The following is a 56533-nucleotide window of genomic DNA, read 5'->3' as shown; positions in this document are numbered from 1 at the left end:
ACCAGCTGGTGTCGGCGCGCGGCTGAAGTCCGCGCGCGGCGGCATGGCCGGGCGGCGGCGCGGCAGGCACGCTTATAATTGACCGACCGCCCGGTCTGCCAATTACCACCGGCCGCCGGCGGTGCCCCGGGCCGCCTGGCGCGGCCCGGCCCATGTTCCCCTACGGAATGGCCGAGGCCATCGCTGCCCATGAACGCGCTTCCCCCGCAGTCTTCGCCGCCCTCCCCGCCGCAAGGCACTACTCCACCCTCTCCGCTCTCGCCACGCTATGCCCGCTACAGCGCGCTGACGCTGCGCCGGCACGGCCCCATCCTGGAGATCGTGATGGGCGCCGGCCAGTCCGCCAACGGCAAGCTGGCCACCGCCGACGCCAACATGCACCGCGAGCTGGCCGAGATCTGGCGCGACGTGTCCGCCGACCCCGACATCCGCGTGGCGCTGATCCGCGGCGAGGGCAAGGGCTTCTCGGCCGGCGGCGACCTCTCTCTGGTGGAGGACATGGCCAACGACTTCGCCACCCGCACGCGCGTGTGGCACGAGGCGCGCGACCTGGTCTACAACGTGATCAACTGCGACAAGCCGATCGTCTCCGCCATGCACGGCCCGGCCGTGGGCGCGGGCCTGGTGGCCGGGCTGCTGGCCGACATCTCGATCGCGGCGCGCACCGCGCGCATCGTCGACGGCCACACCCGGCTGGGCGTGGCGGCCGGCGACCACGCGGCGATCGTGTGGCCGCTGCTGTGCGGGATGGCCAAGGCCAAGTACTATCTGATGCTGTGCGAGTCGGTGAGCGGCGAAGAGGCCGAGCGCATCGGGCTGGTGTCGCTGGTGGTGGACGAATCGGAGCTGGTCGGGCGCGCCTTCGAAGTGGCGCGCAGGCTGGCCGAGGGCTCGCAGACCGCGATCCGCTGGACCAAGTACGCGCTCAACAACTGGCTGCGCATGGCGGGGCCGTCGTTCGACAGTTCGCTGGCGCTGGAATTCATGGGCTTTGCCGGCCCCGACGTGCGCGAGGGCGTGGCCAGCCTGCGCGAGAAGCGCCCGCCGCGATTCGACCGGGCCGGCGACTGACGCAACACCGACGCAGTAACCCAGGCAGCACCCAGGCAGCACGATTGATGCAGTTCGACCCAGCAGCCGGCGCCGCCGGCTGCCGACCCGCGGAGGCGAGTAACCATGTTCGGCCAGATTCCAGATTTCACCAACGGCTTCGAGTTCCTGCGCAAGATGTGGGGCAGCGCCGCGGGCATGCCCGGCGGCCTGATGCCCGGCCTGCAGGCCATGACCCCGCCGATGGACCTGGAAGAACTGGAAAAGCGCATCCACGACCTCAAGGCCGTGGAGGGCTGGCTGCAGCTCAACGTCAACCTGCTGCGCACCACCATCCAGGGCCTGGAAGTCCAGCGCGCCACGCTGGTGGCCTTGCAGACCTTCGGCAGCGCGCTCTCGCCCGAGGCCATGCAGAGCGCGATGGAAAACGTGGCGCGCGCCGCCAACGCGCCCAGCGCGGTGCCGCCGCACCAGCGCAGGGAGGAGCCCGCCGGCTTCGGCGCGCGCGCCGAGCCCACGGTGGAGGAAAACGAGGACGACGAGGACGAAGGCCCGCCCGAAGCCGCGCAGACACCCCAGGCCGAGGCCGGCGAGGCCAAGCGCCAGGACAGCGCCGCGGCGCCCAACGCCGGGCTCTGGTGGGACATGCTGCAGCAGCAGTTCAACCAGATCGCCGCCAGTGCCGCCAGCGCCAGCCTGAACCCGTTCGGCAACCTCGGCGGCTTCGGCATGCCGGGCGCCGCGCCGGCCGCGCCGGCGCGTGCCGGGAAGGCCGCCGACCCGGCCCGGCCGGCGAAGAAAAAGACCGCGGCCCGCAAGGTCGGCGCCAAATCCACGTCCAAGTCCAAGCCCAAGACCACATCCGGGCCCGTACCCAGGACTGCGGCCAAGACGGTAGCCAAGACCGCGTCCAAGACCGGCGCCAAGACAGCCGCCAGGCCCGCGCGCAAGGTGCCGGCCCCGCGCCCGGCAGCCGTGCAGGACACCGCCACGCCCGCCGACACCGCGCCCGGGACCGGCGGCAAGCCGGACACCGAGCCCGGCGGCGAGCGCTGACCGACCGCCCCACCGCCCCCGAGCCCAGCCCCCGACGCATGCCGGCACCGAAACCGACTTCACTCATCATGATGGGCGGCGGCGCGCGCGCCGCCTACCAGGCCGGCGTGCTGCGCGGCATCGCGCGCATCGCCGCGCGCCACGGGCTGGACCGCAGCCGCATTCCGTTCGACATCATCTGCGGCACCTCGGCCGGCGCCATCAACGGCGCCGGCATGGCCATCAACGCCGCCAACTTCCGCGCCGCCGCCGACAGCCTGGCCGCGCTGTGGAGCGGCATCCATGCCGAGGACGTCTACCGCACCGGGCTGGTGGGCGTGGGCGCCTCGGGCGCGCGCTGGCTGTCCGCGCTGGCCTTCGGCTGGGTCACGCGCCGCGCGCCGCGCGCGCTGTTCGACAACGAGCCGCTGGGCGGCATGCTGGGCGAGCTGTTCGATCCCGAGCGCGTGCAGGTCAGCCTCGACGCCGGCGACCTGCAGGCCTTCGCCGTGACCGCGCTGTCCTACACCACCGGGCGCCACGTCACCTTCTACCAGTCGCACCACCGCATCCACCCGTGGAAGCGCAGCCAGCGGCTGGCGGTGGAGGCCAAGATCGGCGTGGACCACCTGCTGGCCTCGTCCTCGATCCCGTTCCTGTTCCCGGCGCTGCCGCTCGAGCTGGAAGGCCATCACGAGTGGTTCGGCGACGGCACCATGCGCCAGATGTCGCCGCTGTCGCCGGCCATCCACCTGGGCGCGTCGCGCATCCTGGCCATCGGCGCCGCCTCGCGCCAGCGCCCGGGCTGGTTCGACACCGTGCCCGCGGGCGGCTACCCGTCGCTGGCGCAGGTGGGCGGGCAGGCGCTGGCCAGCATCTTCCTCGACGGCCTGTCGGCGGACCTGGAGCGCCTGCAGCACATCAACAGCCTGCTCGCGCGCATGCCGGAGATCGCCAACGACAGCGAGGGCTGGCGCCCGGTGGAGGTGATGACGATCTCGCCCAGCGAGCCCGTCGAGGCCATCGCCGCGGCGCACGTGCACCGGCTGCCGCGCACCGTGCGCGCCCTGCTGACCCCGCTCGGCGGCACCGAGGCGCGCGGCGCCGCCTTCGCCAGCTACCTGCTGTTCGAGCCCGAATTCACCCAGGCGCTGATCGACCTCGGCGAGCGCGACGCGATGGCGCAGCAGCACGAGCTCGCCGCCTTCCTGTATGGCGTCATCCCGCCCGACGGCGACGCGCCCGCCGCGGCGGCGGCCGCGCCCGCCGAGCTTGCGCCGCCGGCCGGCGTGACGGCCTGAGCGGACCGGCCCGGCGCGTATCCCGGCGGGCGCTTTTCCGGGCGCATGCCGCATGCGGGCGGCCGGCAAGCGGCCAGCCGCGCGCGATATTCGCCCATAACTTGGTGTTTTACCGCTCCGGATGTCTCCAGCCGCTTGCATTCAGCGCAAAAAGGGCGTTGGGAATAATTCGCATCTGTTAGAATCTGCCCGTAATTTCAAAGGCTTACCATGCTCTACCCCGAACTGTTCAAATCGCTGGAAGCGGTCCGTTGGCACATGGACAAGGACATCCCCTGGGATTCCTTCGACGCGAGCCTGCTCACCGACGACCAGGCCAAGACGATTCGCATGAACGCCATCACCGAATGGTCGGCCCTGCCCGCCACCGAGATGTTCCTGCGCGACAACCGCCACGATTCCGACTTTTCGGCCTTCATGAGCATCTGGTTCTTCGAAGAGCAGAAGCATTCGCTGGTGCTGATGGAATACCTGCGCCGCTTCCGCCCGGACCTGGTGCCGACCGAGGAAGAGCTGCACGCGGTGCGCTTCGAGTTCGACCCGGCCCCGCCGCTGGAAACCCTGATGCTGCATTTCTGCGGCGAGATCCGCCTCAACCACTGGTATCGCCGCGCCGCCGAATGGCACACCGAGCCCGTGATCAAGCAGATCTACCGCACGCTGTCGCAGGACGAGGCCCGCCACGGCGGCGCCTACCTGCGCTACATGAAGAAGTACCTGGTCCAGTTCGGCGACAGCGCGCGCTCGGCCTTCGCCAAGATCGGCGTGCTGATGGCCTCGGCGCGGCGCACCGACAAGCCGCTGCACCCGACCAACCTGCACGTCAACAAGACGCTGTTCCCGAACGACACCATCCAGTCGCGCCTGCCCGACCCGGACTGGCTCGAGCACTGGCTCGACGAGCAGATCCGCTTCGACGAAGGCTGGGAGAAGAAGGTCATCGAGCGCATCCTGCACAATATGTCGCTGCTGTTCGAGCGCACCTTCGAGACGGTGCAGGACCTGAACCGCTACCGCAAGGAACTGAACGCGCGCCTGCAGGCCGCGGGCGGCGCCCAGCCGGCGCAGGCCTGATCCTTCAGGCGATGGGCTCCGTCGGATGACGGCGCTTCAGGCCGCCGGCGACGTCAGCCTGCCGGAGGTCCGCCAGCCACCCGAAGCCCCATCGTATGATGGGGCTTTGTCTTTTCCAGCCAAACCCGCCACCGCCATGCTCCCCGCTTCCTTCGAATCCAAACTGGTCCCGCCCGACGACGCCGCCGCGCTGGCCCGGCAACTGGCCGCGCTGCCGCGCCCGATGGTCTTCACCAACGGCGTGTTCGACATCCTCCACCGCGGCCACGCCACCTACCTGGCGCAGGCCAGGGCGATGGGCGCGAGCCTGGTGGTGGGCGTGAACAGCGACGCCTCGGTGCGCATGCTGGGCAAGGGCGACGACCGCCCGCTCAACCACGAGGCGGACCGCATGGCGCTGGTGGCCGCGCTCGCCTCGGTGGACCTGGTGGTGATGTTCCGCGAGAAGACGCCGGTGGCGCTGATCCGGCTGGTGCGCCCGGACATCTACGTCAAGGGCGGCGACTATGACATCGACACGCTGGAAGAAACCCGGCTGGTGCGCAGTTGGGGCGGGCAGGCGCACGCCATCGCGTTCCTGCACGACCGCTCCACCACCAAGCTGCTGACCAAGGTGCGCCAGGGCGGCTGAACCCCGGGCCGCGCAACCACGCCAGGATTCTCTTGAAACAGCCTCAGGCGCAGGTCAGCAGGTCGGACACGCCGTAGCGCCGGCGCACCTCGTCGAGCCGCGTGCGCAGCGCGGCGTCGGCATTGCGCACGCGCAGCCACTGGCGCGTGAGCGGATGCGGCGCGTCGCTCAGCAGCGCGGTGCGCACGCCGTGCTCGCGCAGGTTGTCCAGGAAATGCTCGGCGTGGTCACGCTCCTGGAACAGGCCCAGCGATACCGTGTAGGTCAGCGGCGAGCCGCCGCTGACCACCGCCACGTCGGTGACGTTGCGCCGGCGCAGCTCGCCGAGCTTGCGCTCCACGCTCTCGCGCGAAGGCTGCGGCGGCAGGTGGACCCACCAGCGCGCCTGCTCCTGCCGCTCGAACTGCTCCACCCGCCACGCGCCCGGCGGCGCGCCGGCCAGCTCGTCGGCCACGCGCCGCACCAGATCCCCGTTGAAGCCGCCGATTTCCACGCAGGCCGAGGCCACCGGCGTGAGCGCGGCCGCCTGCGCGGCGCTGGCGCCCGGCGGCGTGGCCGGCGCCGCCACCGCGGGCGCGGAGGCCGCGCCCTGCTGCCCGGCCATCTGGCGGAAGCGCTCGGCGCGCGCCTGCTGGGCGGCGCGCTCGGGCTCGCGCGGGCTTTCGAGCCAGCCCGACAAGGGCCGCGGGCCGAAGGCGCCGAGCACGGCGGCCAGCAGCAAGGCGTTGCACAGGACCAGCAGGATGAGCAGGTTTCGCAGGAGCATGGGGCGATGCGGGCGGAACGTCAGGCAGCGCGCGCGCGGCGCGCGGAACAGGTTGGGAAGACCATGCGCGGTCAGTCCGGCAGGATGCCCGCGCCGTGCTGCGCGGCCATGACATGCAGGCCGAGCAGCACGAGATTATCGTGCATCTCGAACGGCATGCAGAGCGCCTGGGCAAGGATGTGGCGCGCGCCGCCCGAGATCAGGCAGCGCACCGGGCCGCGTCCGGACAGCGCGCGCCAGGTGCGCTCCACCGCACCGGCCTGCGCGGCCAGGCAGCCGGCGGCGATGGCGTCGCGCGTGTTGTCGGCCCACGGCACGGACAGGCCGGCATCGCTGGCGTCCAGCGTGGGCAACTGCGCCGTGTTGCGCGCCAGCGCGCCCAGCATCAGGTCCACCCCGGGCAGGATCAGGCCGCCTTCGAAGCGGTCCTGCGCGCTCACCACGTCGAGCGTGGTGGCGGTGCCGGCGGTAACGATCAGCAGCGCGCCCTGCGGGCGGTAGCGGCGCGCGCCGATGCTGCCGGTCCAGCGGTCCACGCCGAGCTGGCAGGGATCGCGGTAGCCGTTGACGAGGCTGCCGAAGCGCGGCGCCGAGCGCACCCAGGTGACGCCGGCGCCGGCGCCGAACACGGCATCGAGCGCGGCCCGCAGGCTGGCCGCCACGGCCGTGCCGGCCACGTTGCTGACCCACACCTGCGGCCGCGCGCCGCCAGCGGCGTCGCGCAGCGCGCCCCACTGCGGCAGCAGCGCGGCGAGCTCGCCGTGGGCCGCCGCGCCGGCGTGCCGCCACGGCGTGGGCAGCGGGCCGTCGGCCGGCGCGTCGGCGGCGGCGGCGGCGGCGTCAGCGGCGGCGGCGGCGGGCGAGTCCTGCGTGCACCAGGCCCATTTCAGGCGGGTGTTGCCGATGTCGATCAGCAGCCGCGGCGCCGGCATGGCGGCGGCGCTCATGCCGGCGCCCCGCCCGCGCCGGCCGGCGCGGCCCGCAGCGATACCTCGCCACTGGAGATGCACTCCAGCCCGGCGGCCGTTTCCAGCAGCAGTTGGCCGTCGCCGTCGACGCCGCGCGCCAGGCCCTCGGCCTGCACCTGGCCGTCGTGCAGCAGGCGCACCGGCTGGTCGCGGAAGGCGTCGCGCGCCGACCAGCGCGGCGCCATCGGCGCGAAGCCGTCGGCGATGAAGGCCGCGCGCATCGCCGCCAGCCGGTTCAGCACGGCGGCCAGCAGCGCGGTGGGATCGGGCGCGGGCAGGTATTCGGCCACGCCGGCCAGCTCGCGCCCGAGCGCGGCCTCCATCTGCGCGTCGCGCACCAGGTTCAGGCCGATGCCGATCACCGCCCAGACCCGCCGCGGCCCCGCCGGCACCGACTCGATCAGGATGCCGGCCAGCTTGCGGCCGCCGATCTGCAGGTCGTTGGGCCACTTGAGGCGGACCGCGGCGCCCAGGCGCGCGTCGTGGTCCGCCAGCGCCTCGGCCAGCGCCAGGCCGACCGCCAGGCTCAGCCCGCTGAGCTGCGACGGCGCCAGCGGCAGCGGCAGCGCGACCGAGAAGGTCAGCCCGGCCTGCCCCTGCCACGGGCGGCCCTGGCGCCCGCGCCCGGCGGTCTGGTTGTAGGTCAGGCGCAGCGTGCCGGCCTCGCCCCACGGCGCGGCGCGGCTGGCCAGCATGAGGTCGGCGTTGGTGGAGCCGGTTTCGTCGACCGCCCCGAGGGCCCAGCCGCGCGCGTCGCCGTCCAGCGCGGCGCGCAGGCGGTCCATGTCGATGCGCCAGGCCGGCGGCGGCGAAGAGGGCAAGAGTGACGAAGGCGGCGGCAGCGGAGAGTCAGCGGACATGCGGGGCGATGGGCACGGAAAACACGGAAAGCGCGAACATGGAGAAGCGCCGTGGCGCGCGTGGCGGGGCCGGCGCGGCAGGGCCTGCCCGCATTGTAGCCGCGCCGTCCGCGCGGCAAGTGCGCGGCAAGCATGGGACAAGCGCGCAGGCGGGACGCACGGAACGCGGAAAATCCGCGGCCGGCGCGCGGCCCCGTCCTTCCGGCGCCCGCTATGCCTGCGCGTGGCTTAGAATCGAGACTTGCCCATCACTTCCCCCATCCATTGGAAAGCCTGAGCACGCCAGCCATTGAAGTGACGCGCGCGGACGGCGCGGCAACGGCGCACCTGCGCGGCGACTGGACCGCGCTCGCGCTGTCGGACTGCCATCGCGCCCGCGCGCTGCGCCACGAACTGCACACGGTCGGCGCCGACGCGCAATGGTCGCTGGCGGGCCTGGGCCGGCTCGACCACGTCGGCGCGCAACTGATGTGGCAGGCCTGGGGCAGCAAGCTGCCCGAGCGGCTGGAAGCCAATGAAGCCCAGCGCCGCGTGTTCGGCCGCGTGGCCGGGCTGCGCCGCGAAAACTGGAAGAAGCACATGGTGGACCGCTTCAACCCGGTCACGCTGCTCGGCGCCTCGATCCTGTCGATGCTCGCGCAGCTCGCCAACGGCGTGACCATGCTGGGCCAGCTCGCCTTCGACCTGCTGCGCTTCGCGCGCGCGCCGCAGCGCGGGCCGTGGCGCGAGATCTCGGCCAACATCTACAGCATCGGCTACAAGGCGCTCGGCATCACCGCGCTGGTGGGATTCCTGATCGGCATCGTGCTGTCCTACCTGTCGGCCAACCAGTTGCGCATCTTCGGCGCCAGCATCTTCATCGTCAACATCCTCGGCATGGCGGTGATCCGCGAGCTCGGGCCGGTGCTGGCGGCGATCCTGATCGCCGGGCGCTCGGGCTCGGCCATCACCGCGCAGATCGGCGTGATGCGCGTGACCGAGGAGCTCGACGCCATGCGCGTGATGGGCATCTCGCACGGCTTCCGGCTCATCATGCCGCGCGTGATCGCGCTGGCCGTGGCGATGCCGCTGCTGGTGGCCTGGACCGACGTGATGGCGCTCAGCGGCGGCATGCTGGCCGCGCACTTCCAGCTGAACATCAGCGCGGCCTTCTTCCTGCGCGCGCTGCCCGACGCCGTGCCGGTGGCCAACCTGTGGCTGGGGCTGGGCAAGGGCGTGGTGTTCGGCATGCTGATCGCGCTCACGGCCTGCCACTTCGGCCTGCGCATCCAGCCCAACACGCGCAGCCTGGGCGAAGGCACCACCGCCTCGGTCGTGACCTCGATCACCGTGGTGATCGTGGCCGACGCGATCTTCGCCATCCTCTTCAAGGACGTCGGCATATGAACGCGGCAGCCATCGCGCCCTCCGCGCCGGGCGGCGTGCAACCCGACCAGCGCACCACCGTGATCGAGGTGCGCCACCTGGTCAAGCGCTTCGGCGAGGCGGTCGTGCACGACGATCTGAACCTCGACGTCTACCGCGGCGAGGTGCTGTCCATCGTGGGCGGCTCGGGCAGCGGCAAGACCGTGCTGCTGCGCCAGATCGTGGGGCTGGAGCGCCCCACCTCGGGCACCATCCGCGTGTTCGGCGAGGACCTCAAGACGCTCGGCGCGGCCGCGCTGCAGGCGCTGCGCAACCGCTGGGGGCTGCAGTTCCAGCGCGGCGCGCTGTTCTCGGCGCTGTCGGTGATCGACAACATCGCGCTGCCGCTGCGTGAACTTCGCACCCTGCCCGACGATCTGATCTGCCAGGCTTCGCTGCTCAAGCTGCAACTGGTGGGCCTGAGCGCGCGCGACGCGGACAAGATGCCGTCCGACCTGTCCGGCGGCATGATCAAGCGCGTGGCGCTGGCGCGCGCGCTGGCGCTGGAGCCGGAGCTGGTGTTCCTGGACGAGCCCACCGCGGGGCTGGACCCGATGGCCTCGGACGACTACGTGGCGCTGATCCGCGAGCTGCGCCGCGAGCTGGGGCTGACCGTGGTGATGGTGACGCACGACCTCGACACGCTGGTGGCGCTGTCGGACCGCGTGGCGGTGCTGGCCGACCACAAGGTGCTGGCGGCGCGGCCGATCCGCGAGCTGGTGCGCATCGACCACCCGTTCATCCGCGAATATTTCCTCGGCGAGCGCGGGCAGCGCGCCATGCAGGCCCTGCCCCCGGCGCCGGCGCCGGGACCGGCAAGTCCGGCGCATCCGGCAAGTCCGGCGGATGCGCCGGATCCGGCGGGCCCGCAACCTGGAGAAGCATGATGGAAAACAAGTCACACGCCTTCCTGGCCGGCGTGTTCACGATCGGCCTGGCGGTCCTGGTGCTGTTCTCGATCTTCTGGTTCAGCAGCGACCACGCCGTGCTCGTGCCCTACGACCTCATCACCCGCTCCACCGTCAACGGCCTCGGCCCGCAGGCCGACGTCAAGTACCGCGGGCTGGACGTGGGCAAGGTGGACTCGATCCGCTTCGACCCCGCCGTGCCGGGCCAGATCATCGTGCGCGTGAGCGTCGACCGCAACACCCCCATCACCACCACCACCTACGCCACGCTGAGCTTCCAGGGCGTGACCGGCATCGGCTACGTGCAGCTCGACGACACCGCCACGCAGAACGGCGGCCAGCCCTCGCCGCACCTGCCGACCTCGCCCAAGTCGGTGGCGCGCATCGCCATGCGCGCGGGCTTCTTCGAGGAGCTCGAAAAGCGCGGCGACTCCCTGCTCACCCAGCTCGAGACCCTGATGGACTCGCTCGGCGACATGTTCCAGCCCAACAACCGGCGCGACCTGATGGAGGCGATCCGCTCGGTGCGCACCACCGCCAACGACTACTCGCGCCTGGCCCACACGATCGAGCCGGCGATGCGCCAGTTGCCGCAGGTCACGGAAAACCTCAACGCCACGCTGGCCTCCACGCGGCGCCTGACGCAGGAGCTGGCCAGCCCGGACGGCACCGTGCTGCGCACCGTGGGCAGCATCGGCCGCGACCTGCAGGGCGCCGCCGATTCGGTGCAGTCGGCCGCCGCCGGCGTCAGCCAGGACACGCTGCCGCAGGTCAACGGCCTGGCCCGCGACGCGCGCCAGACCATACGCAGCATCGACCGCGCCGCCAGCCAGTTCAACGACAGCCCGCGCAGCGTGCTGTTCGGCGGCCCGTCGGCCGCGCCGGGGCCGGGCGAACCCGGCTTCACGGCGCCGTGAAGCCATCGACGCGCCCCCTCGCCACCGCCGCAGCCATCCGCCGCGATAAGGAAGCCGCCATGCAGGAAGCCGCCATGCCGCGTACCCGCGCCAACCCTCCGAGCCAACCGCCTGCGGGCCAACCCGGGCACGCCATGATGCGCATCGCCGCCCGCTTCCGCGCCGGCACCGGCGCGCTGGCCGCCCTGGCCGTCGCCGCCGCGCTGGGCGGCTGCGCGTTCGCGCCGGCCGCGCCCACCGTCACCTACGACCTCGGCCCGCCCGCCGGCGCCGCGCCCGGCGCCACGCCGCTGCCGCGGCTGCGCGTGGCGCAGACCGACGGCCCGACCTGGCTCGACGGCAACGGGCTCTACTACCGCCTGCACTACGCCCAGGCCGAGCGCCTGCAGCCCTACGCCACCCAGCGCTGGGTGATGTCGCCGGTGCGCCTGTTCGACGAGCGCCTGCGCGAAGCGGTGGCCTCGCGCGGCGCGCTGACCTGGTACGGCGACACCGCCGCGCCGGCGGTCAAGGTCGACATGCTGGAGTTCGAGCAGGTCTTCGACAGCGCCAGCGCCAGCCGCGGCGTCATTCGCGTGCGCGCCACGGTGTTCCGCAGCGGCCTGATCGGGCAGAAGACCTTCGTCGCCGAGCAGCCCGCGCCCACGGCTGACGGCGCCGGCGGCGTCAAGGCGCTGGCCGCGGCCAGCGACGCCATCATCGCCGCCATCCTCGACTGGGCGGCCACGCTGCCGCTGCAGCAATAGGCGCCACCGCATGGCATCGGCTCCCCCGCCGTCCTCCCCGCCCCCCGAGCTGCCGTCCGCGCCGCCACCGGCATCGCGCCACTCGCCGCTGGCGCGCGTGGGCCTGCTGTGCTTCACGCTGCTGGTGGTCTACGGCAGCCTCTACCCGTTCAGCGGCTGGACCGACAACGGCATCTCGCCGCTGGCCTTCCTCACCGCGCCCAAGCCGCGCTACCTGACCGAGTTCGACATCATCACCAACGTGCTCGGCTACTGCCCGTTCGGCGCGCTGGTGGTGCTGGCCCTGCACCCGCGCGTGTCCGGCGCGCGCGCCACGCTGCTGGCGCTGGCCGCGGGCGCGGTGCTGTCGGGCGTGATGGAGGCGCTGCAGACCTGGCTGCCCAACCGCATCTCGTCCAACATCGACCTCATCACCAACGCGCTGGGCGCGCTGCTCGGCGGCGCCGTGGTGGCGCCGTTCTCGGCCGCGCTGATCGACCGCGGCTCGCTGCGCCAGCTGCGCATGGCGTGGTTCGAGCCGCATGCCAGCTTCGCCATCATCCTGATGCTGCTGTGGCCGCTGGCGCAGATCTTCCCGCAGGACTACCTGTTCGGCATGGGCGGCATCGTGCGCGAGTGGCTGTCCGATCCCGACTCATGGCCGGTGCAGTGGCTGCAAGGCATGTTCCCCGCGCTGCCCGGCATGATCGAAAGCATCGGCCTGCTGCGCCCCGACGACGCGCAGGGCCAGCAACTGGTCGAGTCGCTGGTGACGGCATGCGGCTGGGTCGGCACCGGCCTGTTCGCCTCCGCCGCGATGCGCCGCCATGCGCCGATGCTGCGCATCCTCGCCGGCCTGCTCGCCGCCACGCTGCTGCTCAAGGCGGTGGTGGCGGAAATCCAGTTCCCCGACGACAACGCCTTCAACTGGCTGTCCGACGCGGGCCGCTTCGCGCTGCTCACCGGCTCGCTGGTGCTGGTGCTGCTGCTGCGCCTGCCGCGCTGGCTGCGCGGCGCGCTGGCGCTGGCCACGCTGATGGTGCTGCTGGTGCTGTGCAACCTGCTGCCGCCGAATCCGTACTCATGGATCTCGGAACAAGGCTGGCGGCTCGGGCGCTTCATCCACTTCAACAGCCTGTCGCAATGGCTGGGGTGGCTGTGGCCGTTCCTGGCGCTGTTTTATCTGGTCTGGCGGTTTGAGCAGTTTCAGATTGACCGGCGGAGTTTGCGGAGGGCGAGGAGGAGGAGGGGTGGGGGGGGGTGAGGGGGATGCCTGTGTCTGTGGGCCTGGCGGCCCGGGATTTGTGGTCCATTTGCGCTGCTTGGCGTCAAGCTTCGGCTTAAAAATTTGCGGCTGGACGTCGACTTCTGGACGTCGACTTCTGAATGTCGACTTCTGAATGTCAACGGTTGAACGTCAAAGTCAACTTCAAAGTCAAAGGCTTTCGCTCCCCCGGAGCGACCTACTTTCTTTTCCCCGAAAAGAAAGTAGGCAAAGAAAGCGGGCTGCCTGGCCGGCAGGGGCAGAAACGTTGGGATTTCTAGTGTTGCTGGTTTCGTGGTGGGGGCGGTGGTTCTGCTGGGATTCTGCCGGTACCAGTTTTGGCGGCCACTGTCTCTCGGGTGGTGTTCGATTCGTGGTGGCGCTGCATGATGGCGGAGGTCCAGGCCCTTCGGGCTGCTGCCGCGACCGGGGCGGAGGGGATCGTCGTAGGGGCGGTGCTGGTTTCGTGGTGGGCGTGGTGGCCCCCATTCGATCTCGGTGCCAAACGGTTTTGACTTGAGAGGCAATCCGATTCAAAGCAACCCAGCACACCCGCGCGGGGTCCACCGCGCCCACCATGAAACCAGTGCCGGTGCTACGCCGTGACCGCCAAAACCGGTAACGGCAGATGGCCGAACCAGCAGTGTGCCGGCCATCATAGGTCTGACCCCGAAACCCATACCGCCAGCCAGATCGTGGCCAGCCGAACCGGTAACGGCAGGATGCCAGCAGAACCGCAAGCCCCACCACGAAACCAGAAACACCAGAAACCCCAACGTTTCTGCCCCTGCCGGCCAGGCAGCCCGCTTTCTTTGCCTACTTTCTTTTCGGGGAAAAGAAAGTAGGTCGCTCCGGGGGAGCGAAAGCCTTTGACTTTGTCTTTGACTTTGACGTTCAGAAGTTGACGTTAAGAAGTTGACTTTGAAGTTAAAGCCCTTAAGGCCGTTGAAGTTAAAGCCCCCCCAAAAAAATCCACTCTAACCCCAACGCCAAAACTCAAAAAAACCTCACATCAAGAAATACAACAACCCAATATTAGCCACCAAAATCAACAACGCCGTAGGCACCTGCGCCCGAATCACCGCATTCTTGTCGTCGAGCTCCAGCAGCGCCGCCGGCACGATATTGAAGTTGGCCGCCATCGGCGTAAGCAGCGTGCCGCAGTATCCCGAGAACATCCCGATGGCCGCCATCACCGCCGGGTTGCCGTGGAACATGTTGACCAGGATGGGCACGCCCACGCCGCCGGTCATCACCGGGAACGCGGCGAAGCCGTTGCCCATGATGACGGTGAACAGCGCCATGCCCACGCAGTACACCACCACGGCCACCAGCTTGTAGTCCATGTTGATGTAGGCGGTGGTCAGGTGCGCCACGGCCTTGCCCACGCCGGCGTCGGCGAACACCAGGCCCAGCATGGCCAGCATCTGCGGCAGCACCAGCGCCCAGCCGAGCGACTCGGTCAGGCGGCGCGATTCGCGCATGCCCTGCATCACGGTGTCGCGGGTGAGCCAGCATGCGGTGCCGAGCGCGATCAGGCAGCCGATGCCGAGCGACACGAAGGTCACGTTCTTGGGGTCGAGCAGCGGCAGGCCGGCGAGCTTCACGTCCTTGAACAGCACGGTGCCGATCACCGTCACCAGCGGGATCAGCAGCGCCGGGATGAACAGCTTGTTGCTCAGGCGCTTGGCCGAGGCGCGGCGCTCGCCCTCGGGCAGGGTGCCGTGCTTGCCGTGGCCCACGCCGCCGAAGCCGGCGATCAGCGCCATCACCACCGCGCCGATGCCGACGATGGCCGGCGGCAGCTTGTCGCCGACCAGGAAGACCAGCGCGTAGAGCGCCCAGAACAGGCCGGTGGAGAGGCGGCGCGGATGCTCGCGGTCGGCGAAGGTCATCAGCGCGGTGATGGCCAGCACCAGGCCGGCGAGCCAGTAGAGATAGTCGATGGATACGATCATGATGGCTTACTCCCCGCCCTTGGCGTTGGCTGCGACACCGGCTGCGCCGGGCGCGGCGGCGCGGCCGCCCATCTCGCGGGCCAGCCAGCCGTCCAGGCGCTTGAGGCGCACCGCGTGGATCAGGAACGCGCAGACCGCGGTGGGGATGCCCCACACGGCGATGTGCAGCGGCTCCACGTCGATGTTCGACGACAGCAGGAAGGTGTGCATCAGCGCGATCGCGCCGAACGCCACGAAGATGTCCTCGCCGAAGAACAGGCCGACGTTGTCGGTGGCCGCGCAGAAGGCCAGCACGCGCTGGCGCACCGGCTCGGGCAGCTTGCCGAAGCGCGCTTCCGCCGCGCCTTCGGCCATCGGCGCGAGCAGCGGGCGCACCATCTGCGGGTGGCCGCCGAGGCTGGTCAGGCCGACGGCGGCGGTCAGCTCGCGCACGCCGAGGTAGACGATCAGCAGGCGCCCGACGGTAGCCGAGGCGATGCGCGAGATCCACGCCTGCGCGTGCTCGCGCAGCCCGTGCCGCTCGAGCAGGCCGATCACCGCCAGCGGCAGCAGGATGATCAGCGGCAGGTTGCGCGTCTTGACGAAAGCGGTGCCGATCGCAGTGAAGATCTGCGTGACCGGCATGCTCGCGGCAAGGCCCGTGGCGATGGCGGCCAGGGCCACCACCATCATGGGATTGAAGCGCAGCACGAAGCCGAGAATGATGATACCGACCCCGACTAGGGGCCAGAGATTGACTGCCTGTTCCATGAGAGACACCAGTAGCGTGTGATGGAGGCGAGTGCCCTGCGCCGCGTCATGCTGCTCGACGCCCGCGGGGCACGGTGATGCCGGGACCGGAAGCGCGCGGCGCGCGCTTCAGGCTCCGGCGCGGATTGCGATGCCTTCGGCGCCGAGCCGCTCGCGGATGCGGCGCGCAAAGGCAAGCGCGTGCGCGCCGTCGCCGTGCAGACACACGGTTTCGGCGCGAATCGGTACCCAGGTGCCGTCGATGGCGCGCACGCGCTGGCCGCGCACCATGTCGAGCGTCTGGCCCAGGGCCACGTCTTCGTCCTCGTGCAGCGCGCCCGGCGTGCCGCGCCTGACCAGCGAGCCGTCGGGGTTGTAGCCGCGGTCGGCGAAGACTTCTTCCTTGACCTTGAGGCCGGCCTCGCGCGCCACCTTGACCATCGCGCTGCCGGCCAGGCCGAAGAAGACCAGGTCGGAGTCGAAATCGCGCACCGCGCGCACGATGGCGTCGGCCAGCACGGGGTCCTTCGCGGCCTGGTTGTAGAGCGCGCCGTGCGGCTTGACGTGGGCCAGCTGCCCGCCCTGCGCGCGCACCAGCGCGGCCAGCGCGCCGATCTGGTAGAGCACGTCGGCGTACACGGTGTCGGGCGCGAGCTGCATCTCGGTGCGGCCGAAGTTCTCGCGGTCGGGGTAGCTCGGGTGCGCGCCGATCGCCACGCCGGACGCCAGCGCCCAGCGCACGGTCTGCAGCATGGTGGCGGCGTCGCCGGCATGCCAGCCGCAGGCCACGTTGGCCGAGCTGATCAGCGTGAGCAGCTCGCGGTCGGTGCCGCAGCCTTCGCCGAGGTCGGCATTCAAGTCGATGTGCATTGCATTACTCCTGGTTCTGTCCTTGCCGGCGATGCGGCCATGTCCGTGTGCGGGTCATTCGATGCGGGCGGACACCATCTCACGCCACCGCCAGCCGCGTGCGCGTGCGCCGCCGCGCCGCGATCACCATGCTGCCGTCGCCCTGCCACTGCAGGGCCTGGTCGACCTGTTGCAAGTAACGGTCCAGCTCGGCCTGGGCGGCGGCGGCCTGCTCCAGCGTCACCCGCGCGAAGCGCACGGGCGCGCCCAGCGGCACCTGCGCCAGCCGCCACAGGTCGGCGCCGATCACCACGCCGATCTTCGGATAACCGCCGGTGGTCTGCGCGTCGGCCATCAGCACGATGGGCTGGCCGGCCGGCGGCACCTGCACCACGCCGGGCAGCACGCCGTGCGAGAGCAGGTCCGCCGCGCGCGCGGGCTCGCGCGCCAGCGCCGGGCCCTGCAGCCGCAGACCCATGCGGTTGCTGTTGGGCGTGACGGTCCACTCGGACTGCCACAGCGCGTCGCGCGCGGCCGGCTCGAAATCGTCGTACTCGATGCCGGGCAGCATGCGGATCGGCACCGCGTCGCCGAGCTTCTTCACCGGCAGCGCCCACGCCGGCGCCTGCACGCCGAGCCAGTCGCTGTCGTCGGCCACGCCGGGCCGGCCGGCCGCGAGCCGGTCGCCTTCGCGCAGCGCGCGGCCGGCGAAACCGCCGAAGCCGGCCTTGAGATCGGTGCTGCGCGAGCCCATCACCGGCGCCACGCCGATGCCGCCGGCCACGCACAGGTAGGTGCGCGTGCCGCCCTGCGCGGCCGACAGGGTCAGGGTCTCGCCGCGGCGCACGTCGAAGGCGTGCCACGACCACACCGGCACGCCGTCGAGGTTGGACTTGCAGTCGGCGCCGGTGAGCGCCACGCGCATGTCCGCGTGGAAGCGCACGGCGGCGCGGCCGAGGGTGAATTCGATGGCGGCCTCGCCGGCCGCGTTGCCGAGCAGGCGGTTGCCGATGGTGAGCGCGACGGTGTCGAGCGCGCCCGCGGTGCCCACGCCGAAGCGGCGGAAACCCGGGCGGCCGAGATCCTGGACCGAGGCCAGCGCGCCGGGACGGAGAATTTCGATCACGCCAGCAACTCCTCGACGACGAAGCGCACGGTATCGCCGGGCGCGAACAGGGAAGGCGGATCGCGGTCGGCCACGAACAGCTCGCTGTCCGTGTGCCCGATCAACTGCCAGCCGCCGGGCGCGGCGGCCGGATAGATGCCGGTCTGCTCGCCGCCGATGCCGACCGAGCCGGCCGGCACCGACAGCCGCGGCTCGTGCCGGCGCGGCGTGGCCAGCGCGGGATCGAGCCCGCCCATGTAGGCGAAGCCGGGCTGGAAGCCGAGGAAGTACACCACGTATTCGCCGGCGCTGTGGCGGCGCACCACTTCCTGCGCGCTCAGCCCGGTGTGCGCGGCCACGTCGGCCAGGTCGGGACCGTATTCGCCGCCGTAGCGCACCGGGATCTCGACCAGCCGGCCGGTGGCCTCGCGCGCCTCGCCGGATGCCCAGGCGAGCTTGAGGTTGCGCTCCAGCGCCTGCGGGTCGGCGTCGTGGTCGAACACCACGGTGAGGTTGTTCATGCCGGGCACCGCATCCACCACGCCGCGCCATTCGGCGGCGCGCTGCGCCATGGCCCAGATGCGGCGCTGTACGTCGAGCGAGGCCGGCGGCGGCACGCTGCACAGCAGCGCGCGCTCGGCCAGGCGGTGAACGGAACATCGGAACATGGAAAGGCACCGGGAAGGGACCTGACTTGCAGTGTAGGCGCGCGCACCGGACTCGTCAGGCGCGGCGCCGGCCGCGAAGCGGTCCGTTGCAATAATCTTTTTTCATCGACAATTTATCGATGAATTCATGATAACCAAACGAGAAGATGATGGGGCTAGGTGTAGACCCTAGGACGCTGCCGGGACGGCGGGAGGGACCGGCGCAGCCCCGCCCCGCCTTGGTGCAGGCCGCACCGCGAGGGCGCCGGACGCGCGTCCGCGGCGAGCCGGGCAGTCTCGTTACGAGCCACGGCGGTGCAGGAACGGCGCGGCAGGCGGGCCGGGCGCGCAGGCGGGGGGAGGTCGCGGAAAGCAGAATTTTTTTGCGCCGCCGGGAGGAATCGTGGCGCGCCCGCAACGTTCGGCGTGCTGGCGGCGTGCTGGCGACGGGATGCGAGGGGCCGAACGCGGGCCAAAGGCGCGCATGAGAAAGGCGCCGACAAAGAAAAACGGCCGGTGGAAACCGGCCGTTCAGGCTGCTGACGAGATCAGCTTGCTGTCTGCGTTCTGCCCTCTCCCGCGCGCGGGAGAGGGGAGCAAACCTTCGGCTATCGAAGGCTTGCCTGCCCGCGCATCAAGAAAACCGGCGCCGGCTCAGGCGAAGCCGGCCTGATGCGCCTGCTGGTCGGCGTGGTACGAGCTGCGCACCATCGCGCCCACGGCGGCGTGCGTGAAGCCCATCTTGTAGGCTTCGTCCTCGAACATCTTGAAGGTGTCCGGATGCACGTAGCGCATCACCGGCAGGTGGTGGCCCGACGGCGCCAGGTACTGGCCGATGGTCAGCATGTCGATGTCATGGGCGCGCATGTCGCGCATGACTTCGAGGATTTCCTCGTCGGTCTCGCCCAGGCCGACCATCAGGCCGCTCTTGGTGGCCACGGTCGGATTGCGCCGCTTGAACTCCTGCAGCAGCTTGAGCGAGTGCGCGTAGTCGGCGCCCGGGCGGGCCTGCTTGTACAGGCGCGGCACGGTTTCCATGTTGTGGTTCATCACGTCGGGCGGGCCGGACTGGAGGATGTCCAGCGCCTTGTCCAGGCGGCCGCGGAAGTCGGGCACCAGCACTTCGATGCGGGTGGCCGGCGACAGCGCGCGCGTCTGCGTGATGCAGTCGACGAAATGCTGGGCGCCGCCGTCGCGCAGGTCGTCGCGGTCGACGCTGGTGATCACCACGTAGTTCAGGCGCAGCTGCGCGATGGTGCGCGCCAGGTTGCCCGGCTCGTTGGCGTCGAGCGGGTCGGGGCGGCCGTGGCCCACGTCGCAGAACGGGCAGCGGCGCGTGCACTTGTCGCCCATGATCATGAAGGTGGCCGTGCCCTTGCCGAAGCATTCGCCGATGTTCGGGCAGCTCGCCTCTTCGCACACCGTGACCAGGTTGTTGGCGCGCAGCACGTCCTTGATCTCGTAGAAGCGCGAATTGCCGGTGGCCGCCTTGACGCGGATCCACTCGGGTTTCTTGAGCTTCTCGGCCGGCACGATCTTGATGGGGATGCGCGCGGTCTTGTCGGCGGACTTCTGCTTGCGGGTCGGGTCGTACTGCTCCGCCTGGGGTTGCGGGGCTTCGCTGGAAGAGGCGATCAGGGCGTCGCTCATAGTGTTCTCCGCACGCGCGGTGCGTGCATGTTCGGCTGGGTGACTAGTTGGCCAGGGCCGCGGCGGGGTTGGGGCCGGCAGCCACGGCGCGCTCGCGCGCCGCTGCCAGTACGTCGCGCAGCGCCGCCGCGAGGCGCCGCGCGATCTCGGCCTGCTGGGCCGCGCTCACGGGCAGGCGAGGCGCGCCCGCCGCATCGGCCGCCGCGTAGGTGGCGCCCGCGGTGGCCATGTCGACCGTTTCCAGGCCGGCATAGCCGCACGGGTTGATGCGCAGGAAAGGCGCGAGGTCCATCTGCACGTTGAGGCTGACGCCGTGATAGCTGCAGCCGTTGCGGATCTTGAGCCCGAGCGCGGCGATCTTGGCGCCCCGGTGCGGACCTTCGGAAAGGTAGATGCCCGGCGCGCCGGCCTTGCGTTCGGCTGCGAGATTATACGCCGCGAGCGTGTCCAGCACGGCCTGCTCGATCGCATGGACCAGCTCGCGCACCATCAGGTGGCGCCGGCGCAGGTCCAGCAGCAGGTAGGCCACGATCTGGCCCGGACCGTGATAAGTGATTTGCCCGCCACGGTCGATGCGCACCACGGGAATCGCCTCGTCGGGCGCCAGCAGGTGCGCCGGGTCGCCGGCCTGGCCGAGCGTGTAGACCGGGGGATGCTCCACCAGCCAGATCTGGTCGGGGGTTTCGGCGGTGCGAGCGGCGGTGTAGGCGCGCATCGCGTCGAAACAGGGCTGGTAGTCCTGGCGGCCCTGCTCGATGACTTGGATCGCTTGCATCCCGGCAGTTTAACGAAAATACGAAAAAGGGGCGGCCGCCACGGGCGCCGCCCCTTCCCGCTGCCGGGTCTTGCGGCGGGTCTTGCCGCGGGTCTTGCCGCGGGTCTTGCCGCGGGTCTTGCCACCGGGTCTTGCCGCGGGCCAGGTCAGGCCGGCCCGCCGTCCCGGGTGTCGCGCGAGTGCACCAGCCGCAGGTGGCCGCGCGCGCGGCCGGGCGGGGCGTCTTCCGCCCCGCCCGGGTGCCGCGGGTCAGGAAGCCGTGATCTGGTCCTGGTTGGGCGTCCATTCGGTCCCTCGAACCAGGCGCCGCGCCATGCGCGCCACCAGGTGCGCCACGTTGGCGGTCGGCCGGCGGGCCTCGGCGATCAGGGCCAGGCGCACCGGCCCGGCGGCGCGCGGATCGATGCTCAGGACGATCTCGTCGCCGCGCTCGAGCAGCATGCTGCCGCCGCAGCGCAGCCAGTGGTCCTCGGAGTCGCCTTCGCGGGTGACCCACAGGTCGATGCCGGCGGCCTCTTCCACGCGCAGGCGCTGGGCGGCGCGGATGGAAAGCGAGGTGACTTCGCCCGGGCTCAGGGTGAACAGGGTCGTTGTGAGCAATGTTTTCATGTTGGGCATCCTTCACTGACATCGGCGCCTCTGCGTCCCCGCCGGCCCGGAATGGGCGGCCGCGTCGTGCGCTTGCCCGTCGGGCGCAGCGTCTGCTTCAGCGGAACTGGTGCGGGGTGGAGTACCGATGCATTGCATTCTAGTGATTGCCGAAGCCCTTCCAAAACGATATATTTTCCCGGTTCTTGTTAGAGAAACTCACATAAGGCGAGGCCGGTCATGGCGTTGAAGCGAGCTTGGGAGAATGATCTGCCGCGCGGCTGGCACCGCGAGCTGCCGCGCCTGCCGGCGCTGACCGCGCTGCGCGCGTTCGAGGCCGCGGCCCGCCACGAGAGCTTTTCGCGCGCGGCCACCGAGCTGTTCGTCACCCACGGCGCGGTCAGCCACCAGATCCGCGCGCTCGAGGAAGAGCTCGGGCAGCCGCTGTTCGAGCGCAACGGCAAGCGCGTGAGCCTCACGCCGGGCGGGCGCGCCTACGCCATGCGCGTGCGCGAGGCGCTGCTGGAGATCGCCGACGCGACCCGCGCGCTGCAGGCCGGCAACCGCGACAAGCGCCTCACCATCAGCACCATGCCCTCGTTCGCGGCGCGCTGGCTCACGCCGCGCATCGGCAGCTTCATCGAGCAGCATCCCGAGCTGGACGTGGAGCTGCTGTCGTCCAACAGCCTGGTCGATTTCACGCGCGAGGAGGTGGACATCGCGCTGCGCATGGGCAGCGGCGACTATCCCGGCCTGTACGTGGAAAAGCTGCTCGACGACGTGTTCTTCCCGGTCTGCAGCCCGGCCTTCAACGGCGGCAGGCTGCCGGCGCGCCCGCGCGACATGGCCGGCATGCCGCTGCTGCGCGGCGAAGGCGACCCGTGGAAACCGTGGTTCGACGCGGCCGGCCTGGACTGGCCCGAGCCGCGCAAGGGCCTGCTGCTGGAGGATTCCTCGCTGTTGCTGCAGGCCGCCGCCGCCGGCCAGGGCATCGCGCTGATCCGCTCCTCGCTGGCCTACAACGACCTGCTGTCGGGGCGCGTGGTGCGGCTGTTCGACGTCAGCATCACGTGCCCGTGGCTGCTCTACTTCGTGTGTTCGCCCGGCATGCTCGAGGCGCCCAAGGTGAAGGCCTTCCGCGCGTGGCTGCTGCCCGAGATGGAAGCGTTCCGCGCCATCCTGGCACAGTGGGGAGACAAGGCGAACAAAGCGGCGAACAAGGCAGCGGACAAGACGGCGGACAAGGCCGGCACCAGGGACAAGACCGACGCGCCCTAGCCGCGCTCAGCCGCCGCCCGGTTCCGCGTCCGCGTCGGGATCGGCGGAAGCGGCCGGCGCGGGCGCAGCCTGCGCCCTGCCCGCGCGCGGATGCGCCTTGTCGTAGACCTTGGCCAGGTGCTGGAAGTCGAGCGCGGTGTAGATCTGCGTGGTGGCCACGCTGGCGTGGCCCAGCATTTCCTGCACCGCGCGCAGGTCGCCCGAGGACTGCAGCACGTGGGTGGCGAACGAATGCCGCAGCATGTGCGGATGCACGTCGGCCGGCACGCCGGCGCGGATGGCCTGCTGCTTGATGCGCAGCTGCACCGTGCGCGCCGGCAGGCGCCGCCCGCGCGGGTTCAGGAACAGCGCATGCGCGTCCTCCGGCGGCGCGCCCGGGCGCAGCATCTGCGCGCGCACCGCCAGCCACGCGCGCAGCGCCTCCATCGCCTTGCTGCCGACCGGCACCGTGCGCCGGCGCGAGCCCTTGCCGATCACCGTGACCTCGGCGCCGTCCATGTCGATCCAGCCGGCCGAGCGGTATTCGCCGTCCTCGGCGTAGCGCTGGTCGAGCTGCACCAGCTCGGACAGGCGCAGGCCGCTGGAATAGAACAGCTCATGGACGGCGCGGTCGCGCACGTCCTCCGCGCCCTCGCCGCCCTGGTACGAGACCAGCGCCACCGCGTGCTCCACCGACAGCGCCTTGGGCAGCCGGTGGCCCGACCTCGGCGCGCGCACGCCGTCGACCGGGTTGGCCTGCACGCCGAGGCCGTGGCGCGCCGCCCACAGGTAGAAGCCGCGCCACGCCGACAGCGTGCGCGCGATGCTGGTGCCGGCCAGCCCGCCGCCGTGCAGGCGCGCGGCAAAGCCGCGGATATGATGGTTCTGCAGCGACAGCAGCGCGCAGCCCGGCGCGAAGCGCAGCGCGTATTCCTGCAGCACGGAGAGATCGCGGCCGTAGCTGGAAAGCGTGTGGGCCGCCAGCTTGCGCCCGCTGGCCAGCCATTCGAGATAGCGCAGCACCAGCGGGTCCGGCGCCGGCTTCGCGGCCGGCGGCGCGATGGCCGCCCCGGGCGCGGCCTTGCGCGTCACGGCGCGGCTCCGGTGCGCTCGCGGGACATGGCGGCGTCAGTCGCGCAGGCGGTTGAGCGCGGCGCCCGCCACCTCGCCGATCTGCGCGAGGTAGGCGGTGCCCATGCCTTCATGGAAGCGCCGCGCCTCGGGCGAGCCCAGCACCAGCAGGCCGAACGCCGCGCCGAGCGTGCCCGGCTCGCGCGATGGCACGCGCAGCGTCACCATCGCCAGCGAGGCGATGTCGTCGCGCTCCAGCCAGGCCGCCGCCTCGAAGCCGCTGTTGGGCCCGCAGTACGGCGCGCGCAGCCCCTCGGCGAACAGGCGCACGTCCTCGCTCACGCCCTGCGTGACCTCCATGTGCGCGTAGCCTTCGGCCACGTGCCACAGCTTGAGCGCCACCACGGGCACCTCGAACACCTGCTGCAGGCCGTCCTGCACCGCATACGGCAGCGCGTGCGAATCCACCTCGGCCAGCAGGCGCAACTGCCACGCATGCATGCGCTGCTGCGTGCGGTCGTTGTCGTGGCCGTGGCGCACCAGGTCCGCCAGCTTCAGCTCCAGGCCCTTGTTCTTCTCGCGCAGGATTTCCATCTGGCGCTCCTGCAGCGACACCGCGCGGTGGCTGTGCGGGCTGGTGAGCTGCACGGAGGCCAGCAGCTCGGCGTGGTCTTCGAAGAACTGGGGATTGGTCTGCAGGAAAGTGACGACGTCTTGGGCGTTCATTGGCTTCAACCGGGATGTTTGGCAGGCAGTGTAGCAAACACAAAGCCGGCCAACCCGGGCGCATGCCGAATTCCGGGCGGGCGCCCGGAGCAGGCGCGGCGGGCCGCGCCGGTGCGCCGCGCCGCGCGGGGCCGGATCGCGCGCGCGGTCGCGTGTGCGGCGCGCCGCGCCGCTAGCCCTTGCTCCCCGGCATCATGGCCGCCATGACCGAATCCTTGTCGATGAAGCGGTGTTTGAGCGCGGCCAGGACATGCCCGGCGACCAGCGCGCCGCAGCACCACGCGGTCAGGACGTGGACCGACCCGGCCAGGTCCTGCCGGGCCGCGTCGGGCGCCGCCAGCGGCGGCAGCGGCAGCAGGCCGAGGAACTGCACGGCGCGGCCCGACACCGAGCTCCAGTACCAGCCCGACAGCGGCAGCGCGATCAGGGCCACGGCGTAGAGGACGAAATGCCCGAGGTGGGCCGCGCGCTGCATCGGCATGCTCATGCTGGCCGGCATGGCGGGCGCCGGATGCGTGAGCCGCCATGCCACGCGGATCACGATCAGGAACAGCAGGCTGGTGGCGACGGCCTTGTGCAGCGCGGTCAGGCCATGCTGCGGATTCAGCGCGGGCACGTGGGCGGCCACCATGCCGATGCCCCAGCTTGCCAGCCATATCAGCGCCATCAGCCAGTGGAGCGCCTGCGCGGTGCGGGTATAGGCCCCGCCGGTGCGGGCCAGTTGCGGTTTGGTGTGTCTGGTCTTCAAGCTGTCCACTCTCCCGGGATGCCGCGGCCGCCGGCAAACCCGGCGCAAGCGGCGCATCCGGTGAAAGTACCGCGGCGCGGCGGCTTGAGGAATCAGACCATTCGCAATCTGCGTCGCGGGCGGGCCAGTCCTTGACGCACGTCAATGCCCACCACAGGACGACGGGACGACGGGACGACAGGGCCGCGGGGCCGCGCGCATCGGCCGCCCCGCCCCCGCGCGCCGCCGCTCAGGCTTCGGCCTGCGCCGCGTAGCGGCTGGCCGGCCGCGCCAGGCCGAGGTTGTCGCGCAGGGTCTTGCCCTCGTATTCGGTGCGAAACAGGCCGCGCTCCTGCAAGACGGGAATGACTTCGGCGACGAATTCGTCGAGGCCGTCGGGCAGGTACGGCGGCTGGATCAGGAAGCCGTCGACGCCGTAGGCTTCGAACCAGGCCTGCATCTCGTCGGCGATCTGCGCGCCGGTGCCGATCACCGTGCGCTGGCCGCGCGCGCCGGCGAAGCGCTCGTAGAGCTGGCGGATGGTCAGGTTCTCGTTGCGCGCCCAGCCCAGCACGTTCTTGAACTGGGTCTGCCCGCCTTCGGTGTGCATGGTGTCGAGCTCGGCCGGCAGCGGGCCGTCCGGATCGCAGCCCGACAGGTCATAGCCGCCCAGCGCGTTCGACAGGACCTCGAAGCCCACGTCGGGATGGATCAGCGATTGCAGGTACTCGTGCTTTTCCTGCGCTTCCCGGGTCGTGCGGCCGACCACCGGATTGAGCCCCGGCATGATCTTGAGCTGGTCCGGCGTGCGCCCGAACCTGGCCATGCGGCTCTTGACGTCCTGGTAGAACGACTGCGCGGCATCGAGCGTGTGCAGCGGCGTGAACACCGCCTCGCACAGCCGGGCGGCCAGTTCGCGCCCCGGCGGCGAGCCGCCGGCCTGGAACAGCACCGGATGGCCCTGCGGCGGGCGCGCGGCGTTGAGCGGCCCCCTGACCGAGAAGAACTCGCCCTCGTGGCCGAGCGTGTGGACCTTGTCCGGGTCGAAGTAGCGGCCGCTGGCGCGGTCGCGCACGAAGGCGTCGTCGTCCCAGCTATCCCACAGGCCGAGCACCACTTCGGCGAACTCCACGGCGCGGCCGTAGCGCTCGTCGTGCGCGTAGTCCACGCGGCCGAAGTTCGCCGCCGCCGCCGCGCCGCCCGACGTGACCACGTTCCAGCCGGCCCGGCCGCCGCTGATGTGGTCGAGCGAGGCATAGGCGCGGGCCACGTTGTAGGGCGCGCTGTAGCTGGTCGACGCGGTGGCCACCAGCCCCAGGTGCTCGGTCACGGCGGCGATCGCCGACAGCAGCGTGAGCGGCTCGAAGTAGACGGCGTACTGCGGCCAGCGGCTGAGCGCTTCCCGCGAGGCGTCGCGCACGGCCAGGCTGTCGGCCAGGAACATCAGGTCGAACTTGCCGCGCTCGGCGGTCTGCGCCAGCTTGACGTAATGCTGGAAGTTGGTGCCGGCGTCGATCTGCGAGCCGGGGTGCATCCACGCGGCCACGTGATGGCCCGTGGGATGGAAGAAGGCGCCCAGCTTCATCTGGTCTGGGCGTTGGTTCGAACGCATGGAGATCCTCTTGGTGGTTTCGTGGTTGTACCCGCGAGCGGGCGGTTGTCTCAGTGGGTCGCCGCCGGCGGAATCGGCCAGGTGCTCTCCGGGGTCCACCACAGCGGAATCGAGGCGCCCTCGCCGGCCGAGGCCAGCGCGGACACCGGCGCGCGCACGCGCAGTTCGCGCCCGCCGTGCTGGGCGATGACCAGCAGGCCCGAGCCCATGTTCAGCACGCTGCTGACCCGCGCCACCAGCGTGTTCGCCACCGCGCCCTCGGGCGGCTGGCCGATGTGGATGTCCTCGGGCCGCACCAGCAGGCAGGCCTGGCCCGACCGGTCCGCCGCCGGCGGCCGCGACGCGCGGACCGTGAAGCCGCCCTCGGCCAGCAGCTCGCCGGGCGACGCGCCGGGCCGGCCGTCGAAGATGTTGCTGTCGCCGATGAAGGTGGCCGCGAAGCGGCTGGCCGGATGCGCGTACACGTCCAGCGGCGTGCCGACCTGCTCGATGCGCCCGTGGTTGAACACCACGATGCGGTCGGACAGCGTCATGGCCTCGCTCTGGTCGTGGGTCACGTAGAGCGTGGTGATGCCGACCTGCTGGTGGATGCGCCGCAGCTCGATCTGCATCTGCTCGCGCATGTTCTTGTCGAGCGCGCTGAGCGGCTCGTCGAGCAGCAGCAGCTTGGGCTCGTAGACCAGCGCGCGCGCCAGCGCCACGCGCTGCTGCTGCCCGCCGGAGAGCTGCTTGGGCTTGCGGTCCGCCTTGTCGGCCAGCCCGACCAGGGCCAGCACGCGCTTGACGGCCGCGTCGATGGCGGCGGCCGGGCGCCGCCGCACCTTGAGCGGGAAGGCCACGTTCTCGGCGATGCTCAGGTGCGGGAACAGCGCATAGCTCTGGAACACCATGCCGATGTCGCGCCGGTTGGAGGGCACGTTCTCGACATGCTGGCCGCCGAGCAGGATGCTGCCTTCGCTCGGCTCCTCGAAACCGGCGATCATCATCAGCGTGGAAGTCTTGCCGGAGCCGCTGGGGCCGAGCAGGCTGACGAACTCGCCGTCCTGCACTTCCAGCGCGGCATCGATCACGGCCTGCACCGCGCCGTAGCGCTTCGATACGCCTACTAGCTGCAAATGTGACATCGGATTCAGTTCCTTAATAATTCGTCGCGATAGCGGATGTATTCCTTGAAGCCGCGCTGCGCGACCCCGGCCTGGTAGGCCGCGCGGGCGCGCGAGTCCGGCTCGTAGAGCGGGATGATTTCCTCGCAGCCCGCGCGCAGCGCGTCGAGGAAGCCGGCGATCTCCATGCCGCCGTTGATCGAGCGCTTGAGCGCGGCGGCGCCGTCCGGATGCAGATGGGCGAGCGGGCGCGCCGCGTCGAGCACGGCCTCGGCGAACCCTTCGTCGGGCAGCACCTCCGTCACCATGCCCCACGCCAGCGCGGTGCGGGCATCGAGGTTCTTGCCGTAGAACAGCAGCTGCTTGGCGCGGCGGATGCCGATCACCCACGGCAGGATGGTGACGGACGCCGGGTTCCAGTAGCGGATCTCCGGCTCGCCGAAGACCGAGCGCTCCGACGCGAAGATGAAGTCGCACAGGTTGGCGAGGATGCAGCCGGCGCCCAGCGCGTAGCCGTCCACCGCCGCCACCACCGGCTTGCGCGCGTGCCACACGGCCAGGAAGCTCTCCAGGTTGGCGCGCAGCCGCGCGCCGGCCTCGCCCGCGGCGCCGCCCGCGGTCATGTCGAAGCCGGTGGAAAACGCGCGCCCGGTGCCGCGGATGACGATGGCCGCGACGGACCGGTCCAGGTCCGCGGCGCGGATCCGCGCCGCCATCTCGGCCAGCATGCCCGCGTCGAGCGCGTTGAGCTTGTGGGGCTTGTTGAGCGTGAGGACGAGCAGCGGCCCCCGCGTTTCGGCAAGGAGGGTATCGGTCATGAGCGGGGCGCGCCGGTTGCGATCAGCGCGTCGAGAATCACGGGTTGGTCGGCCCCGGCCACCAGCCGCACGGGGTTGAGTTCGATCAGCGACAGCCGCCCGGCCGCCGCCACGTAGAGATCGCCGATGGTCTCGGCCAGGCGCGCGAGCGCGGCGACGCCGCCGAACAGGTCGCCGGAACGGCTCGCCAGGAAGCGGCCGATGGCGCTGTCGGCCAGCCGCGCTGCCACCTCGCCTGCGCGCGGCGGCAGCGGCACGGCGACGACGTCGCGCACCACCTCCAGCAGGAAGCCGCCCAGGCCGATCACCAGCATCGGGCCGCATTCGGGATCGGTGCTAGCCGCCACGAACAGGTCGATGCCGGCTGCGGTCATGCCTTCGACCAGCAGCGGCGCGTCGACGCATTGCGGGAAGTGCCGCGCCAGCCGGTCGCGCATCAGCGCGGCGGCGCGCTCAACCGCGCCGGCATCGGCGAGGTCGAGCTGCAGCAGGCCGTAGGGCGTGCGGTGCGGGATGCGGTCGTCGATGACCTTGAGCGCGACCGGAAAGCCGATCTCGCCGGCGATGGCGGCCGGCGCGTCGCCGGCGCCCGCCAGCGCGCCGCGCGGCGTGGGCAGGCCGCACGCGCGCAGGAACGCCTTGGCGCGCGCTTCGTTGAGCCAGCCTTCGCCGCGCGGCAACTGGCCGAACACGTCGGGCACACCGGACATGCCGGGCACGGCCGCCGGCGCGCGCGCCGGGCGCGCCACCGCCGCGCGCCACGCGGCCGCGTGGCCGATCGCGCGCAGCGCGGGCTCGATGCCGCTCAATTGCGCCGCGCCGTGCGCGGCGAGCCGCTCGGCATATTCGCGCCGGAACAGGCCGGCGCGCGAGCTGAGCAGGTAGAACGGCTTGTCGGCGGTCGCGGCGACGTCGAGCAGCGCGTCGACGTAGCGGGTCGGGCGCGTCGGCTGGCCGTCCAGGGTGTCCGTGACCAGCGCCACGGCGCCGTGGTCGGGCGACGCCGCGAACGCCGCCAGCCCGGCGCGCAGGTTGGTTTCGAAATCGCCGTTGCCCCACGCATCGACCGGATTGCCCGGCCCGGACACCGGCCCGATGACCTCTGCCAGTGGCGCGAGGCTCGCCGGCGGCATCGGCGGCAGCGCGACGCCAGCGCGCGCGGCGATGTCGAGCGCGTACTCCACGTGCCCGCCCGACGGGCTGACGATGCCGATGCCCGGCGCGGCCGGCAGCCTGGCCGCGCGCAGGCAGACGATGGTCTCGGTCAGCTCCTCGAGCGTGGCCGCCTCGATGCAGCCGTGGCGGGCCAGCAGTGCCGAGAACACGCGCGCGTCGCCGGCGATGCCGCCGGTGTGCCCCAGCGCCGCGGCGCGGCTCTGCGCGGTCTTGCCGACCTTGAGCACCACCACCGGCTTGCCGCGCGCGCGGGCATGATCGAGCGCCGCCAGGAAGCGGTCCATGTCGCGCACGGCCTCGAGGAACAGCGCGATGACCCGCGTGGCCGGATCGTCGGCCAGCGCGGCGAGATAGTCGGCGGCGGTGAGCACCGCCTCGGCGCCGGTGGAGATGACGTGGCTGTAGCCGAAGCGGCGCACGTCGGTCAGCAGGCCGATCGCCATCGACCCGCTCTGCGTGATGAGGCCGACGTCGCCGCCGACCGCCGCCGCGTCGAGCAGCTCGCCCAGGTACAGGGTCGAGCGCGTGGCCGGGTTGAGTATGCCCATGCAGTCCGGGCCGCAGAACGCGATGCCGGCGCGCGCGCAGGCCTCCACGATGACGTCGAGCGAAGCGCGCCCGTCGTGCGCGGTGCGGCCGACGCCGCTGGCGTAGGACACCACGCCCCTCACGCCGGCCCCGGCGGCGTCGAGCACGGCCGCCGCCACGCGTTCGGGCGCGACGCACAGCACCGCCACGTCGGGCACCTTGCCGCGCGCGGCCAGCGCCGCCAGCGAGGGCGCGCAGTCGCGGCCCAGGGCCTCGCTGCGGCCCGGGTTGACGGCGTGGATCTCGCCGGCGAAGCCGAGCGCCCGCAGCGAGGCGAAGATCCGCTGCGACGGGCCGGGCCGGTCGGACGCGCCGACGATGGCGATGCTGCGCGGCGCCAGCAGCGGGGTCAGGTCGGGCTGCGCCCTGTCTGCCGAATGATCCACCGTGCGCCTCATTCCGTGATCCGCTCGAGGCCGACCAGCCGGTCGTAGAGCGCCAGCATCGCCATGATGGCGGCGAGCAGCACCATCGACAGCGCCGACGCCGTGCCGAAATCGAGCAGCGTCTCGACCTCGTTGGAGATCAGGCTGGCGATCATCATGTCGTGCGGCGAGCCCAGCAGCGTCGGCGTGACGTAGAAGCCGATGCAGAAGATGAACACCAGCAGCGAGCCGCTGACGACGCCCGGCAGCGACAGCGGCGCGACCACGCTCCAGAACGTCTGCCGCCGGCTCGCGCCCAGGCTGTGCGCGGCGCGGATCAGGTTGACGTCGAGCTTGGACATCACCACGTAGAGCGTGAGCACCATGTAGGGCAGCAGGATGTGCGTCATGGCGATCAGCGACGCCGCCGTGGTGAACAGCAGCACCGGCGGCGGGTCGAAGCCCAGCCACCTGGCCACCTCGGTGTACGGCCCGCGGTTGCCCAGGATCACGGTCCACGCGAAGGTCCTGACCAGGAAGCTGATCCAGAAGCACAGCCCGGTGACGGCCAGCAGCGAGGCCGCCACCAGCCCGCCCTTGCGCGCCATGTAGTGCGCCAGCGGATACCCGAGCAGCAGGCACAGCACGGTGACGGACAGCGCCACCAGCACGGTGCGCAGGTAGACCGTCAGGTAGATCGGGTCGGTGAAGATGTGGCGGTAGTTCTCCAGGCTGAGTTCCGGATCGGAGATGCTGGTCCAGAACGTGTTGGCCAGCGGCACGCCGAACGTGGCGAGCAGGTAGGCCAGCGCGGGCAGCAGCAGCAGCCACGTCGGGATGCCGCGCGGCAGGCGCCGCGCGCGCGCGGCGGCCCCGCTGCGCGCGCGCGCGGACACCGGGGCGACGGCGGAGACTTGTTGGGCGTTGGGTGTGGTCATCGGCTGGCCTCCGCCGCCTGGCGGCGTCGTGACAGGAACGTCAGCACCACCATCACGGTCAGTGCGATGGCGATCATGAAGGTGGACGCGACGGCGATCACCGGATCGGCGTCCAGGTTGATGCTCGAGAACATGCGCCTGGGCAGGGTCGAGACCTCGCGGCTGGAGATGAACAGCGCGATCGTCGCTTCGTCGAACGAATGGATGAAGGCGAAGAATGCCGCGATCAGGAACGCCGGGCGCAGCAGCGGGAACGTCACCAGCATGAAGGTCTGCGCCTGCGTCGCGCCGCAGATCGCCGCGGCGCGCTCCAGGTTGCGGTCCAGGTTGCGCAGCGACGCCGACATCGCGGTCAGCACCACCGGGATCGAGATGCAGGTATGGGCGAGGATCACCCCGAGGTAGGTCTGGTTCAGGCCCACCACGCCGAACACCGAGTAGTAGCTGATCGCCATGATGATGCTGGGCACCAGCATCGGCAGCAGCAGGATGATCTGCAGCGCGCGCCGCGCGCCGAACTCGCGCCGGCACACGGCGAACGCCGCGGGCGTGGCCACCAGCAGCGTGACGATGCTCGACGCCACCGCGATCAGGAAGCTGTTCAGCGTGGGCCGCAGCCAGTCCGCGGTGAAGTAGGCGCGGTAGTGCCCGAGCCAGTAGCTCGGCGGCGGGAACTCGAACGAATGCGCCGAGCTGAACGACATCGGCACCACGATCAGCAGGGGCGCGAGAATGAAGATGGCGACACCCAGCGCGACGATGGCATTCGCCGCGCTGGGACGCTCGAGGGCGTTGGCGCTCATGGTTATTGCTGGAGCCAGCGCTGGAAGCGCCGCTCGGCCTGCGTCATGAGGTCGCCCATGCCGCGCGCGTCGAACTCGATCGCGCCGCTGGCGTAGGCGGGATTGGTCGGCATGTTCCTGGCCTGCTCGGGCGTGACGTACTTGAAGGCGGCCGGGTTGAGCGGGCCGTAGGCGCCGTCGACGCAGAAGCCCGCGTTGTTCTTCGGCTCGAGCGCGAACTTGAGGAACTCCCAGGCGAACTCGGCGCGCGGCGTGCCGCGCGACACGATCCAGTAGGTGCGGTCCATGGTGAACTCGTTCCACACGATCTCCACCGGCGCGCCGGTCTTGCGCAGGGCCACGCCGTGGGCATGCCAGACCGAGGCCATGTTCACCTCGCCGTCGCCGAGCAGCTCGCGGATCTGCGGGCCGGTGGTCCACCACACGCGCGTGCTCTGCTTGATCTTGTCGAGGCTGCGGAAGGCGCGGTCGAGGTCGATCGGGTAGAGCTTGTCGCGTGGCACGCCGTCGGCCAGCAGCGCGAACACGATGGTCTGCGACAGCTCGCGGCCCAGCGAGCGCGGGCCGGGAAACTTGCCGACGTTCCAGAAATCCTGCCAGGTCTTGATCGAGCCGGGCGCGTAGCGGGTGGTGTTGAAGCAGATGTTGGTGGAGTAGGCGTGGTTGCCGACGCCGTGCTCGAGGATCTGCCCGGCGGGCACCGTGTCGCGCCCGAAGATGCCGTAGTTGATCGGCTCGAGCAGGTTCTGCTTCATCGCCTGCACCACGTTGGGCGCGCCGACGGTCTGGATGTCGAACTCGTAGACGCCGGTGCGGGCCTGCAGCGCGAGCTTGGCGAACGACGCGCCGGGCGCGCTCTTGATCTCGATCCCGGTCTTCCTGGTAAACGGGTCGAAGAGGTTCTTGCGCGCGGCGGCTTCCCAGGAGCCGCCCTGCGAGTTGACGTAGAGCACCTTCGGCTGGGCGCGCACGATCGCCGGCATGGCGAGCGCGGCAGTGGCGGCCGCGCCGGCGCGCAGCACCTGGCGGCGCGTGGCGCCGTGGGCGGGGGTGCCGTGGTTGTCCGTGGTTTGGTTCGACATCGAGATAGCGGGTCCGGTTGTTGTTGAGTGGCTTCAGCGGGGAAAGCGCTGACGAGCGATGCAAGCGGCGGGGGCGCCGGGCGCAATGAAAACGATGAGGACAGGCGGATGGATCAAAGCAATTGATATGCCAATTTCCGGCGGAAAAGCCGTATCGCGCGCTTCCTGATAAAAATATGGTGTACCACGCAATTGCCTTGCGCCAGAGCGCGCGCCGAGGCGCCAGCCGTGCCCGGGCGCGGCGCCGGCACCGCGCGCGCCGCACGATGCCGGTGCCTTGTCGCAGGGCACGCTGCACTCCGATCAGGCATGGGAGGTGCACCACATGACGTCGCCGGCACGCCGGCGCACGGTAACGGGCGCGCGGCGGCCGCTGCCGCGCCGCCGCGCGCCGCCGGTGCTAGAAGCGGTGGCGCATGCCGATCAGCCCGATCAGCTGGTGGTTGCTGGTCGACGCCGTGGCGCCGGTGATCGCCGCCACCGCGCGGCCGCCCGACGCGTCGGTCCCGCCGGCGTGCTGGTAGAACGCGTTGGCGAACAGGTCGGTGCGCTTGGACAGGAAATAGTCCGCGCCGAGATTGACCTGGTGGTACACCGCGCTGTCCAGGTTGTCGGCATTGCTGTTGTGCGTGTAGGTGTAGGCCACGCCCAGTTGCAGCGCCGGCGTGAGCTGGTACGTGAAGTTGCCTTCGACGATGTCGAACACGGCCGTGCCGCGGAAGCGGCTCTGCGCGGCGCTCAGGTTGGCGACCGCCACCTCGCCCAGGTTGCGAAAGCGCGTGTTGGTGTAGGTCACGGCGAGCCTGGCCGGGCCGCGCTCGTAGGCCGCCGCCGCGGCGAAGATCTGCTGGGTCTTAGCCGACGCGTAACCGGAGATGGCGGCGTTGGTGATGTTGTTGTTCACCGCGCTGTCGCTGGCCTTGTTGCCGAAGAACGAGAAGTTGGGGCGGTCGACCTGGTTGTACGCCGCGGCCAGCGAGAACGGCCCGGAGGCATAGTCCGCGCCGAACGACCAGGTCTGGTTCTGCGAGACGCTGCCGGGCGCGCCGCCGAAGCTGTAGTTCGCGCCGAAACGCATGCCGCCGAAGGTCGGGCTCAGGTACTTGATCGCGCTGTTGATGCGGTTGAAGTTGTCCAGCGCGTCGACGTCGCCCACGTGGGTGCCGTAGCCGATGCCGGACGCGGCCCACGTGCCGCCGGACGTGAACGGGCTGATGAAGTCGTACTGCGTGGTCGCCTGGCGGCCGAGCGAGACCGCGCCCGCGCGGGTGGAGGACAGGCCGACGTAGGCGCCGCGCCCGAACAGCGTGCCGCCCTGCCCGCTGGTGCCGTTGATCGAGCTGAAGCCGCTTTCCAGGCGGAAGAACGCCTGCATGCCGCCGCCGAGATCCTCGGTGCCGCGCAGCCCCCAGCGCGAGCCCGAGGCGTTGCCGCTGGTCAGCAGGTACTGCTTGGAGCCCTTGGCGTTGGAGTTGTAGGTCAGGCCGGCATCGACGATGCCGTAGAGCGTGACCGAGCTGGTCTGCGCATGCGCCCCGGACAGGCCGCCCAGCGTGGTGGCGGCGGCAATCAGTATCGTTTTTTTCATGGCTCATTTCCTGAAGGTAAGGTGGTACGAAAAGGACGGGCACGCATGCCTCTCCGTGCGGCGCCATGCCCGTGATGCGAACAACAAATGAAGCAAACGAAACCGGGCGCCAGTCGTGTGCGTCCCGGCCCGCCGCGGGCGGCAGGCCAGGAGACGGACACGGCGATTGCCCGTGACGAACAGAAAGCGCCGCCGGCAGACAGCACGTGGCGAACCGCCGCGCAGGCGCGAGCGCTCCCCGCCGTGGCCGCGCGATGGCGCCACGAGCTGGCTGGCAATGCTTTCTGGTACGTGCCCGGGACCGCCCGCCCCGCCGCCGCGAACGCCTGCGAGGTCAGGCGCGGGCGCCCGCGGCGCCGGGAAAGCGGTCTGCGCCGTCGGACGACGGCCGCGCGCTCAGGTCTGTGTCGAGACCACGGCGCCGCGTTCGTGCAGGACGTAGTTGCCGTCCTCGCCGAACAGGCTCGAGATGGGCCACGGCTGGTGGAAACGCAGCCACAGCCGCAGCATGTGGCGCTGCTGGTGCCGCTCCGGTCCGTTGACGAAGCCGGTGCGGGAATGCAGCATGGTCAGGTTGTTGCAGAAGGCGATGTCGCCCGGCGCCATCGTGAAGTCGACGCGCAGGTCCTCGCGCTGCGTCAGCGCATCGAAGAAGTCGAGCGCCTCGCGCTCCAGCGGCGTCAGCGGCACGCCGCGCTTCTCGGCGCCGGCGTTGATCTGGTTGCGGATGTAGCGGCAGCGGATCACGCCGTTCTCGTGGCCGAACACGGGCAGCGGCAGCGCCGACACGCCCTTGCCGGTGAGAGCCTCCTCGCGGCGGATGTAGTAGAAGCCGTTGTAGAGCAGGCCCAGGTATTCCGGGTGCTCGGCGAGGATGATGTTGTAGATCGACAGCGCGCTGACGTAGCTGCTGCGCCCGCCCGACAGGCCCTGGCGCAGGCACATCAGGCCGAGCAGGTCGGCGCGGTCGGTGTGGAACGGCAGGTAGGCGCTGGTCTCGTAGCCGCGCACGTCGATGCGGCCGTATTCGCGGCCCTGGTCGAACACGTGGCCGAGCAGGTCGCCCTTCGGGTTCTGGCCGAGCGGCTCGCCCAGGTACAGGCCGATCCCCCAGTAGATCATGCAGACCTCTTCGTCGCTGAAGCCGGCGATGTCCAGGCCGCGCAGCAGCACGATGCCCATGCCGTCGCGCACCTCGGCGGCGAGGGCGGCGAGCCGCTCGCGCAGCGCGCCGAGCGGGAAGTCGCGCTGCTGCCAGTGCAGCATCGGCACGCCGCCGGCCTGCGCGTGGCGCAGCGCCGCGGCGATCTCGTCCTGCTCCGCGCCGCTCAGCCACCACTGCCAGCTCTCGCTGTCGATCAGGTCGGCACGGCGCCACGCCTGCGGGGTGGCGACGGGCTGCGTCCAGACTGTTGCCTGCATTTCGGTTCTCCGTTCTGGTAAGGGGGATCTGGAAGTCATCGGCGCCGGGTGTCCAGCGCGTCGCGCAGCCCGTCTCCGAAGACGTTCAGCGAGATGACGAGCACGAAAATCATGGCGCCCGGCGCGATCGCCATCCACGGCGCCGTGGTCATGTACTGCTGGGCCGCGTTGAGCGTGCTGCCCCAGGACGGCGCGGGCGGCTGCTGCCCGAGGCCGAGGAACGACAGCGAGGCCTCGGCGATGACGGCCGCGGCGGCGGTGATGCTGGCCTGCACGAACAGCGGCGGCAGCATGTTGGGCAGGATGTGGCGCAGCGCGATGCGCAGCGGCGAGGCGCCCACGGCGCGCGCGGCCTCCACGTAGTCCTCGGCGCGGATCGTCATGGCCGCGGCGCGCGCCAGGCGCAGGAACGTGGGCAGCGCCGCCACGCCGATGGCGAGGATCGAATTGCGCAGGTCCGGCCCGAGAAAGGCGGCCAGCGCGATGGCCACGATCAGGAACGGCACCGCCAGCATCGCGTCGGTCACGCGCATCACGAGCATGTCGAGCCAGCCGCCCGCGTAGCCGCACGCCACGCCCAGCGGCACGCTCACGGCGCACGCCACCAGCACCGGCAGAAAACCCGCCAGCAGCGACGCGCGCGCGCCCCAGATCAGCCGCGACAGCACGTCGCGCCCGACCTCGTCGGTGCCGAGCAGGTGCAGCGCGGAAGGCGCCTTGCGGATCATCAGGAAATCGGATTGCAGCGGATCGTAGGGCGACAGGAACGGCGCCAGCACGGCGGCCAGCACGAACAGCAGGATGGCGGCGCCGGCCAGCACGCTCGACGGCCTGCGCAGCAGGCGCCGGCCGGCCGAGCGCAGGCGGCTTTGCGGGCGGCTCTGCGGGCGACTTTTCCGGCGGACCGCGGCCGGGCGCGGCAGTTGCGGGGCGATGGTCGGCATCGTCAGGTCCTCAGGCGCGGGTTGATGACGAAATACAGGACGTCGGCGAGCAGGCTCGCGGCGATGAACATGACCGAGGACACCAGCACCAGCCCCTGCACCACCTGGTAGTCGCGGTTGAGCACGCTGTCCACCAGCAGCTTGCCGAAGCCGGGGATCGAGAACACCTGCTCGGTCAGCACGGCGCCGGCCAGCAGTTGCCCGAACTCGATCGCGCCCAGCGTCACCACCGGCATCAGCGCGTTGCGCAGCGCGTGGCGCAGCACCACGCGCCATTCGCTCAGCCCCTTGGCGCGCGCGGTGCGGACGTAGTCGGCCTGCAGCGCGTCCAGCATGGCGCTGCGCATGTGGCGCATCAGCACGCCGGCGATGCCGGTGCCCAGCACGATCGACGGCAGCACGAAGCCCATCACGCTGCGCACCGGGTCCTCGCGGAACGGCACGTAGCCGGACGCGGGAAACCAGTTCAGGTGCACCGAGAACGCCAGCACCAGCAGGATGCCGAGCCAGAAATGCGGGATCGAGATGCCGGTCAGCGCGAGGCCGCTGGCCACCGCGTCGCCGAGCCGGCCCTTGCGCGTGGCGGCGACGATGCCCAGCGGAATGCCGATGGCCAGCGCGATCGCCATCGACGCCAGCGCCAGCTGCAGCGTGATGCCGAGCTTGCCGGCCAGCAGCTCGCTCACGCCGATGTCGTTGCGCATGGACACGCCGAGGTAGCCGTGCAGCGCGCCGGCCAGCCAGCGTCCGTACTGGACGTAGACCGGCAGGTCCAGGCCGTACTTGTGGCGGATCTCGTCGAGCATCCGCGCGTCCACCGCCTCGCCGCCGGCGAGCGCGAGCGCGGGGTCGCCGGGCAGCATGCGCTGCAGCAGGAAGATCAGCGTCGACAGGATCAGCACGGTCGGCAGCGCCAGCGCGATGCGGCGGCCGATGAACAGGAGGAATCTCATGGCCGTGCGTTCCTAGGGCTGGAGCCGGATGCCCTTGACCCGGATGGTGCTGTCCGGGTGCGGCACGAAGCCCGACACCTTGGTGCTCAGCCCGGTGAAGGTGCGGCGATGCCACAGCACCGACACCGGATAGTCGGTGGCCAGTATCGCGTTGACCTGGCGGTAGAGGCGCTCGCGCTCGCCGTCGCTGGTCGCCTCGCGGGCCTGCACCATGACCTTGTCGAGCTCGGGGTCGCAGAACTTCGAGTCGTTCTGCGGCCCGCTGCAGGCGATGTGCGCGTAGATGTTGCCGTCCGGATGCGGGCGCCCGCTCCAGAAGTTGAAGATCGCGTCGAAGTCGCCGCGGCGGGCGTTCTGCAGCATGACCGCGTCTTCCTGGGTCTCGATCTTCATGGTGATGCCGGCCTCCGCCAGCATCGCCTGGATCATCTGCGCGGCCTCCTGGCGCTCGCGCTCGGGCGGCACCAGCAGCGAGAACGCCAGGCGCGGCACGCCGGCCTCCTGCAGCAGCCGGCGCGCCGCGGCGACGTCGCGCGCGGGCACCGGATGGGCCTTGTCGTAGTAGCGGCTGTTCGGATTGACGAACTGGTTGCCGGCCAGGTACTGGTCGTTGAAGAGCGCCTTGACCAGGACCCTGCGGTCGATCGCCAGGTCCACCGCGCGCCGCACACGCACGTCGCGGAAGGTGGCGGCGCGCGCGCCGTTGCCGCTGTTGTAGCGGATGTAGTGGTAGCCGAGGTCGGACGCCGACACGATCTTCGCGCGCGCGTCGCCCGCGAGCTGCGGCAGGTCGGCCGGCGTGAGCCGCTCGGCGATCTGGATCTGCCCCGAGCGCAGCGACGACAACCGCACGGTGGAATCGCTGATGGGCAGGTATTCGATGCGGTCCGGATCGCCCTTGGTCTGCGCGGCGTCCCAGTAATCGGTGAACTTCTCCACCACGATGCGGCCCTGCGGCACGCGCTCGACGAAGCGGTATTCGCCGGCGCACACCGGCTGCGAGCCGAAGCGGTCGCCCAGGCGCTGCGCGGCCTGCGGCGCGACCATCATGCCGGCGCGCTCGGCCAGGCCGAACAGCAGCAGGTTGGCCTGCGGCGCCTTGAGCACGAAGCGCACGGTGGCCGCGTCGACCACGTCGACGTGGTCGACCATGCTCAGCTCGGTGCGGCGCAGCGAGCCCGGCAGCTGCATGTGGCGGCCGATGTTGTAGCGCACGGCCTGCGCGTCGAGGGGCTCGCCGTCGTGGAACTTCACGCCGGGGCGCAGCTTGAGCGTGACGGACAGGCCGTCCTTGGCGATCTCGTAGCCGGCGGCGAGCTGCGGCGTGAGCGTCAGGTCGGTCTTGACGTCGAACAGCTTGTCGCACAGCGCGGTCAGCGGCTGGCGGCCGGTGGCGAGGCGGTTGAGCGTGGGGTCGAGCGTGTCCGGGTCCTCGTTCAGGCCGATCCGCAGCACGCCCTGGGCGGCGGCGTGGCCCGCCAGGCAGGCGGCGAGCGTGAGGAAGAGAAGAGACGGGAGCTTGCGCATGGGATGTCGGGGGTGGCGGGTTGGATGGGGGCGGTGACGGGTGAGGTGGCGGGTCAGGCGGGCGTGGCGGGCGTGGCGGGCATCGCGGGCGTGGCGGGCTGGCGGAACCGCTCGAGCAGGCGCGCGAGCCGCGGCGCCGGCGGCTGCGTCAGCGACGGGCTCAGCCCCTGCCACGGCGGCAGCTCGCGCCAGTGATGGCAGGCGCAGCCGTGGCCGGACTCGTCCGCCGCCAGCTCGGGCGCGCTGCGCCGGCACAGCTCGGTCGCGAACGCGCAGCGGGGATGGAAGCTGCAGCCCGGCGGCGGATCGAGCGGGCTGGGCAGGTCGCCGCCGAGCACCATGCGCGGGCGCTGGCCGGCTTCCAGCGCCGGCACGGCATCCAGCAGCGCGCGCGTGTACGGGTGGCGCGGCGCGCCGAACAGCGCGCCGGTGGGCGCCGTCTCGACCAGCCGGCCGAGGTACATCACGGCCACGCGGTGGGCGACGTGGCGCACCGCCATCAGGTCGTGCGAGATGAACAGCATGCCGACGTCGGTCTGCCGCTGCAGCGCGCGCAGCAGGTTGAGCACCTGCGCCTGGACCGACACGTCGAGCGCCGAGACCGGCTCGTCGCACACGATCAGCTGCGGCTCCAGCGCGAGCGCGCGGGCGATGCCGATGCGCTGGCGCTGGCCGCCCGAGAATTCGTGGGGATAGCGGTCCATGTGCGAGGCGTTCAGGCCGACCATCGCCAGCAGCTCCGCCACGCGCCGCTCGATGCCCGAGCGCAGGTCGACGCGGTGCACCACCAGCGGCTCGCCCACGAGTTCGCGCACGGTCATGCTGGGATTGAGCGAGCTGAACGGGTCCTGGAACACCAGCTGGATGTCGCGCCGGTGGTTGTGCATCTCGGCGCGGCCGAGCCGGGTCAGGTCCGTGCCGCGGAATGCCACCGAGCCGGCGCTGGCATCCATGAGGCGCAGGATGAGCCGGCTGACGGTGGACTTGCCGCAGCCGCTCTCGCCGACCAGGCCCAGCGTCTCGCCGGCGGCGATGTCGAACGAGACGCCGTCGACCGCGGCGACGCGGCCGCGCCGGCCGAACAGGCCGCCCGCGTTGTAGTGCTTCTTCAGGCCGCGCACGCGCAGCAGGGGCGCCTCGGCGGCGGGCGTGGCGGGCATGGTGGGCGTGGTGGTCATTGCATCCGGCGCGGCAGGATTCATGGCGTGTCTCCGAGCGGCGCCGCGTGGCAGGCCGCGCGATGGCCGGGGAACAGTTGCCGCGGCGCGGGCGCCGCGGTGTCGCAGTCGGGCAGCGCGAACGGGCAGCGCGGGCGGAACGCGCAGCCCGCGCCGAGCGTGCGCAGGTCGGGCACGCTGCCGCCGATGGCGACCAGCGGCTGGTCGCCCGGCTCGGCGCGCGGCACCGCGCCCAGCAGGCCGACCGTGTACGGGTGCTCGGGATGCGCCATCACGCGGTGCGCAGGGCCGTGCTCCACGACGCGCCCGGCGTACATGACCGCGATGTCGTCGGCCAGCCCGGCCACCAGCCCGAGGTTGTGCGAGATCAGCACGATGGCGGTGCCGCGCTCCTGCCGGATCTCGTGCAGCAGCTCGACGATCTGCGCCTGCACGGTGACGTCGAGCGCCGTGGTGGGCTCGTCGGCGATCAGCAGCCGCGGGTTGCAGGCCAGCGCCATCGCGATCATCACGCGCTGGCGCATGCCGCCCGACAGGCGGTGCGGATAGTCGTCGAAGCGCCGCTCGGCGGACGGAATGTGGACCTGCCGGAGCAGCTCGACGGCGCGGCGGCGGGCCTCGCGCCTGTCGACCGCTTCGTGGGCGGTGATCGACTCGGCGATCTGGTCGCCGATGGTGAAGGCCGGGTTCAGCGACGACATCGGGTCCTGGAAGATCATCGCGATCGCGCGGCCGCGCCGCAGCCGCCGCTGCGCGGCGGACATGGCCAGCAGGTCCTGCCCTTCGAACTCGATGCGCCCGGCGGTGATGCGCGCGGCCGGCTGCGGCAGCAGGCCCATGACGGCGAGCGAGGTCACGCTCTTGCCGCTGCCGGACTCGCCCACGATGCCGAGGCAGCGGCCCGCGTGCAGCTCGAGGCTGACGCCGCGCAGCGCGGGAACGGCGGCGGCGCCGGCGCCGAACGCGACCGACAGGTCGCGGATGCTCAGGATCGGCGCCGCGGCGGCCTGCCACGCGCGCGGCGCGTCGGCTTCGGCGGCTCCGGCGGCTTGGTTCGCGTCGGTCGCGCCCTGCGGCGCGGCCGCGGCGCGCGGCCTCGTCATGCGGATGCTCGCGCTCATGCCGGCATCCGGTCAGGTGCGGGCGGGGGGACTATCGTCATGCCAGTGGCTCCGGGGCTGGGAGAACATGGACTTGCGGGGACGAGGCCGGCCGCCTGCGGCGCGGCCTCGTCGGCATCTGGCCGATACATTGCCGGCCAGGCGCCGGGGACGGACGGTTATGCGGGCACGTGCGCCAGCATGCGCTGGAAGCGCCCCGGCGACGGACGGTCCAGGCCGAGGTGCTCGCGCAGCGTCGACCCTTCGTAGTCCTCGCGGAACACGCCGCGCCGCTGCAGCTCCGGCACGACCTGCTCCACGAACACCGTGAGCTGCTCGGGGAAATACGGCGGCATGATGTTGAAGCCGTCGCAGGCGCCTTCGCGCAGCCAGCGCTCCATCAGGTCGGCCAGCTGCTCCGGCGTGCCCACGAAGCCGTGGTGGGCGCGCGAGCGGGCGATCAGCCGCGCGCTGTCGGCGATGGTGAGCTTCTGGCGCGCGGCGGTGGTGAGCAGCATGTCGGCGTTGGCGGTCGGCTTCTTCACCGCGCGGATCGCCTCGACCGGCAGCAGTTCGTCGGGCTGGCGGTCGTACAGCGGGAAGCCGAGGTTTTCGCTCAGCATCCACACCCCCACTTCGGGATGCACGAGATCGGCCAGCTCGCGCTCCAGGCGCAGCGCCTCCGCCTCGGTCGCGCCGATCAGCGGCGACAGCCCGGGCATGATCACGACCTCGTCCGGGCGCCGGCCGTAGCGCGCCATGCGCGCATGCGTGGACAGGCGGAATTCGCGCGCCTGGGCCAGGTCGGTCTGCGCGGTGAACACCGCCTCGGCCACCAGCGCGGCGAACTCCAGGCCCGGCGGCGAGCCGCCCGCCTGCACCAGCACCGGCCAGCCCTGCACCGGGCGCGGCACCGGCAGCGCGCCGGCGACGGTGAAGCTCTCGCCGCGATGGTCGATCGGGCGGGCCGGCGCGGCCGGCGAATCGCCGCGGCTGTCCCACAGCGCGGTGCACACGTCGACGAACTCGCGGCCGCGCACGTAGCGGTCGGCCTTGGGCATGGCCTGCTGCCGGCTGAAGTTCAGCGAGGCGCGGTCCTCCCACGTGGTGACGACGTTCCAGCCGGCGCGTCCCGCGCTCAGGTGGTCGAGCGTGGCGAACTTGCCGGCGATGGCGAACGGCTCGTGGTACGTCGTCGACAGCGTGCCGACCAGCCCCAGCTTGTCCGTGACCGACGACAGCGTGGACAGCAGCGAGACCGGATCGAGATTCGACACCGCCTGGCGGCCGAAGAAGCGGCCGTCCTTCTCGCGGGTAAACAGCGTGTCGCCGACGAAGAACAGGTCGAACTTGCCGCGCTCGGCGAGCTGCGCCGCGGTGCGGTAGAAGTCGAGCCCGGTCACGCCCGCGGCGGGCGTCGACGGATGGCGCCAGCCGGCGATGTGGTGGCCGCCGGGATAGATGAACAGACCCAGGTGCAGTTGCCTAGCCATGAACGGAGACCTCGGAAAAGCGGTTGGAAGGGCGCGCGAGGGCGAGGCGGTCGCGCAGCGTGGCGGCCGGCTGCGCGGCATCCGCCGGCGGGCGCCCCGCGAGGCAGGGAGCGACCTCGCTGGCGAAGCGCTCCAGATCGTCGGGCAGCACCGCCGGCGCGATGTGGAAGCCGTCGCAGATGCCGGCCGCGTACCACGAATCCATCAGTTCGCGCAGGCGCGCGGCGCTGCCCGCGAAGCGGTAGCCGGGCATGGCCGGCGCCGCCGGCGGCGCCAGCGCGTCGAGATGCGCCATGCGCTGCGCCGCGGCCTCGTCGGAATCGGCCAGCACCACGGACAGCGTGGCCAGCACGCGCGGCGCGCCGTCGGGCCGGCCCTGCCGCCGCGCCAGCGCGCGCAGGTCGCCGCGCAGCGACGCGAGCGCTTCCGGCGAAGCGCAATCGGCCAGGAACACGTCGCCGAACCGGGCCGCCAGCGCAAGGCCGGGCGCGGACGCATCGTCGAACGCCATGACGGGATGGCCCTGCACCGGCCGCACCGCGGTCAGCGGACCGCGCACGCCGAAGTACGCACCGGCGTGATGGATCGGGTGGATGCGGGCCGAATCGGCGAACAGGCCGGCTTCCTTGTCGGCCAGCACCGCGCCGTCCTCCCAGCTATCCCACAGCTTGGCGAGGACCTCCAGATATTCGCCGGCGCGCGCGTAGTGCGCGTCGCGCGAGAGCGGCGGCGCATGGGCGAAGGCGGCGTCGCCACCCTCGCGCCAGTGCAGGTCGCACAGCAGCGCGGCGCGCCCGGCCGACAGGCCGTCGAGCACCGAGAACGCGCGGGCGGTGTGGAACGGCTCGGTGTGCGCGAGCGCCACCGCGGCGCCAAGGCCGATGCGCGGCACCTGCGCGATCAGGGAGCCGAGCAGCGGCGTGGTGTCGGGCGCCAGCGCGGCGGGCGCGCCTTCGGCGGATGCGGCGGACGTGAAGAACACGCAGTCGAACGCGCACGACTGCGCGCGCCGCACCACGTCGGCATAGCGCGGGAAACCCGACGACGAAGCCGCCAGGGTCGATACCCGCCGTGCTGCGGGATGATGGCCGTACTCGGCGATCGACAGGGTTAGGTCCATAAGTCCGGATAGCGTTGTTTGCGGGGAAATGGCGACACCGTGCTTCGTCGAAGGAATCTCAACGCAAAAGGCGTGCCAATACGTGGTGTGCCACGTAAATCCCGGCGGCGATTGGCGCGCGCGCGCGCCGCGGCGCATATCCGGCGGTTTCGGCGGGTCCCCGGCACGATCTTCCGCCAGAAGCGTGGTGCACCACATGAATGCGATGCGCCACCCGGACCCGGATCATCGTTGTGCGGGCGCACTTCATAAGTGCGATGTTTTTGACGCAGATCAGAGCATGGACGGAGAAATATCGATCCCGTCACATCCGGCCGCGGCGAGGCGGAATCCGCGCGCGGCGGACGGCGGCCCGGGCCGCGCCGGGCGTGGAGTTTGCGGCATGTCCCGCATTCGGGTGGCTTGCCGGCCCGCCGGAGACATGGCGGCGCGGCGGCGGCGCGGCGGATGGCGGCGCGCCCGTGGGTGTCGCCTGCCGCGGGGAACGGGCAGGCGTGTGGCGGGTGCGGGAGGTGGCGCGAAAGGCGGCGCGAGGCCGGGCGGCCCGCCCCCGCGTCAGGTCTGGATCAGGCGCTTCTGCCGCGAGATGCTCATCAGGATGCCGATGCCCATCCCCAGCGTCACCAGCGCGGTGCCGCCGTAGCTCATTAGCGGCAGCGGCACGCCCACCACGGGCAGGATGCCGCTCACCATGCCCATGTTGACGAAGGCGTAGGTGAAGAAGATCAGCGTGATCGAGCCCGCCAGCAGCCGCGAGAACAGCGTCGGCGCGTTGGCGGCGATGTACAGCCCGCGGAAGATCAGCAGCAGGTAGAGCACCAGCAGCACGGCGTTGCCGACCAGGCCGAACTCCTCCGAGAACACCGCGAAGATGAAGTCGGTGTGCTTCTCGGGGATGAACTCCAGGTGAGTCTGCGTGCCCTTGAGCCAACCCTTGCCGAACACCCCGCCCGAGCCGATGGCGATGATCGACTGGATGGTGTGGAAGCCCTTGCCGAGCGGATCGGTGGTCGGGTCCAGCAGCGTGCAGATGCGGTGCTGCTGGTAGTCGTGCAGCACCGGCCAGTTCACGCCGGGCGCGCACATGTCGTTCTCGAACGTGATCAGCAGGCCGACCGCCACCACCAGCGCCACCAGCAGCGGCAGGATGATCTTCCACGACAGCCCGGCGAAGTAGATCACGTACACGCCGGCGGCCAGCACCAGCAGGCCGGTGCCGAGGTCGGGCTGCTTGGCGATCAGGCCCACCGGCACGCCGAGCAGCAGCAGCGCCACCACGAAGTCGTACCAGCGCACCGAGCCCTCGCGCTTCTGGAAGTACCACGCCAGCATCAGCGGCATGGCGATCTTCATGATCTCGGAGGGCTGGATCACCATGCCCACGTTGAGCCAGCGCCGCGCGCCCTTGCGGATCAGGCCGAACATGGCCACGCCGATCAGCAGGGCCACGCCCACCGTGTAGAGCGGCACCGCCACCCGCATCAGCGTCTGCGTGGGCAGGTAGGCGATCACCCACATCACCGCGTAGGAGAGCAGGATGTTGCGCAACTGGTCCTCGACCCGGCCGGGCATGTCGATGGCGGCCGAGTAGAGCGCCACGATGCCGGTGGCGAACAGCAGGAACACGATCAGCGCGAGCGGCTTGTCGAAGCCGGTCAGCGCGGTCTTGATGAATGACAGGACGCGGCGTTTGTCCATGCGCGTCTCCTTCAGCGGGTAGCGTTGGCGCCGCCCGCGCCGGGGGCGGCGACGGGCCTGGCGCGGGGTTTCGGGGCGGTGGCGGCCGGTGCCGCCGGCGCGGCCTGGGCCGGCACCGGCGCCGGGCGGCTGTGGCCGAGCGCCTGCGCCATGCGCTCGTCCAGCGTCTGCACCGCCGAGGCGGGCGGGATCGCGGCCGGGTCGATCAGCGGCGCCGCCGCGGCGGCCGAGGCGCCCGGCGCGCGCGCCACCGGCGTGCTGGCCGCGCCGGCCGCACCGGCGACAGCCGCCACCGCGACGGCGCTGGCGCTGGTGGCGGCCGCCTCGCTGGCGCCCATCACGGTGGCGCTGGCGATGCTGGCGGTGTGGCCCGTGGTGAACACGCTGGGCGTGTCCACGGGCGGCTTGCCGCCGGCGCGCTCGGCGGCAGGCGGGGCGATGGCCGCCAGTTCCTCGGGCCACTTGCCCACCAGGTAGTAGTCCATCACCTTGCGCGCGATCGGCGCGGCCACGGCGCCGCCGAAGCCGGCGTTCTCCACGATCATCGCCAGCGCGATCTTCGGGTTGTCGGCCGGGGCGAAGGCGGTGTACAGCGCGTGGTCGCGCTTGCGCTCGTCGAGCGCGTGGTGGTTGTACTTCTCGTTCTTGCCGATCGTGAAGGTCTGCGCGGTGCCGGTCTTGCCGGCGGATTCGTAGGCGGCGCCGGCGAACGCGCGCGCGGCCGTGCCCGAATGCGTCACGCCGACCATCGCGCGCTTGATCACGTCGACGTCGGCCTGCTTGAACGAGAGCCGGTAGCTTTCCTTGGGCACCGTGAGCGCGCGGTCGCGCGTCACCGAATCCTCCACCGCCTTGACCAGGTGGGGCTTCATCGCGGTGCCGTTGTTGACCAGGATCGACACCGCGTTGGCCAGCTGCAGGATGGTGAAGCTGTTGTAGCCCTGGCCGATGCCCAGCGAGATGGTCTCGCCGTCGTACCACTTCTGCTGCTCGGGCTTGCGGTAGGCGCGGCGCTTCCAGTCGGTGGACGGCAGGATGCCGCGGCTCTCGCCCTCGATGTCGATGCCGGTGATCTGGCCGAAGCCGAGCGGCTTCATGAAATCGTGGATGGCGTTGACGCCCATGTCGCGCGCCAGCATGTAGTAATAGGTGTCGCAGGACTGCACGATGGAGGCCTGCATGTCGACCCAGCCGTGGCCGCCCGGCTTGTCGTCGCGGAAGGTGTGGTTGCCCAGCGTGAACGAGCCCGGGTCGTGGAAGCCCCAGGCCGCGGTGCGCTTGCCGGTGGTGAGCGCGGCCAGCGCCATGAACGGCTTGTAGGTCGAGCCGGGCGGGTAGGTGCCGCGCAGCGGGCGGTTCAGCAGCGGCTTGTCGGGCGAGCCGTTGAGCTCGCTCCAGGTGTTGCTGTCGATGCCCTCGACGAACAGGTTGGGGTCGAAGGTCGGCTTGGAGACGAAGGCCAGGATGTCGCCGGTGGCCGGCTCGATCGCCACCAGCGCGCCGCGCCGGTCGCCGAACAGCGCCTCGGCGAGCTGCTGCAGGCGGATGTCGAGCGACAGGATCAGGTTGTTGCCGGGCGTGGACGGCGAGGTGGAGAGCGTGCGGATCGGCCGCCCGCCCGCGCTCACCTCCACTTCCTCGAAGCCGGTCAGGCCGTGCAGCTCGGTCTCGTAGCTCTGCTCGATGCCGATCTTGCCGATGTAGTTGGAGCCCTTGTAGTTGTCGGCGTCCTTGCGCGGGTCGTACTTGGCGCCCTCGGCGTCGTTGGCCTCGTCCATCGCCTCGATGCGCTCCTGGTCGCGCTGCGAGATGCGGCCGATGTAGCCGATCACGTGCGAGGCGGACTCGCCCATCGGATACTGGCGGAACAGCCGCGCGCGCACGTCCACGCCGGGAAAGCGGAAGCGCTGCGCGGAAAAGCGCGCCACTTCCTCGTCGCTGAGCTGGCTGCGGATCGGCAGGCTCTCGAAGCTGCGCGACTCCTCCATCAGCCGCTTGAAGCGGCGCCGGTCGCGCGGCTGGATGTCGACCACCTGGCTGAGCGCCTCGATGGTGTTGTCGAGCGTGTCGGACAGCTTGGACGGCGTGATTTCCAGCGTGTAGGCCGAATAGTTGCGCGCCAGCACCACGCCGTTGCGGTCCATGATGATGCCGCGGTTGGGCTCGATCGGCGCCACCGAGATGCGGTTGTCCTCGGCCTTGGCCGAGTACTGGTCGTGCTTGTACCACTGCAGCCAGAGAAAGCGCGTGAACAGCAGGCCGAAGCAGATCACGGCGAACAGGCCCGCGGCCGCCACGCGGATGCGGAAGCGGCCGAGCTCCTGTTCGACATTGCGGATTTCGGTCATGGTACTGCGTCAGCCTTGCGGTGTGCCGCGCACCCGCGAGGGGCGCGGCGGAACTCGTTGAGGGTCAAGCCATTGCATCGGCCAGCGCGCGGCGCGGCGCCCGATCTAGATGGGCCGCGTCTCGTCCACGTCGGCGCTGCGCCGCTGCGGCGCCAGCAGCATGCTGGTGGCCAGCGGCCACAGCAGCGCCTCGATGCCGGGCGCCAGCAGCAGTTGCCAGCCCGGCAGCGGCGCGCCCATCGCCAGGCGGATCACCACCGGCACCGCGTGCGCCACGAACAGCAGCGGCACCACGTGCAGCGCCTGGGTATAGACCGTGAACCACAGCACGCGGCGGTGGATGGTGATGGCGAAATAGGCCAGCAGCGTGTACGCGATGGCGTGCTCGCCGAGCAGGCGCGCGTCGTGCACGTCCATCAGCAGGCCCAGCGCGAACGCCACGCCCATGCCCACCTTGCGCGGCTGGTGGATGTTCCAGAACACCAGCACCAGCGCCACCATGTCGGGAATCCACAGCGTGGCGCCCCACGGCATCAGGTTGAACAGGAACGCCAGCACGAAGCTCAGCGCGATGAACGCCGGGTTGACCGGGCGCAGCAGGTATTGGGGATTGGTCACTGCGTGGCCTCCTTGGCCGCGGGCTTGCCGGCCGGTTTCTCGGCCGGCCGGTCGCCGCCCCGCTCGGCGTCCCTGACGCCCGGGCGGTCGGCCCGGTCGGGCCTGCCGCCCTTGCTTTCGCGGGCGTCGCGCGGGCCGTCGATGGTGTCGCGCGGCGGCAGCTGCGCCTCGTAGCGGATCACCAGCAACTGGCGGTGCGAGCGCACCCCGGCCACCGGCTCGCAGTACACGCGCGAGAAGGCGGTGTCGGCCTTGCGCTCGATCTGCACGATCTTCGCCACCGGCAGGCCCGGCGGATAGGTGCCGTCCAGGCCCGACGTCACCAGCAGGTCGCCCTGCTGCAGGTCGGCCGAGGCGGCCATGAAGCGCAGGTCGAGCAGGCCCGCGCGGGCGCCGCCGAAGGCCACGCTGCGCAGCCCGTTGCGCACCACCTGCACGGGAATCGCCTGTTCCTTGTCGGTCAGCAGCGTGACTTCGGACTGGAACGGCGAGACCCGCGTGACCTGGCCGATCACGCCGCGCTCGTCGATCACCGGATAACCGGCGCGCAGGCCGTGCTGGCTGCCGCGGTCGATCACGATGCGCTGGCTGTAGGGGTCGCGCGCGTCGTAGAGGATCTCGGCCGCCGTCACCGGCGTGGCCGACTGCTGCTGCAGGCCGAGCAGCTTGCGCAGCTGGTTGTTCTCGGACTCGAGCTGGGACTGGCGCACCGAGCCCTCGGCCTCGGTCACGGCGCGGCGGCGCAGCTCGCGGTTCTCGCTGGCGAGCGCGGCCGACGACTGGGCGTAGTCGAACACGGCGCGCAGCGCGTCGCGCGGCACCAGCACGGTCCGCTCGACCGGCATCAGCACGGTGGCGGCGACCTGGCGCACCACGCGCAGCGCGTCGAAGCGCGCGTCGACGACGAGCAGCACCAGCGCGATCGTCACATAGAAGACGAGGCGCGCGACGGCGGAAGTGCCCTGCTTGAAGAGCGGCGGCGGAGTGTAATCCATTTACCCGTGCGCTGGCGTGGAGGTCTGCCGGCCCCGGGCGCGCGCCGCCGCCCGCCCGCCGCGCCCGCCGGCATGGCCGGGGTGGCGGGAAAGGCGCGCTGGCGCGGAGTGCCCTGGGCCGGGCCGGGTCGGGAAGGCGGCCGCGCAGGCGGCCAGGCGAGCGGCCGCGGCGGCGGCCGGGACAGTGGCCAAGGCGGCGTCACGGCGCGGCGCGGCCCCGACCAGGCGATCCGGCAGGCCGCGTCGCGCCACGAGCGATGTCCTCTCGCCGACTGGTTATTCGTAGGAGAAGATGCTGCCGAGCTTGTCCATGCGCTCGAGCGCCATGCCCGAGCCGCGCACCACGCAGGTCAGCGGGTCCTCGGCCACCAGCACCGGCAGGCCGGTTTCCTCGGCCAGCAGGCGGTCCAGGTCGCGCAGCAGCGCGCCGCCGCCGGTCAGCATCATGCCGCGCTCGGCGATGTCCGCGCCCAGTTCCGGCGGGGTCTGCTCCAGCGCGATCTTGACCGCCGAGACGATCTGGTTGAGCGGGTCGGTCAGCGCCTCGAGGATTTCGTTGGACGACACCGTGAACGCGCGCGGGATGCCCTCGGACAGGTTGCGGCCCTTGACTTCCATCTCGCGCACCTCGGAGCCCGGGAAGGCCGAGCCGATTTCCTTCTTGATGGCCTCGGCGGTCTGCTCGCCGATCAGCATGCCGTAGTTGCGGCGGATGTAGTTGACGATGGCCTCGTCGAACTTGTCGCCGCCCACGCGCACCGAACCCTTGTAGACCATGCCGCCCAGCGAGATGATGCCCACCTCGGTGGTGCCGCCGCCGATGTCCACCACCATCGAGCCCGACGGCTCCGACACCGGCAGGCCGGCGCCGATCGCCGCCGACATCGGCTCCTCGATCAGGTACACCTGGCTGGCGCCGGCGCCCAGCGCCGATTCGCGGATGGCGCGGCGCTCGACCTGGGTCGAGCCGCACGGCACGCAGATGATGATGCGCGGGCTCGGGCGCAGCAGCTTGGAGTCGTGGACCATCTTGATGAACTGCTTGAGCATCTGCTCGGTCACGGTGAAGTCGGCGATCACGCCGTCCTTCATCGGGCGGATCGCTTCGATGTTGCCCGGCACCTTGCCCAGCATCTGCTTGGCTTCCTTGCCCACCGCCTGGATCGTCTTCTTGGCGTTGGGACCGCCTTCCTGGCGGATCGCCACCACCGAGGGCTCGTCCAGGACGATGCCCTTGTCGCGCATGTAGATCAGGGTGTTGGCGGTGCCGAGGTCGATCGCGAGATCGTTGGAGAAATAGCTGCGGAGAAATCCGAACATCAGGAATCCTGTTTTCTGGTGGTTCGCGAGGTATGCGAAGCGGCCGGCACCGCAATCGGGCCAGCCACGAAATTCATTGCGACGGGTAGTATTCAAGGCCCCCCACCGTGCGGTGAGCCAGGCGCCACGCCGGCGCCGCGCCATCCAGGGGATGCGCGGCGGCCACGGCGGAACCGCCAGCCGAGGCCGGACCGCCCCCGGGCGGCACAGCCTCTACGGGAACCTTTGATTAGGCCACGCTCGAAAGTTCGGTGGAACCGCGCCACAATTACAAAAAATTGCGGCCGGGGCGGCCTAATCAGAGGGCCCTCGCCTGCCTCCCTGCCCGCGCGCCGTCCGCCGCCTGCGTGCCGCGGCCGGGCGGCCGGGGTGGCCGCGCGGAGGGCGATGGTGGGCGGCGGGCCGTGCCGCGGGCGCCGCCGCGGGCATTGCCGCCGACGCTGCCACGCGCGTTGCCGCGGACGTTACCGAAAAAGCGCCGGCGAACGCGGTTCCGCACCAATGTGACGAAGGCGCTGCCAGGGAATGGCAACGCGCAATGATACCTTATAATTCCCCCTGTTTCGGGGGCTTCTGCCTCGAAAAAACGTGTAACTTTGACGATTCCGGGGCGCTCCCGGCAGCACTCGCCCCGCCCGCCCAGGCGGCGCCTGCCTTGCCTCCCGCTGCCGCCTCCGCGCCCGGACCCGCTTCCCCGATCTCGCAGCCGATTTCGCCGTTTTCCGCATCGACACCGAACCCTAGCCATGGCTCTCGACCTATCCGACGTCAAGCGCATCGCCCACCTTGCCCGCATCGAGATCAACGATGACGAAGCAGGGCACACGCTGGTGCAGCTCAATCAATTCTTCTCGCTGGTCGAACAGATGCAGGCGGTCGACACCACCGGCATGGAGCCGCTGGCGCACCCGCTGTCGGCGGTGCGCGAGATGTCGCAGCGCCTGCGCGACGACGCCGTGACCGAGACCGACCGGCGCGACGACTACCAGCGCCCCGCGCCGGCCACCGAAGGCGGCCTGTACCTGGTGCCCAAGGTCATCGAATAAGCGGGCTCGCGCCCGCCGCCCGGCCACCGAACCCGCCGCTGCGTCGCGCCGCCCCTGCGCCGCGCGCCGGCAGCCACCCTGCCAAGCCATACGACCGACATGTCCTTTTCCGCAACTTCAGTGACCTCCCTGCGCCAGCTCGCCGACGCGCTGGCGGCCCGCACCGTCTCCGCCGAGGAGCTGGCGCGCGACTACCTGGGCCGCATCGAGCGGGCCGCCGCGCTCAACGCCTTCGTCGACGTCAACCCCGAACTCACGCTGGCGCAGGCGCGCGCGGCCGACGCGCGCCGCGCGCGCGGCGAGGCCGGCCCGCTGACCGGCGTGCCGGTCGCCCACAAGGACGTGTTCGTCACGCGCGGCTGGCGCGCCACCGCCGGCTCGCGCATGCTGGCCGATTACGAAAGCCCGTTCGACGCCACCGTGGTCGAGCGCCTCGCCGCCGCCGGCATGGTCACGCTGGGCAAGACCAACATGGACGAGTTCGCGATGGGCTCGTCCAACGAGAACTCGCACTTCGGCCCGGTCAGGAACCCGTGGGACCCGGCGCGCGTGCCGGGCGGCTCCTCGGGCGGCTCGGCCGCGGCCGTGGCCGCCGGCCTGGCGCCGGCCGCCACCGGCACCGACACCGGCGGCTCGATCCGCCAGCCGGCCTCGTTCTCCGGCATCACCGGCATCAAGCCCACCTACGGCCGCGTGTCGCGCTACGGCATGATCGCGTTCGCCTCGTCGCTCGACCAGGGCGGCCCGATGGCGCACACCGCCGAGGACTGCGCGCTGCTGCTCGGCGCGATGGCCGGCTTCGACGAGCGCGACTCCACCAGCCTGGCGCCGGCCCAGGGCGGCGTGGACGAGGACTTCACCCGCCTGCTGGGCCAGCCGCGCGCCGGCGCCGGCGCCGCGCGGCCGCTGTCGGGCCTGCGCATCGGCCTGCCGAAGGAATACTTCGGCGCCGGCCTGTCGGCCGACGTGGAACAGGCCGTGCGCGCCGCGCTGGCCGAGTACGAAAAGCTGGGCGCCACGCTGGTCGAGGTGTCGCTGCCCAAGACCGAGCTGTCGATCCCGGTGTACTACGTGATCGCGCCGGCCGAGGCCTCGTCCAACCTGTCGCGCTTCGACGGCGTGCGCTACGGCCACCGCGCGGCCGAATACCGCGACCTGATGGACATGTACAAGAAGAGCCGCGCCGAAGGCTTCGGCCCCGAGGTCAAGCGCCGCATCCTGGTGGGCGCCTACGTGCTGTCGCACGGCTACTACGACGCCTACTACCTGCAGGCGCAGAAGATCCGCCGCATCATCGCCGAGGATTTCCAGCGCGCGTTCGCGCGCTGCGACGTGATCATGGGCCCGGTGGCGCCCACGGTGGCGTGGAAGCTCGGCGAGAAGAGCGCCGACCCGGTGCAGATGTACCTGGCCGACATCTTCACGCTGTCGACCAGCCTGGCCGGCCTGCCCGGCATGAGCGTGCCGTGCGGCCTGGGCGAAGGCGGCATGCCGGTCGGCCTGCAGCTGATCGGCAACTACTTCGGCGAAGCCGAGCTGCTGCAGACCGCGCACGCGTTCCAGCAGGCCACGGACTGGCATCTGCGCCGGCCCGCGCAGGCATGAGCGCGCGGCGCTGGCTGGTCCGCATCGCCGCGGGCGTGGCGCTGGCCGCCGCGCTGGCGGCGTGCATCCCGCTGCCGCGCTTCGGCCGGCCCACGCCCATCGCCAGCCGCGACATCGACCTCGCCGGCGACTGCCGCCGCACCGAGGAAGACGGCTTCCGCGAGGACGCGCAGCTGCGCGTGGCGGACAACACCGTGCAGCAGTTGTCGTGGAAGCTGTGGGTAGGCAAGCGCGGCTCGTGCAGCTTCAACCTGGCCGAGTTCCGCCAGACGCAGAAGAAGCCGCACATCGAGCTGCGCGCCAACGACGGCAGCGCCTGCAAGCTGATGGTCTGGCAGGACCCGCGCCGCGTCACGCTGGCGCACGCCAACTGCCAGCAGCGCTGCAGTCCGGGCATCTACGAGGAAGCCTGGCCGGTGATGTTCGAGCCCGGCACCGGCGGCTGCGCGCAGACACGATGAGGACCGCGCGGCCAGCGCAACGCAACACGCAGCAACACGCACCGAATACGACGTACACGACGAATACGAACAGGAATACCGCCATGCAATGGGAAGTGGTGATCGGCCTCGAGACGCACACGCAGCTGTCGACGGCCTCCAAGATTTTCTCCGGCAGCTCCACCGCCTTCGGCGCGGCGCCGAACACGCAGGCCTCGCCGGTCGACCTGGCGCTGCCCGGCGTGCTGCCGGTGCTCAACCGCGGCGCGGTCGAGCGCGCCATCCAGTTCGGCCTGGCCATCGGCGCCACCATCGCGCCGCGCAGCATCTTCGCGCGCAAGAACTACTTCTACCCCGACCTGCCCAAGGGCTACCAGATCAGCCAGTACGAGATCCCGGTGGTGCAGGGCGGCAGCATCAGCATCCAGGTCGAAGGCAAGAAGGGCGAGACCTACGAGAAGACCGTGCAGCTCACGCGCGCCCACCTCGAGGAAGACGCCGGCAAGTCGCTGCACGAAGACTTCGCCGGCATGACCGGCATCGACCTGAACCGCGCCGGCACGCCGCTGCTGGAAATCGTCACCGAGCCCGACATGCGCAGCGCCGCCGAAGCCGTGGCCTATGCCAAGGCGCTGCACGCGCTGGTGACGTGGCTGGGCATCTGCGACGGCAACATGCAGGAAGGCAGCTTCCGCTGCGACGCCAACGTGTCGGTGCGCCCGTACGGCAGCCCCAAGCTTGGCACGCGCCGCGAGATCAAGAACCTCAACTCGTTCCGCTTCCTGCAGCAGGCCATCGAGTATGAAGTGCAGTGGCAGATCGCCGAGATCGAGGACGGCCGCGAGATCCAGCAGGCCACCGTGCTGTTCGACCCCGACACCGGCGAGACGCGCGCCATGCGCACCAAGGAAGACGCGCACGACTACCGCTACTTCCCCGACCCCGACCTGCTGCCGCTGGACATCGACGCCGCCTGGATCGAGCGCGTGAAGGCCGCCCTGCCCGAACTGCCCGCCGCCATGCAGGCGCGCCTGGTGTCGCAATACGGCCTGTCCGCCTACGACGCCAGCGTGCTGACCGCCTCCAAGCCGCTCGCCAGCTACTTCGAAGCCGTGGTCGCCGAAGCCGGCGCCGCCAACGCCAAGCCCGCCGCCAACTGGCTGATGGGCGACGTGTCCTCGCTGCTCAACCGCGAAGGCATCGCGCTCGACGACGCCCCGGTCAAACCCGCCCAACTGGCCAGGCTGCTGGTGCGCATCGCCGACGGCACGGTCTCCAACAACACCGCCAAGAAAGACGTCTTCCCCGCCATGTGGGCCGGCGAAGAAGGCAGCGACGCCGACGCCATCATCGCCGCCAAGGGTCTCAAGCAGATGTCCGACTCCGGCGAGCTGGAAAAGATCATCGACGACGTGCTGGCCGCCAACGCCAAGTCGGTGGAGGAATTCCGGGCCGGCAAGGAGAAGGCGTTCAATGCCCTGGTCGGGCAGGCCATGAAGGCGACCAAGGGGAAGGGGAACCCGGCGCAGGTCAATGAGTTGTTGAGGAAGAAGTTGGGGTGAGGGGTGGGGTTCTAAGTCGAAAGCCGCGGCTTGGCTTCAAAGGCCACCACTGCTTGACTTCAAGGTCAACGGCTTTAAAGGCCTTAACTTCAAAGTCAACTTCAAA

The 56533-nt window shown here is 71.0% G+C and carries 51 protein-coding genes (1 of these 51 cut by a window edge); 16 read left to right on the top strand and 35 right to left on the bottom strand.

All coding sequences use genetic code 11. From position 1 onward, the window contains the following. The 6 genes from KF708C_RS28665 to rfaE2 all read left to right on the top strand — a co-directional run. Positions 1-26 carry the final stretch of a fumarylacetoacetate hydrolase family protein gene (locus KF708C_RS28665; RefSeq protein ID WP_059414724.1) on the top strand. The gene continues 958 nt to the left of window position 1, outside the view, so only the last 26 of its 984 coding nucleotides appear in the window; its start codon lies beyond the left edge, outside the window; the stop codon is at positions 24-26. Positions 27-189: 163 nt separating this feature from the next. Further along, positions 190-1071: an enoyl-CoA hydratase/isomerase family protein gene (locus KF708C_RS28660; protein WP_059414722.1), complete on the top strand. Its 882-nt coding sequence runs from the start codon at positions 190-192 to the stop codon at positions 1069-1071. 105 nt (positions 1072-1176) lie between these two features. After that, positions 1177-2106, top strand: coding sequence for a PhaM family polyhydroxyalkanoate granule multifunctional regulatory protein (locus tag KF708C_RS28655; protein WP_059414720.1), 930 nt, complete (start codon positions 1177-1179; stop codon positions 2104-2106). 38 nt (positions 2107-2144) lie between these two features. Further along, positions 2145-3386, top strand: coding sequence for a patatin-like phospholipase family protein (locus KF708C_RS28650; protein ID WP_059414717.1), 1242 nt, complete (start codon positions 2145-2147; stop codon positions 3384-3386). A 210-nt stretch (positions 3387-3596) separates the two neighbouring features. Beyond that, positions 3597-4460 (top strand): ferritin, encoded by an 864-nt coding sequence (locus KF708C_RS28645; RefSeq protein ID WP_020206569.1) that lies wholly within the window; start codon positions 3597-3599, stop codon positions 4458-4460. A 136-nt stretch (positions 4461-4596) separates the two neighbouring features. Then, the gene (gene rfaE2 / locus KF708C_RS28640; RefSeq protein ID WP_059414715.1) at positions 4597-5091 is read left to right on the top strand and encodes a D-glycero-beta-D-manno-heptose 1-phosphate adenylyltransferase; all 495 of its coding nucleotides are present in this window, start codon (positions 4597-4599) and stop codon (positions 5089-5091) included. A gap of 43 nt (positions 5092-5134) precedes the next feature. On the opposite strand, the gene KF708C_RS28635 is transcribed toward rfaE2, so the two are convergent. From KF708C_RS28635 to KF708C_RS28625, 3 genes are all read right to left on the bottom strand, one after another. After that, the gene (locus tag KF708C_RS28635; RefSeq protein WP_059414712.1) at positions 5135-5857 is read right to left on the bottom strand and encodes an SPOR domain-containing protein; all 723 of its coding nucleotides are present in this window, start codon (positions 5855-5857) and stop codon (positions 5135-5137) included. A 71-nt stretch (positions 5858-5928) separates the two neighbouring features. Then, the gene (locus KF708C_RS28630; protein ID WP_059414748.1) at positions 5929-6789 is read right to left on the bottom strand and encodes a type III pantothenate kinase; all 861 of its coding nucleotides are present in this window, start codon (positions 6787-6789) and stop codon (positions 5929-5931) included. Positions 6790-6800: 11 nt separating this feature from the next. Then, positions 6801-7685 carry a biotin--[acetyl-CoA-carboxylase] ligase gene (locus KF708C_RS28625; protein ID WP_059414709.1) on the bottom strand — a complete coding sequence of 295 codons (885 nt, stop codon included), beginning with the start codon at positions 7683-7685 and terminating at the stop codon, positions 6801-6803. Positions 7686-7898: 213 nt separating this feature from the next. Here KF708C_RS28625 and KF708C_RS28620 point away from each other — a divergent pair, with 213 nt between their 5' ends. The 5 genes from KF708C_RS28620 (at position 7899) to KF708C_RS28600 (ending at position 12903) form a co-directional block, all read left to right on the top strand. Next, positions 7899-9071, top strand: coding sequence for an MlaE family ABC transporter permease (locus tag KF708C_RS28620; protein WP_369796940.1), 1173 nt, complete (start codon positions 7899-7901; stop codon positions 9069-9071). Beyond that, positions 9068-9976, top strand: a complete 909-nt coding sequence (locus tag KF708C_RS28615; RefSeq protein ID WP_059414706.1) for an ABC transporter ATP-binding protein — start codon at positions 9068-9070, stop codon at positions 9974-9976. Before KF708C_RS28620 ends, KF708C_RS28615 begins: the two co-directional genes overlap by 4 nt. Then, positions 9973-10914: an MlaD family protein gene (locus KF708C_RS28610; RefSeq protein ID WP_043367619.1), complete on the top strand. Its 942-nt coding sequence runs from the start codon at positions 9973-9975 to the stop codon at positions 10912-10914. The genes KF708C_RS28615 and KF708C_RS28610 overlap by 4 nt, the downstream gene beginning before the upstream one ends. A gap of 134 nt (positions 10915-11048) precedes the next feature. Then, on the top strand, positions 11049-11660 hold the full coding sequence (locus KF708C_RS28605) for an ABC-type transport auxiliary lipoprotein family protein (RefSeq protein ID WP_082080068.1): 612 nt from the start codon (positions 11049-11051) through the stop codon (positions 11658-11660). 10 nt (positions 11661-11670) lie between these two features. Beyond that, entirely contained in the window at positions 11671-12903 is a 1233-nt protein-coding gene (locus tag KF708C_RS28600; protein ID WP_059414704.1) for a VanZ family protein, read from the top strand. A 1007-nt stretch (positions 12904-13910) separates the two neighbouring features. On the opposite strand, the gene KF708C_RS28595 is transcribed toward KF708C_RS28600, so the two are convergent. The 8 genes from KF708C_RS28595 to KF708C_RS28560 form a co-directional block, all read right to left on the bottom strand. Beyond that, on the bottom strand, positions 13911-14861 hold the full coding sequence (locus tag KF708C_RS28595; protein ID WP_020205371.1) for a DUF979 domain-containing protein: 951 nt from the start codon (positions 14859-14861) through the stop codon (positions 13911-13913). Between the two features lie 6 nt (positions 14862-14867). Then, positions 14868-15611, bottom strand: a complete 744-nt coding sequence (locus tag KF708C_RS28590; RefSeq protein ID WP_020423918.1) for a DUF969 domain-containing protein — start codon at positions 15609-15611, stop codon at positions 14868-14870. Between the two features lie 108 nt (positions 15612-15719). Next, the gene (pxpA, locus tag KF708C_RS28585; protein ID WP_059414702.1) at positions 15720-16460 is read right to left on the bottom strand and encodes a 5-oxoprolinase subunit PxpA; all 741 of its coding nucleotides are present in this window, start codon (positions 16458-16460) and stop codon (positions 15720-15722) included. Positions 16461-16539: 79 nt separating this feature from the next. Next, positions 16540-17565 carry a biotin-dependent carboxyltransferase family protein gene (locus tag KF708C_RS28580; RefSeq protein ID WP_059414700.1) on the bottom strand — a complete coding sequence of 342 codons (1026 nt, stop codon included), beginning with the start codon at positions 17563-17565 and terminating at the stop codon, positions 16540-16542. Then, on the bottom strand, positions 17562-18212 hold the full coding sequence (gene pxpB, locus KF708C_RS28575; protein WP_059414698.1) for a 5-oxoprolinase subunit PxpB: 651 nt from the start codon (positions 18210-18212) through the stop codon (positions 17562-17564). Before pxpB ends, KF708C_RS28580 begins: the two co-directional genes overlap by 4 nt. Before the next feature lie 633 nt (positions 18213-18845). Next, positions 18846-19841: a lipoyl synthase gene (gene lipA / locus KF708C_RS28570; protein ID WP_020205366.1), complete on the bottom strand. Its 996-nt coding sequence runs from the start codon at positions 19839-19841 to the stop codon at positions 18846-18848. 43 nt (positions 19842-19884) lie between these two features. Beyond that, the gene (gene lipB, locus KF708C_RS28565) at positions 19885-20616 is read right to left on the bottom strand and encodes a lipoyl(octanoyl) transferase LipB (RefSeq protein ID WP_020205365.1); all 732 of its coding nucleotides are present in this window, start codon (positions 20614-20616) and stop codon (positions 19885-19887) included. Positions 20617-20865: 249 nt separating this feature from the next. Continuing rightward, on the bottom strand, positions 20866-21225 hold the full coding sequence (locus KF708C_RS28560; RefSeq protein WP_059414742.1) for a DUF2917 domain-containing protein: 360 nt from the start codon (positions 21223-21225) through the stop codon (positions 20866-20868). A gap of 219 nt (positions 21226-21444) precedes the next feature. Between KF708C_RS28560 and KF708C_RS28555 the strand changes: the two genes are divergently transcribed. Continuing rightward, complete coding sequence (locus KF708C_RS28555) at positions 21445-22482, top strand: transcriptional regulator GcvA (RefSeq protein ID WP_059414696.1); 1038 nt, start codon at positions 21445-21447, stop codon at positions 22480-22482. Between the two features lie 6 nt (positions 22483-22488). Here the strand turns inward: KF708C_RS28555 and KF708C_RS28550 are convergent, their stop codons facing one another. From KF708C_RS28550 to KF708C_RS28435, 24 genes are all read right to left on the bottom strand, one after another. Beyond that, the gene (locus tag KF708C_RS28550; protein ID WP_059414694.1) at positions 22489-23553 is read right to left on the bottom strand and encodes a tyrosine recombinase XerC; all 1065 of its coding nucleotides are present in this window, start codon (positions 23551-23553) and stop codon (positions 22489-22491) included. 36 nt (positions 23554-23589) lie between these two features. Beyond that, entirely contained in the window at positions 23590-24258 is a 669-nt protein-coding gene (locus tag KF708C_RS28545; protein ID WP_020205361.1) for a DUF484 family protein, read from the bottom strand. A 172-nt stretch (positions 24259-24430) separates the two neighbouring features. Beyond that, positions 24431-25015 (bottom strand): cytochrome b, encoded by a 585-nt coding sequence (locus KF708C_RS28540; RefSeq protein WP_231586625.1) that lies wholly within the window; start codon positions 25013-25015, stop codon positions 24431-24433. Between the two features lie 220 nt (positions 25016-25235). After that, positions 25236-26597 carry an LLM class flavin-dependent oxidoreductase gene (locus KF708C_RS28535; protein ID WP_155888230.1) on the bottom strand — a complete coding sequence of 454 codons (1362 nt, stop codon included), beginning with the start codon at positions 26595-26597 and terminating at the stop codon, positions 25236-25238. A 50-nt stretch (positions 26598-26647) separates the two neighbouring features. Beyond that, a complete protein-coding gene (locus KF708C_RS28530) occupies positions 26648-27721 on the bottom strand; it encodes an ABC transporter ATP-binding protein (protein ID WP_059414691.1) in 1074 nt (357 codons plus the stop codon). 5 nt (positions 27722-27726) lie between these two features. Beyond that, entirely contained in the window at positions 27727-28518 is a 792-nt protein-coding gene (locus KF708C_RS28525; protein WP_059414689.1) for an enoyl-CoA hydratase/isomerase family protein, read from the bottom strand. Beyond that, complete coding sequence (locus KF708C_RS28520) at positions 28515-30668, bottom strand: acetate--CoA ligase family protein (RefSeq protein WP_197090443.1); 2154 nt, start codon at positions 30666-30668, stop codon at positions 28515-28517. The genes KF708C_RS28525 and KF708C_RS28520 overlap by 4 nt, the downstream gene beginning before the upstream one ends. A gap of 8 nt (positions 30669-30676) precedes the next feature. Then, positions 30677-31585: an ABC transporter permease gene (locus KF708C_RS28515; RefSeq protein ID WP_059414684.1), complete on the bottom strand. Its 909-nt coding sequence runs from the start codon at positions 31583-31585 to the stop codon at positions 30677-30679. Then, the gene (locus tag KF708C_RS28510; protein WP_020205354.1) at positions 31582-32388 is read right to left on the bottom strand and encodes an ABC transporter permease; all 807 of its coding nucleotides are present in this window, start codon (positions 32386-32388) and stop codon (positions 31582-31584) included. The genes KF708C_RS28515 and KF708C_RS28510 overlap by 4 nt, the downstream gene beginning before the upstream one ends. Before the next feature lie 2 nt (positions 32389-32390). Further along, positions 32391-33470, bottom strand: coding sequence for a polyamine ABC transporter substrate-binding protein (locus KF708C_RS28505; RefSeq protein WP_059414682.1), 1080 nt, complete (start codon positions 33468-33470; stop codon positions 32391-32393). Between the two features lie 400 nt (positions 33471-33870). Continuing rightward, entirely contained in the window at positions 33871-35058 is a 1188-nt protein-coding gene (locus KF708C_RS28500) for a porin (protein ID WP_020205352.1), read from the bottom strand. Between the two features lie 396 nt (positions 35059-35454). Further along, entirely contained in the window at positions 35455-36480 is a 1026-nt protein-coding gene (locus tag KF708C_RS28495) for a TauD/TfdA family dioxygenase (RefSeq protein WP_020205351.1), read from the bottom strand. Positions 36481-36515: 35 nt separating this feature from the next. Then, the gene (locus KF708C_RS28490; RefSeq protein WP_059414680.1) at positions 36516-37424 is read right to left on the bottom strand and encodes an ABC transporter permease; all 909 of its coding nucleotides are present in this window, start codon (positions 37422-37424) and stop codon (positions 36516-36518) included. Between the two features lie 2 nt (positions 37425-37426). Next, the gene (locus KF708C_RS28485; protein ID WP_059414678.1) at positions 37427-38377 is read right to left on the bottom strand and encodes an ABC transporter permease; all 951 of its coding nucleotides are present in this window, start codon (positions 38375-38377) and stop codon (positions 37427-37429) included. A gap of 12 nt (positions 38378-38389) precedes the next feature. After that, positions 38390-39904, bottom strand: a complete 1515-nt coding sequence (locus KF708C_RS28480) for an ABC transporter substrate-binding protein (RefSeq protein ID WP_059414676.1) — start codon at positions 39902-39904, stop codon at positions 38390-38392. Positions 39905-39957: 53 nt separating this feature from the next. Continuing rightward, positions 39958-41106: an ABC transporter ATP-binding protein gene (locus KF708C_RS28475; protein WP_231586624.1), complete on the bottom strand. Its 1149-nt coding sequence runs from the start codon at positions 41104-41106 to the stop codon at positions 39958-39960. Next, entirely contained in the window at positions 41103-42203 is a 1101-nt protein-coding gene (locus KF708C_RS28470; protein ID WP_156174011.1) for an ABC transporter ATP-binding protein, read from the bottom strand. The genes KF708C_RS28475 and KF708C_RS28470 overlap by 4 nt, the downstream gene beginning before the upstream one ends. A gap of 158 nt (positions 42204-42361) precedes the next feature. Further along, positions 42362-43675, bottom strand: a complete 1314-nt coding sequence (locus KF708C_RS28465; RefSeq protein WP_020205345.1) for an NtaA/DmoA family FMN-dependent monooxygenase — start codon at positions 43673-43675, stop codon at positions 42362-42364. Then, entirely contained in the window at positions 43668-44795 is a 1128-nt protein-coding gene (locus KF708C_RS28460) for an LLM class flavin-dependent oxidoreductase (protein ID WP_059414671.1), read from the bottom strand. Before KF708C_RS28460 ends, KF708C_RS28465 begins: the two co-directional genes overlap by 8 nt. Positions 44796-45350: 555 nt before the next feature. Beyond that, entirely contained in the window at positions 45351-46493 is a 1143-nt protein-coding gene (rodA, locus tag KF708C_RS28455) for a rod shape-determining protein RodA (protein ID WP_020205343.1), read from the bottom strand. An 11-nt stretch (positions 46494-46504) separates the two neighbouring features. Beyond that, positions 46505-48841, bottom strand: a complete 2337-nt coding sequence (mrdA, locus tag KF708C_RS28450) for a penicillin-binding protein 2 (protein WP_059414668.1) — start codon at positions 48839-48841, stop codon at positions 46505-46507. A 105-nt stretch (positions 48842-48946) separates the two neighbouring features. Beyond that, complete coding sequence (gene mreD, locus KF708C_RS28445; protein ID WP_020206848.1) at positions 48947-49459, bottom strand: rod shape-determining protein MreD; 513 nt, start codon at positions 49457-49459, stop codon at positions 48947-48949. Further along, complete coding sequence (mreC, locus tag KF708C_RS28440; RefSeq protein WP_020206849.1) at positions 49456-50454, bottom strand: rod shape-determining protein MreC; 999 nt, start codon at positions 50452-50454, stop codon at positions 49456-49458. Before mreC ends, mreD begins: the two co-directional genes overlap by 4 nt. 276 nt (positions 50455-50730) lie before the next feature. Next, positions 50731-51774, bottom strand: coding sequence for a rod shape-determining protein (locus KF708C_RS28435; RefSeq protein WP_011296266.1), 1044 nt, complete (start codon positions 51772-51774; stop codon positions 50731-50733). Positions 51775-52520: 746 nt separating this feature from the next. Between KF708C_RS28435 and gatC the strand changes: the two genes are divergently transcribed. The 4 genes from gatC (at position 52521) to gatB (ending at position 56427) form a co-directional block, all read left to right on the top strand. Beyond that, positions 52521-52820 carry an Asp-tRNA(Asn)/Glu-tRNA(Gln) amidotransferase subunit GatC gene (gene gatC / locus KF708C_RS28430; RefSeq protein ID WP_059414666.1) on the top strand — a complete coding sequence of 100 codons (300 nt, stop codon included), beginning with the start codon at positions 52521-52523 and terminating at the stop codon, positions 52818-52820. A 99-nt stretch (positions 52821-52919) separates the two neighbouring features. Then, the gene (gatA, locus tag KF708C_RS28425) at positions 52920-54425 is read left to right on the top strand and encodes an Asp-tRNA(Asn)/Glu-tRNA(Gln) amidotransferase subunit GatA (RefSeq protein ID WP_059414665.1); all 1506 of its coding nucleotides are present in this window, start codon (positions 52920-52922) and stop codon (positions 54423-54425) included. Then, complete coding sequence (locus tag KF708C_RS28420; protein ID WP_059414663.1) at positions 54422-54886, top strand: hypothetical protein; 465 nt, start codon at positions 54422-54424, stop codon at positions 54884-54886. The genes gatA and KF708C_RS28420 overlap by 4 nt, the downstream gene beginning before the upstream one ends. 83 nt (positions 54887-54969) lie before the next feature. Continuing rightward, positions 54970-56427 carry an Asp-tRNA(Asn)/Glu-tRNA(Gln) amidotransferase subunit GatB gene (gene gatB, locus KF708C_RS28415; protein ID WP_059414660.1) on the top strand — a complete coding sequence of 486 codons (1458 nt, stop codon included), beginning with the start codon at positions 54970-54972 and terminating at the stop codon, positions 56425-56427. Positions 56428-56533: the final 106 nt, after the last annotated feature.

This window comes from Cupriavidus basilensis (genome assembly GCF_000876015.1).
Classification (GTDB): Bacteria; Pseudomonadota; Gammaproteobacteria; order Burkholderiales; family Burkholderiaceae; genus Cupriavidus; species Cupriavidus basilensis_B.
Note: the sequence above shows the minus strand (reverse complement) of the source record. Positions and strands in the feature narration are given on the sequence as shown.

Excerpts from the sequence above, each read along its gene's own strand:
- KF708C_RS28620 (WP_369796940.1), top strand. The coding sequence starts at position 7,899 with ATGCCTGCGCGTGGCTTAGAATCGAGACTTGCCCATCACTTCCCCCAT.
- KF708C_RS28630 (WP_059414748.1), bottom strand. The coding sequence starts at position 6,789 with ATGCCGGCGCCGCGGCTGCTGATCGACATCGGCAACACCCGCCTGAAA.
- KF708C_RS28460 (WP_059414671.1), bottom strand. The coding sequence starts at position 44,795 with ATGGACCTAACCCTGTCGATCGCCGAGTACGGCCATCATCCCGCAGCA.
- KF708C_RS28590 (WP_020423918.1), bottom strand. The coding sequence starts at position 15,611 with ATGGAACAGGCAGTCAATCTCTGGCCCCTAGTCGGGGTCGGTATCATC.
- rfaE2 (WP_059414715.1), top strand. The coding sequence starts at position 4,597 with ATGCTCCCCGCTTCCTTCGAATCCAAACTGGTCCCGCCCGACGACGCC.
- KF708C_RS28535 (WP_155888230.1), bottom strand. The coding sequence starts at position 26,597 with ATGCGTTCGAACCAACGCCCAGACCAGATGAAGCTGGGCGCCTTCTTC.
- KF708C_RS28605 (WP_082080068.1), top strand. The coding sequence starts at position 11,049 with ATGATGCGCATCGCCGCCCGCTTCCGCGCCGGCACCGGCGCGCTGGCC.
- gatA (WP_059414665.1), top strand. The coding sequence starts at position 52,920 with ATGTCCTTTTCCGCAACTTCAGTGACCTCCCTGCGCCAGCTCGCCGAC.
- KF708C_RS28545 (WP_020205361.1), bottom strand. The coding sequence starts at position 24,258 with ATGAACGCCCAAGACGTCGTCACTTTCCTGCAGACCAATCCCCAGTTC.
- KF708C_RS28495 (WP_020205351.1), bottom strand. The coding sequence starts at position 36,480 with ATGCAGGCAACAGTCTGGACGCAGCCCGTCGCCACCCCGCAGGCGTGG.
- KF708C_RS28505 (WP_059414682.1), bottom strand. The coding sequence starts at position 33,470 with ATGTCGAACCAAACCACGGACAACCACGGCACCCCCGCCCACGGCGCC.
- mreC (WP_020206849.1), bottom strand. The coding sequence starts at position 50,454 with ATGGATTACACTCCGCCGCCGCTCTTCAAGCAGGGCACTTCCGCCGTC.
- lipB (WP_020205365.1), bottom strand. The coding sequence starts at position 20,616 with ATGCAAGCGATCCAAGTCATCGAGCAGGGCCGCCAGGACTACCAGCCC.
- pxpB (WP_059414698.1), bottom strand. The coding sequence starts at position 18,212 with ATGTTCCGATGTTCCGTTCACCGCCTGGCCGAGCGCGCGCTGCTGTGC.
- KF708C_RS28525 (WP_059414689.1), bottom strand. The coding sequence starts at position 28,518 with ATGACCGATACCCTCCTTGCCGAAACGCGGGGGCCGCTGCTCGTCCTC.
- KF708C_RS28485 (WP_059414678.1), bottom strand. The coding sequence starts at position 38,377 with ATGAGATTCCTCCTGTTCATCGGCCGCCGCATCGCGCTGGCGCTGCCG.
- KF708C_RS28475 (WP_231586624.1), bottom strand. The coding sequence starts at position 41,106 with ATGAATCCTGCCGCGCCGGATGCAATGACCACCACGCCCACCATGCCC.
- mrdA (WP_059414668.1), bottom strand. The coding sequence starts at position 48,841 with ATGACCGAAATCCGCAATGTCGAACAGGAGCTCGGCCGCTTCCGCATC.
- rodA (WP_020205343.1), bottom strand. The coding sequence starts at position 46,493 with ATGGACAAACGCCGCGTCCTGTCATTCATCAAGACCGCGCTGACCGGC.
- KF708C_RS28660 (WP_059414722.1), top strand. The coding sequence starts at position 190 with ATGAACGCGCTTCCCCCGCAGTCTTCGCCGCCCTCCCCGCCGCAAGGC.
- gatC (WP_059414666.1), top strand. The coding sequence starts at position 52,521 with ATGGCTCTCGACCTATCCGACGTCAAGCGCATCGCCCACCTTGCCCGC.
- KF708C_RS28500 (WP_020205352.1), bottom strand. The coding sequence starts at position 35,058 with ATGAAAAAAACGATACTGATTGCCGCCGCCACCACGCTGGGCGGCCTG.
- lipA (WP_020205366.1), bottom strand. The coding sequence starts at position 19,841 with ATGAGCGACGCCCTGATCGCCTCTTCCAGCGAAGCCCCGCAACCCCAG.
- KF708C_RS28595 (WP_020205371.1), bottom strand. The coding sequence starts at position 14,861 with ATGATCGTATCCATCGACTATCTCTACTGGCTCGCCGGCCTGGTGCTG.
- KF708C_RS28420 (WP_059414663.1), top strand. The coding sequence starts at position 54,422 with ATGAGCGCGCGGCGCTGGCTGGTCCGCATCGCCGCGGGCGTGGCGCTG.
- KF708C_RS28490 (WP_059414680.1), bottom strand. The coding sequence starts at position 37,424 with ATGCCGACCATCGCCCCGCAACTGCCGCGCCCGGCCGCGGTCCGCCGG.
- KF708C_RS28470 (WP_156174011.1), bottom strand. The coding sequence starts at position 42,203 with ATGAGCGCGAGCATCCGCATGACGAGGCCGCGCGCCGCGGCCGCGCCG.
- pxpA (WP_059414702.1), bottom strand. The coding sequence starts at position 16,460 with ATGCACATCGACTTGAATGCCGACCTCGGCGAAGGCTGCGGCACCGAC.
- KF708C_RS28600 (WP_059414704.1), top strand. The coding sequence starts at position 11,671 with ATGGCATCGGCTCCCCCGCCGTCCTCCCCGCCCCCCGAGCTGCCGTCC.
- KF708C_RS28435 (WP_011296266.1), bottom strand. The coding sequence starts at position 51,774 with ATGTTCGGATTTCTCCGCAGCTATTTCTCCAACGATCTCGCGATCGAC.
- KF708C_RS28560 (WP_059414742.1), bottom strand. The coding sequence starts at position 21,225 with ATGAAAACATTGCTCACAACGACCCTGTTCACCCTGAGCCCGGGCGAA.
- KF708C_RS28555 (WP_059414696.1), top strand. The coding sequence starts at position 21,445 with ATGGCGTTGAAGCGAGCTTGGGAGAATGATCTGCCGCGCGGCTGGCAC.
- gatB (WP_059414660.1), top strand. The coding sequence starts at position 54,970 with ATGCAATGGGAAGTGGTGATCGGCCTCGAGACGCACACGCAGCTGTCG.
- KF708C_RS28635 (WP_059414712.1), bottom strand. The coding sequence starts at position 5,857 with ATGCTCCTGCGAAACCTGCTCATCCTGCTGGTCCTGTGCAACGCCTTG.
- KF708C_RS28625 (WP_059414709.1), bottom strand. The coding sequence starts at position 7,685 with ATGTCCGCTGACTCTCCGCTGCCGCCGCCTTCGTCACTCTTGCCCTCT.
- KF708C_RS28510 (WP_020205354.1), bottom strand. The coding sequence starts at position 32,388 with ATGAGCGCCAACGCCCTCGAGCGTCCCAGCGCGGCGAATGCCATCGTC.
- KF708C_RS28465 (WP_020205345.1), bottom strand. The coding sequence starts at position 43,675 with ATGGCTAGGCAACTGCACCTGGGTCTGTTCATCTATCCCGGCGGCCAC.
- KF708C_RS28610 (WP_043367619.1), top strand. The coding sequence starts at position 9,973 with ATGATGGAAAACAAGTCACACGCCTTCCTGGCCGGCGTGTTCACGATC.
- KF708C_RS28650 (WP_059414717.1), top strand. The coding sequence starts at position 2,145 with ATGCCGGCACCGAAACCGACTTCACTCATCATGATGGGCGGCGGCGCG.
- KF708C_RS28530 (WP_059414691.1), bottom strand. The coding sequence starts at position 27,721 with ATGTCACATTTGCAGCTAGTAGGCGTATCGAAGCGCTACGGCGCGGTG.
- KF708C_RS28515 (WP_059414684.1), bottom strand. The coding sequence starts at position 31,585 with ATGACCACACCCAACGCCCAACAAGTCTCCGCCGTCGCCCCGGTGTCC.
- KF708C_RS28480 (WP_059414676.1), bottom strand. The coding sequence starts at position 39,904 with ATGCGCAAGCTCCCGTCTCTTCTCTTCCTCACGCTCGCCGCCTGCCTG.
- KF708C_RS28645 (WP_020206569.1), top strand. The coding sequence starts at position 3,597 with ATGCTCTACCCCGAACTGTTCAAATCGCTGGAAGCGGTCCGTTGGCAC.
- KF708C_RS28655 (WP_059414720.1), top strand. The coding sequence starts at position 1,177 with ATGTTCGGCCAGATTCCAGATTTCACCAACGGCTTCGAGTTCCTGCGC.
- KF708C_RS28615 (WP_059414706.1), top strand. The coding sequence starts at position 9,068 with ATGAACGCGGCAGCCATCGCGCCCTCCGCGCCGGGCGGCGTGCAACCC.